General features: G+C 37.5%; 57 protein-coding genes and 1 riboswitch (2 of these 58 running past the window's edge). Of the genes, 44 read left to right on the top strand and 13 right to left on the bottom strand.

Annotated features, from left to right (window positions below):
- Positions 1-195, bottom strand: partial view of a GTP-binding protein gene (locus ACQCPR_RS19495; RefSeq protein WP_427137836.1) — the 5' end (the start) only. Its footprint begins 1,731 nt before the window's first position; 195 of the gene's 1,926 nt are visible here — the first part of the coding sequence; it begins with the start codon at positions 193-195; the stop codon falls past the left edge of the window.
- A 98-nt stretch (positions 196-293) separates the two neighbouring features.
- Between ACQCPR_RS19495 and ACQCPR_RS19490 the strand changes: the two genes are divergently transcribed.
- Positions 294-470, top strand: coding sequence for a hypothetical protein (locus ACQCPR_RS19490; protein ID WP_090567581.1), 177 nt, complete (start codon positions 294-296; stop codon positions 468-470).
- A 116-nt stretch (positions 471-586) separates the two neighbouring features.
- Entirely contained in the window at positions 587-1,387 is an 801-nt protein-coding gene (locus ACQCPR_RS19485) for a serine hydrolase (RefSeq protein ID WP_427137835.1), read from the top strand.
- 137 nt (positions 1,388-1,524) lie between these two features.
- Here ACQCPR_RS19485 and ACQCPR_RS19480 read toward each other — a convergent pair whose 3' ends face one another.
- Positions 1,525-3,186 carry an FAD-binding dehydrogenase gene (locus ACQCPR_RS19480; RefSeq protein ID WP_427137834.1) on the bottom strand — a complete coding sequence of 554 codons (1,662 nt, stop codon included), beginning with the start codon at positions 3,184-3,186 and terminating at the stop codon, positions 1,525-1,527.
- Positions 3,187-3,328: 142 nt separating this feature from the next.
- Here ACQCPR_RS19480 and ACQCPR_RS19475 point away from each other — a divergent pair, with 142 nt between their 5' ends.
- The 3 genes from ACQCPR_RS19475 (at position 3,329) to ACQCPR_RS19465 (ending at position 6,683) form a co-directional block, all read left to right on the top strand.
- Positions 3,329-4,279, top strand: coding sequence for an RsmD family RNA methyltransferase (locus tag ACQCPR_RS19475; RefSeq protein WP_139219699.1), 951 nt, complete (start codon positions 3,329-3,331; stop codon positions 4,277-4,279).
- 23 nt (positions 4,280-4,302) lie between these two features.
- Entirely contained in the window at positions 4,303-4,947 is a 645-nt protein-coding gene (locus ACQCPR_RS19470) for a LytTR family DNA-binding domain-containing protein (protein WP_427137833.1), read from the top strand.
- Between the two features lie 221 nt (positions 4,948-5,168).
- Positions 5,169-6,683 (top strand): succinate CoA transferase, encoded by a 1,515-nt coding sequence (locus ACQCPR_RS19465; protein ID WP_090567593.1) that lies wholly within the window; start codon positions 5,169-5,171, stop codon positions 6,681-6,683.
- Positions 6,684-7,354: 671 nt separating this feature from the next.
- Here ACQCPR_RS19465 and ACQCPR_RS19460 read toward each other — a convergent pair.
- Positions 7,355-8,230 (bottom strand): YitT family protein, encoded by an 876-nt coding sequence (locus tag ACQCPR_RS19460; protein WP_420877809.1) that lies wholly within the window; start codon positions 8,228-8,230, stop codon positions 7,355-7,357.
- A gap of 371 nt (positions 8,231-8,601) precedes the next feature.
- Between ACQCPR_RS19460 and adh the strand changes: the two genes are divergently transcribed.
- The 4 genes from adh to ACQCPR_RS19440 all read left to right on the top strand — a co-directional run bounded on the left by adh (position 8,602) and on the right by ACQCPR_RS19440 (position 12,053).
- Positions 8,602-10,122: an aldehyde dehydrogenase gene (gene adh, locus ACQCPR_RS19455; RefSeq protein ID WP_090567596.1), complete on the top strand. Its 1,521-nt coding sequence runs from the start codon at positions 8,602-8,604 to the stop codon at positions 10,120-10,122.
- A gap of 58 nt (positions 10,123-10,180) precedes the next feature.
- The gene (locus ACQCPR_RS19450) at positions 10,181-10,537 is read left to right on the top strand and encodes a DUF779 domain-containing protein (RefSeq protein WP_427137832.1); all 357 of its coding nucleotides are present in this window, start codon (positions 10,181-10,183) and stop codon (positions 10,535-10,537) included.
- A gap of 113 nt (positions 10,538-10,650) precedes the next feature.
- On the top strand, positions 10,651-11,382 hold the full coding sequence (nfsA, locus tag ACQCPR_RS19445) for an oxygen-insensitive NADPH nitroreductase (RefSeq protein ID WP_427137831.1): 732 nt from the start codon (positions 10,651-10,653) through the stop codon (positions 11,380-11,382).
- The gene (locus tag ACQCPR_RS19440; protein ID WP_427137830.1) at positions 11,379-12,053 is read left to right on the top strand and encodes a DNA alkylation repair protein; all 675 of its coding nucleotides are present in this window, start codon (positions 11,379-11,381) and stop codon (positions 12,051-12,053) included. The genes nfsA and ACQCPR_RS19440 overlap by 4 nt, the downstream gene beginning before the upstream one ends.
- 55 nt (positions 12,054-12,108) lie before the next feature.
- Here the strand turns inward: ACQCPR_RS19440 and ACQCPR_RS19435 are convergent, their stop codons facing one another.
- The 6 genes from ACQCPR_RS19435 to ACQCPR_RS19410 form a co-directional block, all read right to left on the bottom strand.
- Positions 12,109-13,191, bottom strand: coding sequence for a CAP-associated domain-containing protein (locus ACQCPR_RS19435; protein ID WP_090567607.1), 1,083 nt, complete (start codon positions 13,189-13,191; stop codon positions 12,109-12,111).
- A 14-nt stretch (positions 13,192-13,205) separates the two neighbouring features.
- The gene (locus ACQCPR_RS19430) at positions 13,206-13,742 is read right to left on the bottom strand and encodes a superoxide dismutase family protein (protein ID WP_427137829.1); all 537 of its coding nucleotides are present in this window, start codon (positions 13,740-13,742) and stop codon (positions 13,206-13,208) included.
- 108 nt (positions 13,743-13,850) lie between these two features.
- Positions 13,851-15,020, bottom strand: coding sequence for an MFS transporter (locus ACQCPR_RS19425; protein WP_427137828.1), 1,170 nt, complete (start codon positions 15,018-15,020; stop codon positions 13,851-13,853).
- A 119-nt stretch (positions 15,021-15,139) separates the two neighbouring features.
- Entirely contained in the window at positions 15,140-15,535 is a 396-nt protein-coding gene (locus tag ACQCPR_RS19420) for a MarR family winged helix-turn-helix transcriptional regulator (protein ID WP_427137827.1), read from the bottom strand.
- A 172-nt stretch (positions 15,536-15,707) separates the two neighbouring features.
- The gene (locus ACQCPR_RS19415; protein WP_427137826.1) at positions 15,708-16,175 is read right to left on the bottom strand and encodes a hypothetical protein; all 468 of its coding nucleotides are present in this window, start codon (positions 16,173-16,175) and stop codon (positions 15,708-15,710) included.
- Between the two features lie 70 nt (positions 16,176-16,245).
- The gene (locus ACQCPR_RS19410; protein WP_427137825.1) at positions 16,246-17,415 is read right to left on the bottom strand and encodes an alanyl-tRNA editing protein; all 1,170 of its coding nucleotides are present in this window, start codon (positions 17,413-17,415) and stop codon (positions 16,246-16,248) included.
- Positions 17,416-17,625: 210 nt separating this feature from the next.
- Between ACQCPR_RS19410 and ACQCPR_RS19405 the strand changes: the two genes are divergently transcribed.
- The 7 genes from ACQCPR_RS19405 to ACQCPR_RS19375 all read left to right on the top strand — a co-directional run bounded on the left by ACQCPR_RS19405 (position 17,626) and on the right by ACQCPR_RS19375 (position 24,382).
- Positions 17,626-18,069 (top strand): ASCH domain-containing protein, encoded by a 444-nt coding sequence (locus ACQCPR_RS19405; RefSeq protein ID WP_427137824.1) that lies wholly within the window; start codon positions 17,626-17,628, stop codon positions 18,067-18,069.
- A gap of 13 nt (positions 18,070-18,082) precedes the next feature.
- A complete protein-coding gene (locus ACQCPR_RS19400; RefSeq protein ID WP_427137823.1) occupies positions 18,083-18,736 on the top strand; it encodes a hypothetical protein in 654 nt (217 codons plus the stop codon).
- A 158-nt stretch (positions 18,737-18,894) separates the two neighbouring features.
- Entirely contained in the window at positions 18,895-19,413 is a 519-nt protein-coding gene (locus tag ACQCPR_RS19395) for a DUF4825 domain-containing protein (RefSeq protein WP_427137822.1), read from the top strand.
- 12 nt (positions 19,414-19,425) lie between these two features.
- A complete protein-coding gene (locus ACQCPR_RS19390; RefSeq protein WP_427137821.1) occupies positions 19,426-20,430 on the top strand; it encodes a serine hydrolase domain-containing protein in 1,005 nt (334 codons plus the stop codon).
- A 302-nt stretch (positions 20,431-20,732) separates the two neighbouring features.
- Positions 20,733-21,026 carry a DUF6509 family protein gene (locus ACQCPR_RS19385; protein WP_090567636.1) on the top strand — a complete coding sequence of 98 codons (294 nt, stop codon included), beginning with the start codon at positions 20,733-20,735 and terminating at the stop codon, positions 21,024-21,026.
- Positions 21,027-21,388: 362 nt separating this feature from the next.
- Positions 21,389-22,930, top strand: a complete 1,542-nt coding sequence (locus ACQCPR_RS19380) for a Mur ligase family protein (RefSeq protein WP_090567639.1) — start codon at positions 21,389-21,391, stop codon at positions 22,928-22,930.
- 118 nt (positions 22,931-23,048) lie between these two features.
- A protein-coding gene (locus ACQCPR_RS19375; protein WP_340928296.1) for an IS3 family transposase occupies positions 23,049-24,382 on the top strand; the annotation gives its coding sequence in 2 pieces (ribosomal slippage) (positions 23,049-23,436 and positions 23,436-24,382; 1,335 coding nt in all).
- Between the two features lie 73 nt (positions 24,383-24,455).
- On the opposite strand, the gene ACQCPR_RS19370 is transcribed toward ACQCPR_RS19375, so the two are convergent.
- Together ACQCPR_RS19370 and rluF are read right to left on the bottom strand one after the other, a co-directional pair.
- The gene (locus ACQCPR_RS19370) at positions 24,456-25,175 is read right to left on the bottom strand and encodes a DUF6904 family protein (RefSeq protein ID WP_427137820.1); all 720 of its coding nucleotides are present in this window, start codon (positions 25,173-25,175) and stop codon (positions 24,456-24,458) included.
- 22 nt (positions 25,176-25,197) lie between these two features.
- Positions 25,198-25,902: a 23S rRNA pseudouridine(2604) synthase RluF gene (rluF, locus tag ACQCPR_RS19365; protein WP_427137819.1), complete on the bottom strand. Its 705-nt coding sequence runs from the start codon at positions 25,900-25,902 to the stop codon at positions 25,198-25,200.
- A gap of 90 nt (positions 25,903-25,992) precedes the next feature.
- Here rluF and ACQCPR_RS19360 point away from each other — a divergent pair, with 90 nt between their 5' ends.
- The 4 genes from ACQCPR_RS19360 to ACQCPR_RS19345 all read left to right on the top strand — a co-directional run bounded on the left by ACQCPR_RS19360 (position 25,993) and on the right by ACQCPR_RS19345 (position 28,812).
- The gene (locus ACQCPR_RS19360; RefSeq protein WP_090567648.1) at positions 25,993-26,961 is read left to right on the top strand and encodes a DUF4003 family protein; all 969 of its coding nucleotides are present in this window, start codon (positions 25,993-25,995) and stop codon (positions 26,959-26,961) included.
- A gap of 50 nt (positions 26,962-27,011) precedes the next feature.
- Complete coding sequence (locus ACQCPR_RS19355) at positions 27,012-27,485, top strand: acyl-CoA thioesterase (protein WP_090567651.1); 474 nt, start codon at positions 27,012-27,014, stop codon at positions 27,483-27,485.
- Between the two features lie 19 nt (positions 27,486-27,504).
- On the top strand, positions 27,505-27,882 hold the full coding sequence (locus ACQCPR_RS19350) for a hypothetical protein (RefSeq protein ID WP_090567654.1): 378 nt from the start codon (positions 27,505-27,507) through the stop codon (positions 27,880-27,882).
- 123 nt (positions 27,883-28,005) lie between these two features.
- Positions 28,006-28,812, top strand: a complete 807-nt coding sequence (locus tag ACQCPR_RS19345; protein WP_427137818.1) for a hypothetical protein — start codon at positions 28,006-28,008, stop codon at positions 28,810-28,812.
- A 419-nt stretch (positions 28,813-29,231) separates the two neighbouring features.
- Here the strand turns inward: ACQCPR_RS19345 and corA are convergent, their stop codons facing one another.
- Positions 29,232-30,194 carry a magnesium/cobalt transporter CorA gene (corA, locus tag ACQCPR_RS19340; RefSeq protein ID WP_427137817.1) on the bottom strand — a complete coding sequence of 321 codons (963 nt, stop codon included), beginning with the start codon at positions 30,192-30,194 and terminating at the stop codon, positions 29,232-29,234.
- A 174-nt stretch (positions 30,195-30,368) separates the two neighbouring features.
- Between corA and ACQCPR_RS19335 the strand changes: the two genes are divergently transcribed.
- From ACQCPR_RS19335 to ACQCPR_RS19325, 3 genes are all read left to right on the top strand, one after another.
- Complete coding sequence (locus ACQCPR_RS19335) at positions 30,369-30,794, top strand: protein-tyrosine phosphatase family protein (RefSeq protein WP_090567662.1); 426 nt, start codon at positions 30,369-30,371, stop codon at positions 30,792-30,794.
- Between the two features lie 67 nt (positions 30,795-30,861).
- Positions 30,862-30,961, top strand: a riboswitch (SAM riboswitch).
- Positions 30,962-31,054: 93 nt separating this feature from the next.
- Complete coding sequence (locus tag ACQCPR_RS19330) at positions 31,055-31,792, top strand: cyclase family protein (RefSeq protein ID WP_241598569.1); 738 nt, start codon at positions 31,055-31,057, stop codon at positions 31,790-31,792.
- Positions 31,793-31,807: 15 nt separating this feature from the next.
- Positions 31,808-32,908, top strand: coding sequence for a 5-methyltetrahydropteroyltriglutamate--homocysteine S-methyltransferase (locus tag ACQCPR_RS19325; RefSeq protein WP_427137816.1), 1,101 nt, complete (start codon positions 31,808-31,810; stop codon positions 32,906-32,908).
- A gap of 149 nt (positions 32,909-33,057) precedes the next feature.
- On the opposite strand, the gene ACQCPR_RS19320 is transcribed toward ACQCPR_RS19325, so the two are convergent.
- On the bottom strand, positions 33,058-34,551 hold the full coding sequence (locus ACQCPR_RS19320; RefSeq protein ID WP_090567669.1) for a glycine betaine uptake BCCT transporter: 1,494 nt from the start codon (positions 34,549-34,551) through the stop codon (positions 33,058-33,060).
- A 241-nt stretch (positions 34,552-34,792) separates the two neighbouring features.
- On the opposite strand from ACQCPR_RS19320, the gene ACQCPR_RS19315 reads away from it, so the two are divergent.
- The 21 genes from ACQCPR_RS19315 to gltX all read left to right on the top strand — a co-directional run.
- The gene (locus ACQCPR_RS19315; RefSeq protein ID WP_241598566.1) at positions 34,793-35,146 is read left to right on the top strand and encodes a hypothetical protein; all 354 of its coding nucleotides are present in this window, start codon (positions 34,793-34,795) and stop codon (positions 35,144-35,146) included.
- 236 nt (positions 35,147-35,382) lie between these two features.
- A complete protein-coding gene (locus ACQCPR_RS19310) occupies positions 35,383-36,207 on the top strand; it encodes a M55 family metallopeptidase (RefSeq protein WP_427137815.1) in 825 nt (274 codons plus the stop codon).
- A gap of 12 nt (positions 36,208-36,219) precedes the next feature.
- On the top strand, positions 36,220-37,155 hold the full coding sequence (locus tag ACQCPR_RS19305; protein WP_090567675.1) for an ABC transporter permease: 936 nt from the start codon (positions 36,220-36,222) through the stop codon (positions 37,153-37,155).
- Entirely contained in the window at positions 37,155-38,102 is a 948-nt protein-coding gene (locus ACQCPR_RS19300) for an ABC transporter permease (protein ID WP_427137814.1), read from the top strand. The genes ACQCPR_RS19305 and ACQCPR_RS19300 overlap by 1 nt, the downstream gene beginning before the upstream one ends.
- Positions 38,103-38,107: 5 nt before the next feature.
- Positions 38,108-39,232 carry an ABC transporter ATP-binding protein gene (locus tag ACQCPR_RS19295; protein ID WP_427137813.1) on the top strand — a complete coding sequence of 375 codons (1,125 nt, stop codon included), beginning with the start codon at positions 38,108-38,110 and terminating at the stop codon, positions 39,230-39,232.
- A 55-nt stretch (positions 39,233-39,287) separates the two neighbouring features.
- A complete protein-coding gene (locus ACQCPR_RS19290) occupies positions 39,288-40,940 on the top strand; it encodes a peptide ABC transporter substrate-binding protein (RefSeq protein WP_090567683.1) in 1,653 nt (550 codons plus the stop codon).
- Positions 40,941-41,224: 284 nt separating this feature from the next.
- The gene (locus ACQCPR_RS19285; RefSeq protein WP_427137812.1) at positions 41,225-42,148 is read left to right on the top strand and encodes a S66 peptidase family protein; all 924 of its coding nucleotides are present in this window, start codon (positions 41,225-41,227) and stop codon (positions 42,146-42,148) included.
- A 14-nt stretch (positions 42,149-42,162) separates the two neighbouring features.
- Positions 42,163-43,245, top strand: a complete 1,083-nt coding sequence (locus ACQCPR_RS19280) for a dipeptide epimerase (protein ID WP_427137811.1) — start codon at positions 42,163-42,165, stop codon at positions 43,243-43,245.
- Positions 43,246-43,256: 11 nt separating this feature from the next.
- Positions 43,257-44,180, top strand: coding sequence for an NlpC/P60 family protein (locus tag ACQCPR_RS19275; RefSeq protein WP_427137810.1), 924 nt, complete (start codon positions 43,257-43,259; stop codon positions 44,178-44,180).
- Positions 44,181-44,191: 11 nt separating this feature from the next.
- Positions 44,192-45,151, top strand: a complete 960-nt coding sequence (locus ACQCPR_RS19270; RefSeq protein ID WP_090567693.1) for an ABC transporter ATP-binding protein — start codon at positions 44,192-44,194, stop codon at positions 45,149-45,151.
- Between the two features lie 748 nt (positions 45,152-45,899).
- Complete coding sequence (rsgA, locus tag ACQCPR_RS19265; RefSeq protein ID WP_093495579.1) at positions 45,900-46,907, top strand: ribosome small subunit-dependent GTPase A; 1,008 nt, start codon at positions 45,900-45,902, stop codon at positions 46,905-46,907.
- Positions 46,908-46,927: 20 nt separating this feature from the next.
- Positions 46,928-47,389 (top strand): GNAT family N-acetyltransferase, encoded by a 462-nt coding sequence (locus ACQCPR_RS19260; protein ID WP_093495454.1) that lies wholly within the window; start codon positions 46,928-46,930, stop codon positions 47,387-47,389.
- A 159-nt stretch (positions 47,390-47,548) separates the two neighbouring features.
- Positions 47,549-48,022 (top strand): CtsR family transcriptional regulator, encoded by a 474-nt coding sequence (locus ACQCPR_RS19255; protein WP_090567701.1) that lies wholly within the window; start codon positions 47,549-47,551, stop codon positions 48,020-48,022.
- A gap of 17 nt (positions 48,023-48,039) precedes the next feature.
- Positions 48,040-48,585 carry a UvrB/UvrC motif-containing protein gene (locus ACQCPR_RS19250; RefSeq protein ID WP_090567704.1) on the top strand — a complete coding sequence of 182 codons (546 nt, stop codon included), beginning with the start codon at positions 48,040-48,042 and terminating at the stop codon, positions 48,583-48,585.
- Positions 48,575-49,669 (top strand): protein arginine kinase, encoded by a 1,095-nt coding sequence (locus ACQCPR_RS19245; protein ID WP_090567707.1) that lies wholly within the window; start codon positions 48,575-48,577, stop codon positions 49,667-49,669. Before ACQCPR_RS19250 ends, ACQCPR_RS19245 begins: the two co-directional genes overlap by 11 nt.
- A complete protein-coding gene (locus ACQCPR_RS19240) occupies positions 49,666-52,113 on the top strand; it encodes an ATP-dependent Clp protease ATP-binding subunit (RefSeq protein ID WP_090567710.1) in 2,448 nt (815 codons plus the stop codon). Before ACQCPR_RS19245 ends, ACQCPR_RS19240 begins: the two co-directional genes overlap by 4 nt.
- Before the next feature lie 483 nt (positions 52,114-52,596).
- A complete protein-coding gene (gene radA, locus ACQCPR_RS19235; protein WP_090567713.1) occupies positions 52,597-53,967 on the top strand; it encodes a DNA repair protein RadA in 1,371 nt (456 codons plus the stop codon).
- A 202-nt stretch (positions 53,968-54,169) separates the two neighbouring features.
- Entirely contained in the window at positions 54,170-55,258 is a 1,089-nt protein-coding gene (locus ACQCPR_RS19230; RefSeq protein WP_090567716.1) for a PIN/TRAM domain-containing protein, read from the top strand.
- A 66-nt stretch (positions 55,259-55,324) separates the two neighbouring features.
- Positions 55,325-56,014, top strand: a complete 690-nt coding sequence (gene ispD, locus ACQCPR_RS19225) for a 2-C-methyl-D-erythritol 4-phosphate cytidylyltransferase (protein ID WP_427137809.1) — start codon at positions 55,325-55,327, stop codon at positions 56,012-56,014.
- A gap of 4 nt (positions 56,015-56,018) precedes the next feature.
- Positions 56,019-56,498 (top strand): 2-C-methyl-D-erythritol 2,4-cyclodiphosphate synthase, encoded by a 480-nt coding sequence (gene ispF / locus ACQCPR_RS19220; RefSeq protein ID WP_090567721.1) that lies wholly within the window; start codon positions 56,019-56,021, stop codon positions 56,496-56,498.
- Between the two features lie 160 nt (positions 56,499-56,658).
- Positions 56,659-57,671, top strand: the 5' portion of a protein-coding gene (gene gltX / locus ACQCPR_RS19215; RefSeq protein WP_427137808.1) for a glutamate--tRNA ligase. It continues 451 nt past the right edge of the window; 1,013 of the gene's 1,464 nt are visible here — the first part of the coding sequence; it begins with the start codon at positions 56,659-56,661; its stop codon lies beyond the right edge, outside the window.

The following is a 57,671-nucleotide window of genomic DNA, read 5'->3' as shown; positions in this document are numbered from 1 at the left end:
ATTGTGAGTAAAGATTCCTTGGTCAGCAAAGATAGTAATTCCTCTATTTTTTTCTATTGTATGACTATCAAGAAACGAGTCTTGGTGGTCAACTCTTCCTCGTTGTCTTATTGTATTTGTATGGTAAAGCAGCTGCTCTGAAAAAGTAGTCTTTCCAGCATCTACATGTGCAAGAATTCCAATGGTTTTATGCATGTTCTCACCTCTGAACTTAATTATAACAAATTACGGTGAAACAACCTGTTCAGTGCTATACTAGGAAGACTAAACAACGAAGGAAGAAGGAATACAATATGCAATATTCGAAATCTAAAATGGAAGAGTTAGTAAAATATAGCCCAGAATTAAGCAAGCGGTTAAAAGAGGTTATGAAGGAGCATGATTTAGAGAAAAGCTTTGCTTTAAAGGCTCTATATCATTCAGAAGTAAAAGACGGCGGTAAATATCAAAGAGATTATCAAGATTTATAAGACACCATAAAAGTGAACTGATGCAATTCGGTTCACTTTTTCTATTTGTTGTAATATTCAAATAAGTAACTGTGATCTATAATAAAACAAATTGATTTATTATAGGGGGATGTATTTTGGAAAAGCTTGTAAGTAGGATTGAGAAATTGATTGTACCGTCAAAAGGGACTTGGGGAATCGTTTTAGAGGATTTGAATTCAGGGGAGAAATGGGAGCATAACGAACAGGAGCTTTTTTATGCGGCAAGTGTTATTAAGTTACCTATAATGGCCTCGGTATATAGTGCAGTGGAACGGGGAGATTTAGCTCTCACCGATTTAATAATCCTTGATGAACAAGATTATGTGGGAGGCTCAGGTGTAATTCAACATTTTACTCCGGGCTCATCGTTACCTCTTAAAGACATTATTATGCTGATGATTATCCAAAGTGATAATACAGCAACAAATCTATTAATCGACCTGGTAGGAGTAGAAAGTATCCAAAATACGATGAAAGAAGTTGGTATGGTATATAGTACTTTTCTTAACAAGCTTATGTTGAGTAAGCCTAATCCGAAAGGTGCTAATTGCATAGCAGCTGTGGACATTAGTGTCCTTTTACATGGGATGGCTATAGGGGGATTAGTGAGTAATAAAGCTAGTGACCAAATGGTAGATGTCATGAAAAAACAACAAGTACGTGATTGTTTGCCAGAGAAATTACCTTCTCCATATTCTGATTTTGATCATGGAAAGGCACCATGGGAGTTAGCTAATAAGACAGGGTGGATTCCGGGAACTCGTCACGACGTTGGAATTTTTTATGTAGGTGACCGAGAGTTTGTCGCAACGGTTTTATCAAAAGATGAAGACGATTTAATATCGAAGCGAATTCTTTCTCAAATTGGGGAAGAAATATATAACTACTTACAGTGAGGAAGAGCGGTAATATATAAAAACAATAAAAGACGACATGACTATACTAATCATGTCGTCTTTTAAGTAATGAGTTTTGGAATCCTTCATACTTTTTTTGTAAATATTTCAAATCCTCAATCAGAATAGTTTTCTTATTAATTTTGATTTAATCTGCGAACCAGTGCTCTTCCAGCTTCTCTTCCTGTAAAGATACAACCTCCTAAAAAGGTCCCTTCTAAAGAGCGATATCCATGAACTCCGCCTCCGCCAAACCCGGTTACTTCACCTGCTGCATAAAGACCAGGTACGGGAATTCCATTTTCATTTAGTACTCGACCATCTAAGTCGGTTTGCAGTCCACCTAATGTTTTCCTAGTTACGATATTTAACCGAACCGCAATTAAAGGGCCGTTTTTAGGGTCTAATAGTTTATGGGGAGATGCTGCTCGTATTAATTTATCCCCTATATAGTTTCTAGCACCTCTAAGGGCAGTAATTTGAAGATCTTTTGTAAATTTATTATCCATTTCACGATCTCTAGCGACTAGTTGTCTCTCAATATGCTCCAAATTTAATAGATTGTCCCCGGTAATTTTATTCATCCCATCTACAAGGTTGGCTAAATTGTCGGATACGACGAAGTCTTCTCCTTTTTCCATGAAAGCTTTTACTGGGGCAGTAGGTCCTGGTAAAATTCGCTTCAGTACTTGTTTAATACTCTTTTCGGTTAAATCTGGATTTTGCTCTGATCCAGAAAGTGCAAATTCTTTTTCAATAATTTTCTCTGTAAGTATAAACCAAGAGTAATCATATCCAGTTTTTTGAATAGCCTCAAGTGTTCCTAATGTATCGAAACCAGGAAAGTTAGGAGCAGAAAAACGCTGTCCTGTGGCATCTAACCAAATAGAAGATGGACCTGGGAGTATACGTATCCCATGATGTGGCCAGATAGGATTCCAATTTTTAATACCTTCTGTATAGTGCCACATACGATCTTTGTTCACCAAGCGTCCTCCAGCCTTCTCTGTAATGGCAAGCATACGTCCATCTACATGCTCCGGAACTCCAGAAATCATTTGCTTAGGAGGTTTGCCAAGTCTAGAAGGCCAGTTTTCCCTCACTAAATCATGATTAGCGCCAATTCCACCACTTGTTACCATAACGGCTTTAGCTACATATTGAAAATTTCCAATCACATCTCTAGGGCTTGGTTCTCCACGAGCAGCAGAACTAGGGGTCAATAATGAACCGCTCACACCAATAACTCGTCCATTGTCCATAAGAAGTTCATCTACCTGGTGGCGCGGTTTATATTCAACATTTCCTTTTGACATGGCAGCTCGAACTCTAGTCTCAAATGGCTTCACAATACCTGGCCCTGTACCCCATACGATATGAAACCTCGGTACCGAGTTCCCGTGACCATCTGCAAGATAGCCTCCGCGTTCTGCCCAACCTACTACAGGGAAAAATCGAATACCTTGTGCATGAAGCCATTTTCGTTTTTCCTCTGCCGCAAAGCGAACATAAGCCTCCGCCCATTTTCTTGCCCAGTGATCTTCATCCTCTTCACGATCGAAGCCTGCAGTTCCTAACCAATCCTGCCAAGCCAAATCATAGGAGTCATGAATTCCTAATCTTCGTTGTTCTGGGGAGTCTACTAGAAATAATCCTCCAAACGACCACCAAGCTTGCCCTCCAAGTGATGCTTCAGGTTCTTGATCTAGCAGTAAAACTTTCTTTCCAGCCTCCGCAAGTTCAGCGGTAGCAACTAGTCCTGCAAGTCCAGCACCGACTACAATGACGTCCCATTTCATCTACATCCCCCCATTTAACCAAAAATTCTGAAACTTAATTGTATTATATTCTATTGAATTATGAATTACTATTCACTACACCAAAATGATTTGAACAGCTACCCGTGGTATAATAGAAGTACTATTGGAGGGAATAACATTGATAAACAACAGCCGACAATCGGCATTTATATATACATACGCGTATAATGAGGCCGAGCGTTCTCTATGTCATCTAGAGATGCGCTCTTTTTTTGATATAGACACAGAAATGAAAATTTTAAAGAGTCCTGTAAAAATAGATCCTAGTAGAAGCCCTTTTATGAAAGGAAGATTAGAAGTTTTAGCAGAAGGGGACACAGTAAAGGAAATTATCGCTCAAGCCCCGAATTTCGGTTCAGAGGGTGAAACGAATAAAGTTATTTTCTTAAAAATAAATGATCGACAAGGCATTGATAAGATTGAGAATGCGGAACGACTTCATATAGAAAGGACTATTGGAAGTGAAATGCAAGGTGATTTCGATTTACATCATCCGGATCAGTTGTTTGCAATAGTTCCATTTGGTGATCGTTGGTATTTCGGGTTATACACGAAAAGTGAGCCTATTTGGTTTAATCATATAAAGAAACCGCGTGAGTATTCTACTGCCCTTAGTACAAGAGTAGCCAGAGCGGTAGCTAATATCGCAGTTCCACATCCGAAAGGTGTGAGGGCTATTGATCCTTGCTGTGGAATTGGTACAGTACTGGTTGAAGCATTATCGATGGGTATAGATATTGTGGGAAGAGATATTAACCCACTTGTATGTGAAGGATCTCGAGAAAATATTGCTTATTTTGGTTTGAATGGAGATGTTCGAAAGAGTGCCATTCAAGACATTGGAGAGATGTATGACGTAGCGATTATAGATTTGCCTTATAATTTGTATACTAATGCATCTTGGGAAGAACAGTTTACCATTTTAAAGCATGCCCGTAGAATTGCCCAAAAAGTAGTAATTGTAACGATAGAATCGATGGATGATCGATTGGAAACAGTAGGTTTACATATAAAAGACCGCTGTATTACGAAAAAACAACAGTTTATACGCGAAATAGTTGTTTGTGAATAAGCTAATAGGAAGGGAGTTGGAGGATGAAGGATTTATCCATAGTTGCCTTATTAGATGTTGTTGGAGAATTATTTTCAGATGAAGTTTCTATTGCAGTCTCTGATACGGAAAAGTATATATATTATCGCCCTAGTAAGCGTATTGATTTGAAAATTACTCCTGGAGATTTATTAAAAGAGGAGACATTAGCATATAAAGCAATACAAAATAGACAAAAAGTATCTGAATTTATCAATCGAGAAGTTTTTGGTGTCCCGTATCATGGGATGGCAGTACCTTTTTGGAATCAAGGAGAAATAGAAGGCTGTGTGTTAGCTATCTATCCGGCGTTTACAGATGGAAAATCGGTGATTACTATAAAGACACAGGACGGATGGATTCCAATCCCTTTTTCTGACGTGATATATCTTGAAGCGAAAGATCGTAAAACCCATATTGTTACCAAGTCTTTTAAAGGAACCCACACTAGTTCTCTTCAAGACTTTGAGTTTAGACTTCCACGCGAAATGTTCATTCGTTGTCATCGTTCTTTTATCGTCAATGTGCATCAAATTAAAGAGATTTTCCCAGACACACATTCAACATTTTTATTAGCAATGGTAAATGGAGAAAGAATTTCTGTCAGTCAGTCCTATGCAAGTTATTTCCGAAAACTACTAGGGTTTTAATATTAAACGTTTGAATAAGGGGTAATTTCTCCGTCATTCAAGCGTTTTTTTGTAATTTTAATGATAAAGGAGGTAGAAGAAACGAAAAGCATAATTTGTTCTGTTCTAGTATAAAAATATTCTGCTTGAGGCAAATAAAAAATGTCTTTGACAAGTTTTAATAAAATTGTGACAAAAGAGGGTAGAATTATTTAAACGCGTTTTTTGAGGGGGATACGTATATGTGTAACAATTTAGATCGTGTTAAGGATACTAGTTTACATAGTTTAGTGGTTGGAGCGGAAGAAGCTGCTTCATGGATTGAACATGGTATGTCATTAGGGTTAAGTGGTTTTACACGTGCCGGTGACGCGAAAGCGGTTCCACTTGCATTGGTAGAAAGAGCGGTGAATGAATCTTTTAAAGTGAATATATTTACCGGTGCTTCCGTAGGTTCTGATATTGATAAATTATTATCTGCTGCAGGAATTGTGCATAAACGGTTACCATTTCAAGCGGATGCAACTATGCGCAAACATATTAATGCAGGAGATCACTTATTTGTTGATCAGCATTTGTCTCACACATCGGAGTTAATCCGTTCCGGCGTATTACCAACAATTGATTTCGCAATTGTGGAAGCGGTTTCAATTACTTCAGATGGAATGATTATTCCTACAACATCTGTGGGTAATTCCACAACCTTCGTCTCGCAAGCAAAAAATATAATTATAGAAATTAACGTAGAGCAATCCGAAATGTTAAAAGGACTTCATGATATATATGAACCAGCTGCGCAAGGAAGCAGACAACCGATTCCCTTGACGAGAGTAGAAGATCGTATCGGTCAAATAGGGATTCCTTTTGATGCGTCCAAAGTAAAAGGAATCGTATTTACAAACTATTCCGATTCGCCATCTCCGATTGTTCCTCCAGATCATGAAACAGAGGAAATGGCACAGCACTTAATCTCGTTCCTTCGTGAAGAAGTTAAAACCGGTAGATTAACTAATAAGCTAGCTCCACTTCAAGCAGGTATAGGTTCAGTTGCTAATGCCGTGCTAGGTGGCATGATTAACTCTGAATTCGAAGAACTACAAGTTTACTCAGAAGTCCTTCAAGATTCTGTATTTGAACTAATAGATGCCGGCAAAGTAAACTTTGCATCTGCATGCTCAATAACACTTTCACAAGAAATGATGGATAAAGTATATAGTAACTTTGGAGAGTACCGAGATAAATTAGTGTTAAGACCACAGGAAATTACGAATCATCCTGAGATTATTCGTCGTTTAGGACTTATCTCTATTAACACAGCCTTAGAATTTGATATTTATGGAAATGTTAACTCTACTCATATTTCAGGTACTAAAATGATGAACGGGATTGGCGGTTCAGGGGATTTCGCCCGCAATTCAAGAATAGCTATTTTTGTAACGAAATCCATTGCCAAAGGTGGTAACATCTCTAGTATAGTGCCATTCGTAGCTCATGTGGATCACACAGAGCATGATGTAGATGTAGTAGTAACAGAGCAGGGATATGCAGACCTTCGCGGTTTAGCACCTAGAGAACGTGCAGAGTTGATCATTAATAACTGTGTCCATCCAATATACAAAAAGCAGTTACGTGATTACTATGGAGAAGCATTAACTAGAGGTGGACAAACTCCACATGTCTTAGAAAAAGCATTTTCATTCCATGCGAACTTAGCAAACAATGGAACAATGCTTGATAAAGAAAAAGCGTTCGTATAATATAGCGTGAACACTGGGTTCATGAAACTTAAAAGAACGAATGATACTTTCGATTTTCGTTACAGGTGGACGCGTTCCGCAGGGTGTGAGATGAACCATCACCGTCGCTTGCGCGTCGATGTGATGGTTTATCTGTCTCACTCATCCCGTAGAAGTCGCCACTTTTCACTACAATCAATATAATGTGTAGTACTACAAGAAAAGATGTTGCACAGTCTATCGCTTAGATGATAAGAGTGGTCAAAGTTAATGGCGGGATAAACTGTCTGTTGAATTAGGGACACTGTTCTGTAAGGGCTATGGAGAAACTAGATTTTCTTTTATACTAGTGGAAATAAAGAGAAATAATAAGTGTTTACTATATAGAAGTGAAATAGCTCACGAAATTGCATCTTCGTGAGCTTGCTCTATCATTTGGAAAGTATCATTTCTCTAGTTATCCAAAAACGTAATAACCTCTTTCTAAGAGTTATAGAAGGGTGACGGACAGAAAAACGCCATAAGATAAGATTACCGTAAAAAGTGGTATTGGTTGTGACGGACGTCATAACCAATACCACAAAAATTCACTCGGTAATAATATAGTAAAACGTCTGTCCAAGGCCCTTCGAAAACGATAGAAACAGGTTTTGGCCTTAAAGGGACGGGTATGTCGTTTAGCTCAGTTTTTCTTAATGTATATCCTTCTTTTTAAAGCGACCACCACGCACCTCGGCGATATTGCCGACTGCTAAAAATGCATGGTCATCTATTTCTTCTACGATAGACTTTAATTTTGCCTCTTCTAATCGTGTAATGACTGTAAAGATAACTTTTTTGTTTTCTCCAGTAAAAGCACCTTCACCATGTAAATAGGTTACACCACGTCCTAAACGATCCATAATAGCATCACCGATATCTTCTATCTTTTCACTAATGATATAGACTGATTTTGACTCATCTAATCCTTGAATGACAATATCTATTGTTTTAAAGGCTATAAAATAAGCTAAAAACGAATACATTGCTTGTTCCCACGTGAAGACAAAACCAGCAATTGTAAAGATGACCAGATTTATAATCATGATGATCTCCCCAACTGAAAATGGGGTAGCCTTATTAAATAAAATTGCAAGAATTTCGGAACCGTCTAAAGAGCCTCCATAACGAATAACGAGCCCAACGCCCGTGCCTAAAACAATACCACCAAAAACAGTGGCAAGTAATAAATCAGGAGTGATAGCATCAATATTATGTAAGAAAGAAGTGCATATCGATAGTATGGTAATACCGAATAGTGTAGATAATGCAAAGGTTTTTCCTATTTGTTTATATCCGAGGAAAAAGAATGGAATGTTCAGGACAAATATAAAGATCCCTAAACGGACTCCAGTTAAGTGGTACAGGATGATGGATACGCCTACAACGCCACCGTCCAATATCTGATTAGGAACTAGAAATAATTCTAATCCAATAGCCATTAATATAGCTCCTATGGCAATCATGAGTAAACGTACGAATACGACTTTCTTGGGGGTGCTACGGTGAGGGGTTTTGACAGGTTTCAATTCACTCGCTAAATCACTCAATGTTAATCTCCTCTTTTCTAAAAGTAATCCTATACTTATTTTATAGAAAAATTCTGTATATAGAAAGTAGGAAAGCTTTGTAAGAAAGAGAGAATAGTAAGTTCCTATTCCATAAATAAATGCTTATGAACGCAAGTAGCGGACAATGAAAACGTTGCAAATTGTCCAGTAAACAACAATATAAAATAAATTTTCTCAGTAAATTATTATTGTTGAAATATTTTGTATAGTCTGTCAAAATGAAATGAAGACTATTTTTTATTTTAATAGTTTTGAAAGCGCATACATAAAACGAATCTAGCATAAGATATGGAATGTGCTAAATAGATATGAAGGGGAGGAAATAGAAAATGGTTTATGCATTTCCGAATACAGAAGGCTCGAAGGTTTCATTTAAGGACAAGTATGAAAACTATATTAATGGCGAGTGGACACCCCCGGTAAAAGGACAATACTTTGAAAATGTTACCCCAGTTACAGGTAAAGTATTTACACAAGTTGCTCGTTCCACTTCAGAAGATATTGAGCATGCTTTAGATGCAGCTCATGCAGCAAAAGATGCGTGGGGTTCCACTTCAGTTGCTGAAAGAGCAAATATATTAAATAAAATTGCAAATAGAATAGAAGAAAACTTAGAATTACTAGCAGTAGCTGAAACGTGGGATAACGGAAAAGCAGTTAGAGAAACATTAAATGCCGATATTCCGCTCGCTATTGATCATTTTCGTTATTTTGCAGGTGCCATTCGTGCACAAGAAGGCGGCTTAAGTCAAATTGATAACGATACAGTTGCGTATCATTTCCATGAACCACTAGGGGTAGTAGGACAAATCATACCTTGGAATTTCCCGATTCTAATGGCTGTTTGGAAGCTGGCACCAGCACTTGCAGCAGGTAATTGCGTGGTCTTGAAGCCGGCAGAGCAAACACCGGCGTCTATTTTAGTACTAATGGAGCTAATTGGAGATCTTTTGCCTCCTGGAGTTGTGAATATTGTAAATGGTTTCGGCTTAGAGGCTGGGAAACCATTAGCATCTAGTCCGCGTATTAGTAAAATTGCATTTACTGGTGAAACAACAACTGGTCGTTTAATCATGCAATATGCTTCTCAAAATTTAATACCGGTGACATTAGAGCTTGGAGGAAAATCACCAAATATTTTCTTCGAAGACATTATGGATGAAGATGATGCATTTTTAGATAAAGCTGTTGAAGGATTCGTTATGTTCGCATTGAACCAAGGAGAAGTGTGTACCTGTCCGTCGCGTGTTCTGATTCAAGAATCTATCTATGATAAATTCATCGAACGAGTAATTGCACGTGTAGAAGCTATTAAAATAGGGAATCCATTGGATTCAACTGTTATGATGGGTGCCCAAGCATCCAATGAACAAATGGAAAAAATCCTTTCATACTTAGATATTGGAAAGCAAGAAGGAGCAGAGTGTTTAATCGGCGGAGAGCAAAACAAATTAGACGGAGTATTGGCAGAAGGTTACTATATTAAACCAACTGTCTTCAAAGGAAATAACAAAATGCGTATATTCCAAGAAGAAATTTTTGGACCAGTCGTTTCAGTAACAACGTTTAAAACAAAAGAAGAAGCATTAGAAATTGCTAATGATACACTATATGGTTTAGGGTCCGGTATTTGGACGCGTAATATGAACACCGCTTATCAATTCGGACGTAAAATTCAAGCTGGTCGTGTATGGACAAACTGTTATCATCAGTATCCAGCACATGCTGCATTTGGTGGATACAAGATGTCTGGTATTGGTCGTGAAAACCATCTGATGATGCTTAACCACTACCAACAAACGAAAAACCTTCTTGTAAGCTATAGTGAAAATAAGCAAGGATTCTTTTGATAAAGTAAACCTTTCATCTGCCTACCGATAATGCGGATAAAAGAAAGGAAGAGTGTAGATGGTTGAACGTGTAATTGCTACAGACGCTGCACTAGAACTCATTGAACTATTAAAAGGTAAGCACGGACCTCTTATGTTTCATCAATCAGGAGGGTGCTGCGATGGTTCTTCTCCTATGTGTTATACGGATGGCGATTTAATCGTTGGTGACCAAGATGTACTTCTTGGTAAAATAGGTGATGTTTCATTTTATATGCACAAAAGTCAGTTTGACTATTGGAAGCACACACAGCTAATTATAGATGTGGTGGATGGTCGGGGAGGAATGTTTTCTTTAGAAGGTGTGGAAGGAAAACGATTTTTAACGAGATCCCGAGCATTTACATCAGAAGAGAACAAACAATTACAAGAATAATATTAATGAAGCGAAGTAAAGGGCTAATGGCTCTATACTTCGCTTTTCATTTCGTCCAGATGAAAGTATCGGTTATACTATATGTAATCTTACGATGAAAGAGGGTTCTAACCTTGGTTCAAGAGTTATTAAGAAAGCATTCGTCAGTCAGAAAATATAAAGATTACATGTTAACTAAAGAGGAAGTTTCTGAGCTTGTGGAGACGGCGCAACATGCAGCTAGTTCTCATTTTGTCCAAGCATATAGTGTTATATGGGTAAATGATAAACAAAAAAAGGAAGAGCTTGGTAGATTGTCTAAAAACCCTAAGCAGTTTGAAACTGCTGGAGCGGCATTATTATTATGTGCTGATTTTCATCGTTTGCAAGTGGCGGGTAAATTACAACAAACAGATATTGATATAGATACAACTGAAAATGTGTTAGTAGGAGCAGTTGATGTAGCTCTTTTTGCACAAAATTTAGTCATTGCAGCCGAAGCCAAAGGATTTGGTATTTGTTATATAGGTGGGGTACGTAACGAACCAACCGCAATTAGTCGTTTGTTTGATTTGCCAACAGGGGTATTTCCTCTATTTGCTATTACTCTTGGTATTCCAGATCAGCAAAACGAAGTGAAACCTCGCCTTCCATTGGAGGCAATATTGCATGAGAATAGCTATAATAGTGCCAAATATGAAGTACTATTACCAGAGTACGATCAAACAATGGAAGCATATTATACAAGCCGTGGTTCCAATCAAAAAACAGCAAATTGGACTAAGTCAATGGCTGATTTTCTGGAGAAGCCTAGAAGACCACATATGGCTGACTTTTTAGCAAGTAAAGGATTTCATCTCAAGTGAAAAAAGAATGGACAATAGCGAAAGTAAAAGATTATATGGAGCCACATCGTAATGAGGAAAATGCAATTCCGATGAGTAAGTATATGAAAAACCATTTTCCGTTCCTAGGTATTAAAACACCAGAGCGACGAATGATTTTCAAAACGATGACTAAAGAAATGGAACTTCCGACATTCGAAGATATGGAAGAGGAAGTATGGGCTTTGTTCCAGTTAGAGGAAAGAGAATATCATTATATAGCAATTGAATTGTTAGGCAAATATAAACAACAATTGACTGTAAAGAATTTATCCTACTGTCAACGTCTCATTGAAACGAAGTCTTGGTGGGATAGTGTAGATTCTATCGCACCTAAGATAGTAGGAGATATTGTTATGTCTAATAGAGAACAAGGTGAAGATGTGATGGTGGAGTGGGCAAAATCATCGAATATGTGGACGAATAGAGCTTCTATTCTACATCAGTTAAAATACAAGGAGAAAACGAATGAAGAGCTATTATTTGCGACCATTGAACGGCATGCAGCATCTAAAGAGTTCTTTCTTCAAAAGTCAATTGGTTGGGTGTTAAGAGAATACGCCAAAACACGTCCGAAAGTAGTACAAGAATTCGTAGGAAGTCACACACTTGCCCCTTTAAGTAAGAGGGAAGCATTGAAGCATTTTAAATAAATTTAAAAACAAGGTTGTCACAGAAATCAGTAAGCACTGACTTTTGGACAACCTCTCAATTTGTAAAAAAGTTTTCTGTGTAGTAAGGAGTTGATTTTTCATCAAAAGCCGTACCGACGCCAAGATTTTCATAATGGACACTTAAAATGTTTTTTCGGTGCCCTAATGAATTCATCAATCCCTCATGAGCAAAGATACTACTAGTTTGTCCATATGCCAGATTTTCTCCAGCATAGGAAAAGCTCAACCCATCTTCTTCCAATCGATTAAACGGAGATTTCCCCTCTAGGTTTTCATGACTAAAATAATTGTGAATGGCCATATCCTCACTATGCTTTCGAGCGGTGTTGCTCACACTTTCATCGTAAGAGAGGACGGAAAGACCGTGTACTACTCGGGCGGCATTTGTGAGGTCGAAAAGTTGAAATTCAAATCCCTTTTTCAGTTCGTCGGAGGGCTCTCCAAAAGTTGATTCATGGTTTTTTTCAACGGATTTTTCGACTACCTGAATGGCAGTGATAGTATTATTTTCATGAAGATCATAGAAAAATGTTACATAGTTATTATCGATTAAAAACAAATCATATTCACCAGCGTCGGGTAGGAGATAGATGATATTACCTTTTTTCAGTTTCTTAATGGGCTCCTCTAACCGAGAAAGTACCTCTTCTCTAGTACTATTCATTTGTAAACCTAGAAAGGAAGATTCAGAAGGTTGATTGGTAAACATAGCGTTTACCCTGTTGTTACTATCATAGGAAACCATCATGAAATTCCGGTAGTTTTCATGGTAAGTATGCCATACTAAATTATATTCATTTAGACTAACTCGTTTAGCATTACCATGAATTTTCTCAATCTCACTTTTTTTCATACCCATTTTTATTTGGTCTAACTCAATGCCTGTTCCTGGTAGTGTTTCTTGATCTGACGCAATATGGGTGGCTGGTTCATCTTTTATTTGCATCCAGTACGCTTTTGCTTCATTCAAATATTGTTCTACTTCTAGTGAATCAATCCATTCATCTACTGGTTCTAAAAATGAAAGATCAACGTATTCCACTGTATACTCTTCCCATAACGGTCTAGAAAAGAAAAGTGCTAAAACAAAAAGTAGTAACCAGCCAATTTTTCTCATGATATACCTCCAAACTACTTGCTAATTTCTCCACAAACAATTCTACCTCCTGAATTGCCAGAAGGGTCGGTTTTATAGTCATCTGCATTTTCATGAATAATAATGGCGCTACCATCTGTATCTAATAATGAGTTACTTTTTCCCGAAGTCAACACTACCGCTGGCGATACCGTCTCCAATTCTACTTTACCATCTTCTCCAACCTCAATGTTTGGTAAATCTCCTAAATGGTAGCCTTTTGGGTTTTCAAAACCATGCTCTTTACCAGTTGGATTAAAGTGAGAGCCAGCTGATTCAAAAGTAGGTTTTTCACAACTTGCTTTTTCATGGAAGTGAATCGCTTTAACTCCAGGAGTAAGACCCTCTGCTTTTAATAGTATATGCACTCCTTTTGAATGCTCTGACAAAGTTGCTTTTCCTACTTCTTTACCTTCTGTGTTTAATATTGAAACCTGCACTGCATCTTTTAAATCAGCGTCTGCAGAAGGGAAATTACATCCTCCTAGTGCCGTGACTGCTAAAAGTAGTGGAATTACGAATTGTTTTCTCATCTAATTGTCCTCCTTGAAATACTATAATGGTACAAGTATTACCAAATAAAGGGCGTATATATACGTAATAGATGAAAAAGTTACCAACAAAAAAGTACAACGCCTCTACTACATAGGACGTTGTACTTTTTTTACTCGTAATATAAATAGAACAAGCGCGATAACAAGGAAAATAATAGAGAATAGATACAAGTTCTGATAGCCGAGCTGAGTGGCAACAAGTCCAAGAATGTAGGACCCTACTGCGAGACCGGTATCAAAAAGTGTAAAAAATGTTGCTGTAGCATATCCACTTCGCTCAGTCTTTGTAGACTGTATCGCAAGTGTTTGAAAACTTGGAACGACGGCACCATAGCCTAATCCTATAAATGCACCGGAGAGTAAGAAAAGGAATGGCGAGTTCATAAAAGCAAGTAAAGCAAGTCCAATCATGAAAGAGACAAGACCGGGAATAACAATATATTTAGGTCCTTTTTCATCAAAAATACGACCTGTAAATGGTCGCGTAGTTAGCATCATGATTGCAAAGACAGCGAAAAAGCTACTTGTTAAGTGAAGTACTCCTTTTTCTTGAGAGTAAATAGAGAGGTATGAAAGTACACTAGCATAAGAAAAAGCGACTAAACTAGCTATTAATGCAACAGGTAACGCTTTTTTCTCAAAAAGATCATTCCACGTTAACTTAGATCTAGGAACGGTAGCTCTGGACTTGTTATCTGCAGGTATCAATAATGCAGCAATGGAACCAATTAGTAGTAAAACCGTTAAGGATAAAAACATCGCATCATATGAGAAGTTTTGCATGAGTGTCAAAGCAATTAACGGACCGACAACAACCGCTAAATTTGTTGACATAGTAAAATAACCAAGTCCAGCACCACGTCTAGAAATAGGGATATTATCCGCAGCCATGGAACCACTCGCCGTAGTGGCGATACTAAAGAAAATACCTTGTACAAACCGAAGTACTAATAAAGCTTCAAAAGGTTCGATAAAATAATAAAGCCCTGTACATATTAAATACAGGAACAAAGTTAGCCATAATACCTTTCGTTTTCCAAAAAGTTCTAAGATCTTGCCAGAAAAAGGTCGAGTAAGAATTGCGGAAATTAAAAAGATAGTCATTAATAAACCCGCATCTTCGTCTGAACGCGACAGTACATCAGTGGCGTAAAGTGGAAGTGCGGATACGAGTCCGTAAAAAATAATGAAAATAGAAAAGTTTGTAGTAAACAAACTAAGAAAAGCTTTCGTCCATATAGGCTCTTTATCTTTCAAGGTAATATTCCTCCTGTCTATATCGTTTTAGATGGGCAGTAATACTCCCGCTACAAGGCTCAACCCAAGTGACCGCTGGAAAGAACTGCCTGTGAAAACCAACTAATGGAAGTTTTAATTTATCTAATTTTTTTTAGGAGTTCAAACAACTGAACTTCTTCTTCTTTGGATAAACCTGCGACCATTTGATCCTCAAATTCCATCATAGCTGTTTTGATAGCAGGGTACTGCTGTAATGCATGTTCAGACAGTTTTACAATTTTCTCTCGTTTATCTTTACCAGAGCAGATTTCGATCCAGCCAAGCTCAGCTAATCTATTTACAGTTCTTGTAATAGTAGGTGCTTCCACGTTTAAGTATTTCCAAATTTGTGTCAATGTCATTTCTTTATGTCGTTGTATACAGTAAAGAACTGACCACTGAGAAGTAAACAAGTTAAACTGTTTTAATGTATGATTAGCTTCCTGTGTTAAAAAACGAGATCTTTGAAAAAGCTCGTGAATAAGTGGATTCATCGACTGTAGCACTCCTTTAATGTAAATGCATTTTATTTAGCTAGCTAAGTATATTTTACTTTGTATAATAACATTTGTAAAGAGTATTTACATGCGTTATACGAGAAATACCATTGTTTTTAAAATTCCTAAAATAAAAAAACCGAGCAGTATGCTCGGTAGATTCACCGTATTAAAAACATTGAAAAGAGGAAATTCTCTCTAAGTCGGTTCCGTAATAAGACCACCGGAATCCGTTCCATCTAAAACCTGCAATAGATCTTCTTCCGACATGTGTTGGGTAAAGCCAAAAAGCATTGCCATTATTCAACCATACATAAGTAAAGCGGAACAAGCATCCACGTATAGAGCCAGGATCTACAGCAAATACTCCAACGCTTTGTCTTTGTGGAACGAAAGAAGGTGGGGGACTAGTTGGAGCTCCTTGTTGTCCACCCTGTTGCCCACCTGGTGGGAAACTAGGAGGAAATGATGGCCCCTGTTGCCCGAATGGAGGGAACATATTCCCAGGAAACTGTTGTTGTCCGAATGGAGGCATCATGCTTCCAGGAAACAGTTGATTTCCGAATTGTTGACCTTCAATTGAAGGGAAACCTTGAGGACCTCCTGAATCTTGTGGAAAAGGAAATTGATTGTTCATTGTTAAATCCTCCTTTCATAAAGTAATCAACTTAGTATATGTAAGGAGGATATTTGTGGAACGGTGCCTATCAGATATAGGATATTACCTTTTCAATTAACTGCTCACTTGTTAAAATTTTCTCTCCACCACCTTGAGCCATTCGCTCATTGCCGCCACCCTTTCCATTGATATATGGAAGGACAAGCGCAATTAACTCTTTCATACTTTGTTCTACATAGTTTCCTCTTACAGCAATGATTTGTAATTTGTCCTCATTATTTGAAACCAAAATACATATTGCGTTTGGCATATCATTAATTACTAATTTTGCAAGTTTTTGAAGCTCCTGCATGGATCTATTTTCAAATATGCAAGTGATTGTATTTCCATCAGCATTTTCTCTTAACTCTTGTGCTTCATATGTTAAAAGAGAATTTGATAAATCTGCTACTTGTTTTGCGAGTCTTGAATTTTGCTCTAAGAGATTTTTTGTTGCATTCATTATTTTATCTTCAGGAGTACTTAATGTGCTAACTAAGTTTGTTAGTACCTTATGCTTTCTATGTAAATGCGTAATAATCCTTTCTCCACAAATAAATTCCACTCGAACAATCTTCTTCTGTCTCTCTGTTTGCAGAATTTTGATGGCACGTACTTGTGCTGTTGATGTTGGATGAGTTCCACCACACGCATTGTAATCGAAGTCGGGAATTATGACGAGTCTAATATTTTCTTTTAAAGATGTCTCTTTACGCAGATTATAATTGGATAATTCCTCTTCCGTTACCCATTTTGTCTTAATAAGACGATCTTCGAGAATGATTTGATTTGCAAGTTGTTGCGCTTCCGTTAATTGTTGTTCGGACACTTCTGTGATATTTAAGTCAATCGTGACTATATCTTTCCCTAGATGAAAGCTAATCGTTTGGTATCCATATAATTGTTCAAAGGCTGCTGATAGAATATGCTGTCCAGCATGCTGCTGCATATGATCGAAACGTCGCTCCCAGTTAATCTGCCCATTTACATCCGTCGTATTTTCAGGTAAAGGATAAGAAAGAAAATGTCTTATTTCACCGTTTAATACTTCTACATTTGTCACTTCGATACCGTTTAATAGACCGAGATCATGCGGCTGCCCACCTCCAGTAGGGTAAAAGGCGGTATCGGAAAGTACAACATAATCAGCTTGTTGTTCTATTACTTTCGCTTGAAAGGATTGAATTCTAGAATCATCATAATAGAGTTTGTTCGTCATTTGTATGAGCTCCTTTGTAAGTGGATAGTTCGAGCATTCTATTGAAGTAAAATACATACAATCATAATGAAATCATGATCAATTAGTTGCAGTGTTATTGTTATAGCATACGTTGTAAGTATAAATCCACCAAGTTGCAATAGTAATTATGGAAATAGTTTAATATACTGAATTTAACGAAAAAAATAAAAGTTGAATGAGGTTTTATATATGAATAAATTAGCGCAAAAGTATTGGGATACTTATTGGAAAGGAAAAGAAACACCATTATCGGTAACTTCTTGGCAGTTTGGTGGAATCCCAGATGAACTGGCTCAGCTAGTAAAGAATGGAGTAAAATCCGCTACATGCTCGTTACATCTACTTTATGAATTAGAGAAAGAGCCATTTCCAAAGGCGGATGATTATAGTGTTGTGCTTAATAGTAAGGATGAACCTGTTTGTATAATACGCACGTCCGACGTGAAAATAATGCCTATGAACGAAGTACCCTCGGACTTTGCTTATGCGGAAGGAGAAGGTGATCGCTCCTACGAACATTGGCGGAAGGTACATATCGAATTTTTCACAAACGAGTTAAAGGGTGTAGGTAGGATATTTTCAGAAGACATGCTACTTGTTTGCGAGCGTTTTGAACTGATTGACGTTAAGTAATGGAGGGGAAAACATGTTTAAGAAGGTATCTCTATATACGAATCAATTAAAACAATTGCGAGGGTTCTATGGAAATGTTTTAGAAATTCCTATAGAAGCATCAACAGACGAACATTTTCAAATATCTATTGGAACTACGACGCTTATTTTTCGGCATTCCGAATTACAGAATTCGTATCATTTCGCTATTAATATACCGGGTAATCAGTTTACACTTGCGAAGCATTGGGCAAAAGAAAGAATAATACTAAATAGAGAAGCAGCAGTTGATGAAATATATTATGCTCGATTTGAAGCAGATGCATTTTACTTTGAGGATCCTGCGGGGAACGTCATTGAACTTATTGCTAGACGAAATGTAGATAAATGGAGTGACTTCAGCATTGAGTCATTTTTAAATCTAAGTGAGGTAAGTATTACTACCCCATTTGTAGAAGAAGCAGGAGAGAAGCTACAAGAAATTGGTATTCCTATTTCAGGTCATTTCCAAATTGAACCAGATGAGTTAAACTTTTTAGGAAAAAAAGATACGTTTATTTTATTAGTTCCTCCAAAGCGGCGATGGTATTTTTCTAAAAAAGTCAGTGAAACTTCTCCATTAGAAATTGTGCTAGAAGCTGGAAAAACAATTCAAGTGAGTGTCGAAGGTAGATTAACGATACAATGAGTAAAATTTAATCCACAGCTGTATGAATATAGATTCTTCCAGCAAGTTACCCACATGTGGATAACTTGCTGGAAGAGCTTTTAGTAGATAAAGAATGTGGATAAGTTCTGATTAATCGCGTAAGTCTAATGAGTTAGTAAGTGTCAGGGGTGAAATATTTGCAGAAGACAATCGGATTAGTTATTGCAATTGCTTTAATATTATTGCTAGGTGTAGTTTATGTGCTAAGCAATAATCAGAAACAAGTAGAGCAGGAAGATGTGGAACAACTCTCTATAGAGACTCATAACTTTAAAAAAGTACTTGCCTACGAAAATGAATATATGGGTAATAATTCTAATATCACAAATCTATTTAATAATCTTCCACTTTCTAATCACAGAGATATAGTAGAATTGGAACCAGATACATTCACATCTATTGTAAAGTACAATACTAGTAGTGATGAGAAGTCGGTTATATACAATTCAACTGCAGCTTTTGTTTTGATAAAGAATCTAGAAGTAATTAATATGCGTTTTTCAGACCAATCCTATTTGATAACAAGGGAGAACGTGGAACGATGGTTTGGATCAGACTTTGATATCTTAATAGATCCTGCTGTATTTAAAGAGAAAGTTCAACAACCGCTAATGAAAAATACAACGACCAATTGGATAGACCAATATACAAAATAGGGGTGTTTTGTTATGAGTAATTTAACGAATCAATTAGAAAATATTCAAACGGAAAATCAATTTTCAGGATCTATCTTTGTCAAACAAAGAGAATTGGTGCAAGTACAGTCTAGTTTTGGATACGCTAATCGTGCGGAAACCATTTTAAATGAGAAGGATACTCGCTTTGGTATTGCTTCGGGGTGCAAAATTTTCACCGCAGTTGCGATTGTGCAACTGGTGGAAGAAGACAAACTGAGTTTTGATTCCCTATTAAAAGATGTATTAGATATCTCTTTTCCGCATTTCCATGAAGATGTAACAGTCCATCATTTATTAACGCATACTTCAGGTATTCCTGATTATTTTGATGAGGAAGTAATGGATGACTTTGAAGAGTTATGGATAAAAACTCCGATGTACCATATTCGTCGACTGTATGATTTTTTACCTTTATTTCAACAGGAGAAGCAGAAGTTTATCCCTGGAGAAAAGTTTTCTTATAATAATGCGGGATATATAGTTCTCGGTTTGATCGTAGAAAAAGTAAGTGGAATGCTATTTACTGAATATGTTCAACAGAATATTTTAGATAAAGCAGAGATGAAGAACTCAGGTTATTTTGCATTAGATGCATTACCTGCAAAAACGGCAATTGGTTACATAGATTTCGAAGATGGAAAGTGGAAAACGAATATGTATTCCCTTCCCATACAGGGTGGATCAGATGGCGGAGCATTTGTCACTGCTGAGGATATGGTGTTATTTTGGGAAACTCTTATACAAGGTAATTTATTAAAAGATAAAAACATACTACTGACTCCGCATGTTCAAGAGGAAGAGAATAGTTATTATGGGTACGGGGTTTGGATTGAGAAGCAAGAAAAAGAAGTCTATAAATACCATGTTATGGGATATGACCCAGGAGTGAGTTTTCACTCAGCCTACTATCCGTCTAATGACTTAGTACTTGCAGTCTGTTCCAACAAATCTAAAGGAGCTTACGCAATGTTACTTGAAGTGGAAAAATCCTGCTAAAATTTGAGCAGGACTAATCCTATTTACGCTCTTTTCGTTGTTTTTTTAGGAGTTTATAAGCTAAATAAAGCATAGAGATTCCCAAGACAAAGGAAAGTATAGAGTAAACTACTTCATTTATATTTTTTCCGAACACTAATAGTAAAAGATATAAAGGAACTAAAATATAAATTAACTTTTCAGGATTTAGACGCATTTTTCCACTCCTTAGTTTATGGCTATTAAGCATATTATATCAATAATAACGAAAATAGATTATTATCTATTAAAAATGATAAACTATAGGTACGGAGGTGGACTTTTTGAAAATAACATCCTACGAGGTTGATAAGTTAAACGATCCAACAGGAATCATAACAGGCGATCGCTTTGAATTTTTGCTTGGAATAGAAGTGCCAGAAGATGATGAACTTTTTGATGAGAGTAATTCATTAGATTTACGTGTGATTCTAGTGATAGAAGAAAGCGAAGCACGCATTGTACAATATCATTTTTTAAACCGAAGCAACGGTAAAGTTTTAGATTTCGGCTTAGAAGAGGAAGAAGAAGCAATAGTTCTTGCATTTTGTAAAGAGCATTATAACGACATTATATAAACAAAAACCGAGAAGCCGTGTGCTTCTTGGTTTTTGTTTTTAATAACAAGCCCACAAGTTGACGTCTACCGTGTGAACAGCTTGTGGGAGACCATAGTAACCGGTGTGGTGCACTTAGCTGGGTCCCTGTTATACGTTCCAACGGGGCTCACAGCTCGCGCTATTCCCTCTAGAGTCGCAGCCCTCCGCTCCAATCAACAGGATTGACTTTTAAAAAGTAAAAAAATTGTTATATAGCGTAAATATTCGTGTTTTTAACTAATACAAGTATTTATAAATTGACTCTATATTATATGAGTTTAATTCTTATCGTAATTGAGGTAAACTGATGGAGAAGATTTACTATAAAAGGTGGCTGTTTGATGGAAATTACAAATTTAATGAAGCATATACCTGTTTTAGAAACTAAAAATGCTGGACCTATTGAAATAACGGGACTTGCCTATAATTCGCGCAAAGTGGAAAAAGGGCAGGTGTTTGTATGTATAAAAGGCTTTAAAGTAGATGGACACCAATTTGCAGGACAAGCTGTTGGCAATGGTGCAGTTGCTTTAGTAGTAGAAGAATTTATTGATGGTATTGAAGTACCTCAATATAAAGTTGAGAATGGACGAGTGGCCCTTGCTACACTTGCTGATGCTTTCTATAATCACCCTACTCGTAAGTTGAAAACGATTGGGATTACAGCGACTAACGGAAAGACGTCAACTTCATTTATGACAAATGCAATTTTAGAAAACCATGGCTTGAAAACGGGGCTTATGGGAACAGTAGTAGTGAAAATAGGAGATTATGCAGAGCCTTCTGAACTAACAACTCCAGAATCTCTAGATTTACAACGTTTTTATGCACAAATGGTGGATGAAAATGTAAGTCATGCAACAATGGAAGTTTCCTCATCTGCTTTAGAACTAAATCGCGTAGGCTGTGTGGATTTTGATATTGTTACACTAAATAATATTAGCCGTGAGCATATTGATCTGCACTCGTCTTTTGAAAATTATTTTAATCATAAGTCTAGTCTTATTCGAAATGCTGGTGCTGATAAAGTTGCTATTTTGAACTTAGATGATTCATATTCAGCTTCACTTGTGAATAGAACAAAAGCGAAGGTTATCACCATTGGAGTCGAAGAGCAATCTGCAGATGTCATTTGTACAAACTTAGACCTATCAACTGGTAGAGCAAAGTTTACAGTAGAAATTCGACAGGATTTAGTGACACAGGATCTCGTTATACCACGGCAAAGTTTTACAGTTGAACTTTCTACTCCTGGTTTCCACTCGGTATATAATTCAATGGTCAGTATTGTGATTGGGCTATTATGTGAGGTGCCAGTTGCTACTATCCAAAAGAGTTTGGCGGAGTTTGTAGGGGTAGAACGTCGTTTTGAAATTATTTTTGAAGATGATTTTAAAATTATTGATGACCACTTTGCTAACAGTGGGAATATAGATATTACGTTAGGTACATTAGAAAAGATGGACTTTAAACGTATCAAGCTTGTCTATGCTATTCGCGGTGATCGTGGGGTAACGGTGAACAGAGAAAATGCAGAGACCATTGCTAAATGGGCACCAAAACTTGGTATCCATGAAGTAATTACTACATTAAGTCGTTCCCATGTGACGCAAAAGGATATCGTTTCGGAAAGTGAGCTTGCAGTATTCCAGGAAGTTATGGAGGAAGCAGGGATCGAAGTTCAACTTTACGAGGAGTTACCGGAAGCGATTAACCATAGTCTATACGACGTTGCAGATGGAGACTTACTGTTATTAGCTGGTTGCCAAGGAATGGATTATGGTGCAAAACTTGCACTAGAGCAACTAGAAGTCATTCGTCCAAATGTTGATAAAAAGAAACTATTCCAACCGCTCGAAAAGCGAGTTGCTGGAAACTCATAAAGTAAAGAAAAGCAGTCCCATTTTAAACTGTACCCTATAAGATAGACACTTTAAAAAAGGTCATCTTATAGGGTCTTTTTGTTTATAATGAAAAAAACAGTATTCGGAGCGATAAATTATGACTAAAAATTATTTAACACCTAACCAACAAAAAGAACTAAAAAAGAATCCATATGTAAAAGCTGTAAGCAATAAAGCGATTACGTACACAGATGAATTTAAACGATTATTTATTACTGAAAATGAATTTGGGAAGTTTCCGCGTGAAATTTTTGAAGATGCAGGATTTGATATCGAAATGATGGGGATGACACGCATTCATAAAGCGGCAGCTCGATGGAAAACAGCATACCAAAACCAAGGAATTACTGGGTTAGAAGATTCTCGGAAATATAGTTCTGGTCGCCCACTTGAACGAGAACTAAGTCTCGAGGAAAAGTATGCACGATTAGAAGCGAAGACTCGATTACTTGAGGCAGAGAACGAACTCCTAAAAAAGCTCGATTTACTCGAAAGGCAGATGGTGAAGAAGAAATAAAAATTGCGCCAGAATTAAAATTCGAACTCATTAACCAGATTATTAAAAAGTATGAGTTAAAGCGTATGGTAAGTTATCTTTGCGAGGTAATGGATGTATCTCGATCAGGTTTCTACAATTACTTTGATGAAAAATCCATTCAAAAACGTGCAATTAAAGGCGGTTCGGACGAGGTGGTGAAAAACATCATTTTAAAGGCGTATCATTTCCGAGGACGCAAAAAAGGAGCACGCCAAATTAAAATGACACTCCAAAACCAGTACCAGATTACATATAACTTAAAACGTATTCGCCGCATTATGAAGAAATTTGAGATTGTTTGTCCAATTCGAAAAGCGAATCCCTATCGCCGCATGGCGAAAGCAACAAAAGAACATCGCACATGCCCGAACGAATTGCAGCGCAACTTTAAACAAGGGTTGGCTGGAAAAGTGTTATTAACGGATATCACATATTTAAACTACAGAAGCGGAAAGCGTGCTTATTTATCCACGATTAAAGACGCAGAGACGAATGAAATTTTAGCGTATGAAGTCTCAGATAAAATTACATTAGACATCGCATTAGATACACTTCACCAATTAAGACGTCGTCATTCACATATTCGAAATGATGCCTTTATTCATTCGGATCAGGGATTTCATTACACAAATCCGACCTATCAAAAATTAGTGAAAAAGATGAATCTTGGACAGTCAATGTCACGCCGTGGAAACTGTTGGGACAATGCTCCACAAGAATCATTCTTTGGGCATTTTAAAGATGAAACAAATATAAAAGAATGCGAAACATTAGAAGAAGTAAAACAAGAAGTGAAGTGTTATATGATATATTACAATTATTATAGAGGCCAATGGAATTTAAAAAAGCTGCCGCCTGCAAAATACAGACAGCAGCTTCAACAAGTTGCCTAACCTTTTTCAAAATGTCCTTTACAAAGGGTACAGTTTATTTTTGGGACTGCTTTTTTGTTATACAACTATAAGTCTACCATTCAATATACTCTGGATATTCTATGTTCATACGGAAGTCATGTATTGTACTTTTAGTTTTGTTTGTCTCTGTTAAAATTTTATTTTTAAAACTACTATAGTCTTTCGATTGGACGACAATATTGTGTACAATTGATTCAAAAGATTGAATACGTCGGTCCCTAGACATATCGATATAGGAAATATTAAGTAAGTCGATGTATTGAATGGCATACTCTTCTGCATTTGCATTAGAGCTTAGCACCTGTTGCATAATAAAGGTATATGATTCTTCTGACATATTCTCTTTCAGACCCTCTGCAATAAGTGCTTGAAACTTACGAGCATTCACTATATGAATTTCTAAATCTGTAGCCTGTTCGTATTTTTGATGAAGATTGATAAAATCGTTGATTGCAACTAAAGTAAATATAAGCTCTGGCCATAGTATCTCTGTTGAAAAATAAATATTGTTCTGTGATGCGATAAAATCGTGATTTTTCATCGTATCTTTCTTCAACCCGTTGCCAACAGTTTCTACATTACTGTTTCCCTGGTAAGCATTTCTTAGATCGTGCATAATACTTAACAGACGCATGCGAGCACCTTGCCAATCGAGGTAACGTGATTCTTTCCCTGTTAAACGATGTAGTGCAGTACAAAGTTCATCTAAATCCCAATAATCACCGCTTATAAGTGCTCCAGTTAAGTTCTCGGTATTTTTAAGAGCTAACATATTTTCACCTCCTGATGTACTATTACCGTTTTGGCGAATAGTTAAGCGTCTTAAATAGTTGCGCTTTTTCAGTAGGTGTAAGTTCTCTCCATTCGCCAATAGGAAGACTTTCAATCGAAATGTTCATAATTCGAATTCGTTGTAGTCTTTTCACTGTAAAACCTAAAGCGGAACACATTCTTCGGATCTGACGATTTAAACCTTGGGTTAAGATTATATTGAATGTTTTTGGTCCAATTTTTTTAACTTTACAAGGCAGTGTTTTGGTACCTAGTATATTTACTCCTGTAGCCATATTCTCTATAAATGTATCAGTAATTTTCTCATTGACTGTCACAACATACTCTTTCTCATGGTGGTTTTCTGCACGAAGTATTTCATTTACTATATCTCCATCATTTGTTAGTAATATTAAACCATCAGAATCTTTGTCTAAACGACCAATGTGGAAGATACGAAGTGGATGGTTTACGTAATCTATAATATTTCCTTTTATATGACTTTCTGTTGTACTAGTTATTCCTACAGGCTTATTTAATACTAGGTACACAAGTGGTTGTTCAACAACAATTTGCTCACCATCTACTCGTACATCATCTCCAGCTTCTACTTTACTGCCGAGTTCTGCCGTTTTCCCGTTAATCATGACTCTTCCATCAGTGATCCACTTGTCCGCACCTCGTCTAGAAATGATCCCTGCTTCACTTAGAAATTTATTAATACGCATTATAGACACCTACTTTTCTTATTGTATTAATTATAACAAAAGTTGAAACTAAATTAGAGTAATAGCGTAAATTAGGAAAGGAGTGATAAAATGAGCGTTGAAAAAAAGTTAGAACAAACATTTAATGAATTGAAAAAAACATTAGGTTGGGCCGTGGATAAACGAATAACCTTGTCACTTGCAGGGTACTATGTAACTTTAGAGAAGGATTTTGATGAAAGTAGATATCGGGAGGTAGCGAGTCATTTGAAAAAGAGAGCAGGAATCTTCTCTGCTTTACGCTCCCACCTAAATCCTTTATTTGTTGCCACATTAGATGTTTCAGGGGCAGAACCAGAACAGGCCGTAAATCTGTTAATGGAAAAAGCGGATGCCTTAAAACAGTTTGGTTTTAAAGTGAATAGCTATACGTATTTGGCAGCACTCATGATGTCGGAGCAAAAAGATCAATGGCCATTTGAAATGAAAATGGCACAAAAATTAATGGATGACATGAAGGCACATCATCGCTTTCTAACATCTACAGATGATTATCCATATGCAATGTTCTTGGGCAAAATGGAAGGCGATACGGCTGTTCGAGCTGAAACGATGAACCGCTATTACAAAGAGTTAAAGCAACATAAATTCTATTCCGGAAATGAACTACAGTGGATGTCCCAGGTCCTTACGTATTCCAACCCAGAGTATGAAGAAAATATGGTGGGCAGAGCAGTAATTATCCGAGACGGATTAAAAAGCGTCAAAATAAAAACTTCTCAGGCACAATATCCGATTATAGGATTTATGGCAGCTTTAAAATTAGGGGAGGAACAATTGAACCAGATTGTAGCAAACTATGAATCCATTGCAAGTATGAAATTATTTTCATGGTATAAAGACTCAGCGCTCCCTATTGCTTTTGGATTGTCCTTAAGATCTTCAAAGGAGGCGTATGCAACTGCAGCGATTTCCATGGCAACTTCGCTAGAGCTTATATTACAGGCTCAACAAGCTATTATGATTTCTACTATTGCCGCCACTAGTGCTGCAGCAGCATCAAATTCTGGCTCGGATTAATGAACATGCTATACTAAACATAGACTATCTATATAAGAGGAGTTAGAATAATGAACACCAATCCAATGAGTCAGTCAAGAACTATTCAAACACATTTAATATTACCCCCGGATACAAATCATCACGAAACAATTTTTGGTGGAAGAGTGTTGGCATTTATCGATGAGATTGCAGCCATATCTTCTATGAAACATGCACAAGGTGCTGTAGTTACAGCTTCTATTGATTCTGTAGACTTTCTTTCATCTGCAAAGGTAGGAGATGTACTAGAGTTAGAAGCAGTTGTTTCTAATGCGGGGCGTTCTTCGATGGAGGTTTATGTTCGAGTAACATCAACAAACCTAATTACTGGGGAAGAGAAACTAACAACAGAATCTTATGTAACGATGGTCGCAGTTGATGATAATGGGAAGCCTGTACCAGTACCAGGCATACATCCAGAAACTGAAGCTGAAAAACGTCTCTATGAAACAGGACCTGCTAGACGTGCTCATCGAAAACAACGCTTAGAAATGAAATACTAAAAGAGTAGGAAGTGGCTAAGTGCTAAAACAAATTGATGAACTATACAAATATCTGATGATTACGCTGCTCGTCTTATATTTAATCAATTCGATTTATCTACAAGAAGTTACTATCACTTTCACAGCAATAATACTCGTCGTTCTTTTGGAATTAACGAAACATCGTCACCATATTAAACAACTAACTTATTCCCAGCTATCTATTATCGGTATCGTATTACTAGCAGGTATTGCTGCTATCATTTATGTGTTAGTTACAATTCAAATTTTCTTAGAACCTATGGGTCTACCGGAAAAAACGGAAAGTGTCCTGTACTTTGTATGTATTGTAGTAGGTATATATATTCTGTGGTATTTTATCGGTAAGCTATTTGGAAGAGCGTTAGAGAAACAATGACCCCCCGTAAAGACTTTAGGTTTATAGTCTTTACGGTTTTTTTGATCATATTGTAATTGTATTTTCTATATTATTTGAAACTCTATCCTCTATTTCATCGTATGATAATTAGAGGTGAATACTTTGAAGCATATTTACGAAAAAACAGCCAAATATACAAAGTTTGGATCGATACTTTTATTAGGAATATACATAGTTTTACTGATCGTTTTTAGAGACGTTATGTGGAAAGACTTAGAAAATCATTTTGCCATTGGTTTTGCGTTATTTGTTTTGTATAGCTCATCTTTTTTCTTTCAACATGCATCAGAAAAATTGCCGGATGAGAAGAAAATAGACAGCGATTATTATTCAGCTAATTTTCCGGTTCAAGAACTCAATTTTCAACGAGATGTTTCACTAATCCCTCAAACTTATTTAGTATCCAGTACAGGTGAACGCTTATATAAAATCAACCCTACTGAAGAACAGCCTTTTCGAAGGAAACTATCGACATTAAATATTTTAAAAACTGGTATGTTCTTTCCAATTACTTATCAATTAAAAACAATGGACGAGAAGTTAGTTTCTAAATTCACCATTAAAAATAGGCTGAAATTATTAGAAATAAAGGTGTGTGACCATAATAATCTGCATGTAACTACTATTGTTTTGCCATCAATGTCCATAAAAAATAGAGCTATTGTATTTGATGCAAATAACGAAAAGTTGCTTCAAATGGAAGCTAAAAGTATGTATGGAGATATTGATGTGAATGACTTAGACGGCCATAGATTAGCTAAGTATCGGTTTGGAATATTTCCATATGCTACACATCCTGCCTTTGAAGTACAGGCGATGAATATTCATGTGTCCCTAGCACATAATTTGACACATGAAGAAAAACTTACATTTACAGCATTGTTTTATTATTGGACAGCCAATCAATAAAAATGAATAATACCGCTATGATTTCCGCTACCATCAATTAAGTGAGTTTTAATAAAAATTAAAGCAAGTCTCTATGAAAGCGCGATGAATATGAAGAATCATTTAAAGACACAACTATTAAATTTCTGCACATTAAGGTTTTGAATGAATAAAGCGTTTTGGAAAAATTATCCCTTTCGCAAGTAATAGACAGTAAACCGCAAGTAAATATAGACTTAGAGCAAGTAAACTATTCTTGACTGCAAGTAAGCCAGAGATGGAAGGAAGTAAACAATAGGTGAGAGCAAGTAAAAATAAATAGTTAAATTATTCATGAAAAAAAGAAGGTATAGCAAAACGTCTGTCCAAAGCTCTTCGAAAACAATAGAAATAGATTTTGATCTTAAAGGACCGAGCGTCTTTTGTCAGTTTTTCTTATATTAGTCTTTAAACAAGTTAAACCACCCTTTGTACTTGAACCAAACAAGCATTGAAACAGCAATGAGAGCGATAGCGCCCAACACTACAAAATAACTATATTTCCACTCAAGCTCGGGCATGTTCTTGAAGTTCATTCCATATACTCCCACGATAAACGTTAAGGGGATGAAAACGGTTGATACAATCGTTAGTATCATCATAATACGGTTCATCCGACTAGAATTTATCGACATATGACTATCCCGGATATCGGCGGTCAGTTCCCGGTTCGATTCAATCATCTCTGTCAGTCGTATTAAATGATCGTAAATGTCTGCAAAGTAGGTGTGCTCTGTTTGTTGTAAATTCATTCGTTCTGAATTTAAAATTCGATAGAGTAAATCTCTCATAGGAATAACTGTACGTCTTAAACGTAGCAAATCTCCTCGAAGATCGAACACCAAATCCATAGAAAAATGGCGCATATCATAAGTGAGCTTATCTTCTACAGCATTTAAATAGTCTTCAATTTTGTAGACAATCGGAAAATAGGCATCCACCACTTTATCGACTATATGATAAGTTGCATGGATAGCACCTCTATCCCAGCCTTGTGGATTTTGTCTAATACGCTCTCGTGCCTGCTCCATTTCATGCATTGGATGGAAATGAAATGACACTACATAATCCTGACCTACAAATATATCTAACTCTTCTGCCTCTAATGTCTCCTCGTTAAGCGTGTGTAAAACAAAGAAGTTGTATCCATCATAATAATCTACCTTAGGTCGCTGCAGTCTTTGTAGACAGTCTTCAATAGCGAGTGGGTGAAAATGAAAAAAAGAACTAAGTATAAGCTCCTCTTCCTTGGAGGGCTCACCAATATCAATCCAGTACCATTCAAACTTTTTTTGTTTTATATCCTCTAATGGAAAGTCACTTACTATATCATGATCGGTCGTTATACCAATCGTGCGAATCATAGGAATCCCTCACTTTCATCACAATCTCTATTCTTATTAAATTAAAATGTATAACCTTTTATTCAGTGTCTGTCTAGCTCCAACGCTTTTCTAGGTTTCCATAGACGCTTGCACTTTTCTTATTATCTCATAGTCTCCCTGTTATAATGAATCTAAAACAAAGGAGAGGGTAGTATGGAAAAAAATAATTATGAGGCCTTAATCCCGAATCGTATATTTGTAGGAGGCGTAGATGGGGTTGAACCTCTATTAGCTAATGAACAAATAGATATTATTTTCGACCTAAGGGTTGCATCTAAAGATCATCCTGCTGAAAATTTAAAGGTACATCAACCGATTTTGGATGGACAAAACGAACAGGTTGATTCAATTAAAGCTGGTATCCATGAAGTCGTTCAAGCATATAACCAGGGTAAAAATGTCTACTTTCACTGTAATTCAGGTGGTGGAAGAGCAGGGACAATGGCTGTTGCCACTTTGATGGAGTTAAATCTAGCAGAAACAGTAGAAGAAGCAGAAGAAATGGCCAAAGCAATTCGATCAAAGATAAACCTAAAAGAGGACCAACGAGATTCATTAAAAAGAATATATTCTAAATAAATCAAAAATTATTGTTGACTTATATAATTTCTATTTGTATACTAGGCATTAATCAAATAAAACAACTTTCTTATCAAGAGAGGTGGAGGGACTTGGCCCTATGATACCTCAGCAACAGGCAATTATGTACTGTGCTAATTCCAGAAGCGTTAGCTTGAAGATAAGAAGAGAATAATCACTGGTGACGTGTAAACCTCTTCTTGTTTCTAAGAAGGGGTTTTATTTGATTTAAACTATAAAAATAGGGGGAGAAATCAAATATGTCATCGGAATTATTAAAAGCCTTCAACACTTTAAAAGAAAAACAGTGGGTAGATTTAACACACATATTCGGAGCAAACTCACCACATTTTTCAGCTTTTAAGGCAGCTGAAATAGACACGTTGTTTAATCATGACGATGGATTTTTTGCACAAAGCTTTCAATTTGCAGGGCAATATGGCACGCATATAGACGCACCAATTCATTTTGTTAGAGATTCTCGTTACTTAGAAGAACTGGAATTAAAAGAACTCGTATTACCATTAGTTGTCATTGACCAGTCTAAGGAAGCTGCTGAGGATAATGATTTTACTTTATCAGTGGATGATATTTTAACATTTGAAAAAGCACATGGAAAAATCGAAGAAGGCTCATTTGTCGCACTTCGTACTGATTGGAGTAAACGTTGGCCAGACGAAAAAGCATTTAATAATAAAGATACAGATGGTAATAATCACGTACCAGGATGGGGAATAGAAGCGTTAAAATTCTTATTCCAAGAAAGAAAGGTTAAAGCTATAGGACATGAAACATTTGACACTGATTCAAGTGTGGATTATCTAAAAAATGGAGCATTACATGGGGAATATTACGTGCTTGAACAAGATACTTACCAAATAGAGCTATTAACGAACTTAGATAAGCTCCCTGCAAAAGGAGCTATTATATTCAATATCGTTCCAAAACCAGAGAAAGCCTCTGGATTCCCAGTACGATCATTTGCTATTTTACCATAAAAGGAGATGGATAAATTGACAGTTAAAACAGCTATTCAAGCACCATTTAGAGCAGACCATGTAGGAAGTTTGTTAAGGCCAGAAAGTTTATTAACCGCGAGAAAAGAATACAAGGAGGGAACAATTACTAGAGAACAATTAAAAGCAGTTGAAACTAAAGAAATTCAAAGAATCGTTAATAAGCAAATCGAGGTAGGTCTAGAGCTTGTGACAGATGGAGAGTTTCGTCGCGACTGGTGGCATTTAGACTTCCTAGAGCATTTAAATGGTTTTGAAGGGTATGTACCCGAAAAAGGGTATATATTTGAAGGGATAGAAACAGAGAAATACGAAGTTCGCAATATCGGCAAGATCTCTTTCAACCCAAATCATCCATTTATCCAAGACTTTATTGATTTTAATGAGATTGTAGCTGGTCGTGCAGTTGCCAAACAAACTATCCCAAGTCCTAACCAATTGTTCCATCCTGGAATACGAGATGAGAAAGTCTATCCAGATGTAGAAGAATTTGCAAAGGATGTAATTGCGGCTTATCAAGAAACTATACAAGCCTTTTATAAGGCAGGAGTTAGATATTTACAAATAGACGATGTTTATATTGCAGGTCTGTCTTCTCCAGATATTCCATATAAAGAAGGAGAAAGAGAATACTTAATAGATCTCGCTCTAAGGGTCGTCAATGGTATCCTAGAAAGTAAACCAGCAGACTTAGTAGTCACGACACATCTATGTCGTGGAAACTATCAATCCACTTGGGCTTTTGGTGGAAGCTATGCTTTGATAGCTCCGACATTATTTGCAAAAGAAAAAGTGGATGGATTCTTCTTAGAATACGATGATGATCGTTCTGGAGATTTTCAGCCCCTTGCTCATATACCAAAAGGAGGAGCAAAAGTAGTTTTAGGTATTTTCACCTCTAAAACAGGTGAATTAGAAAACAAGGACAACATTCTTGCTCGAATTGAAGAAGCAACTCAATATGTACCATTAGAGCAACTAAGTATTAGTGCTCAATGCGGCTTTGCTTCCACCCATCACGGTAATAAGCTTACCGAAGAACAACAATGGGAAAAACTAAAATATATTGTTGATATCTCTAAAGAAGTTTGGGGTTAAACTGTGTAACATCTCGATTACATTTCATACTCATTTGTTGAAGACTGTAAACGAGTAAAATATAACTTTCTTTTTCGCATCTCATTTGATAATGGGAAAGAAAGTAACTTAACAAAAATGCCAAGGGAATAAAACCCTTGGCATTTTTGTTATTTTTTTATTTTCATTGCTTTTGCTTCTGCTTTTAATGCCTTCAAAAGCGAAATAATCATTAGTAGCATTACAAACGAAAATGGTAAGGCAGCAATAATTATTGTATTTTGCAATGCATCCAACCCATTAACGGATAACAATATAATTGCAATTACAGATAGTGCAAATCCCCAAGCAAGCTTTACTTTGTTCGGTGGTGTCAGTGATCCATTTGTCGACTGCATACCAAGAACGAAAGTAGCAGAATCTGCTGAAGTAATGAAAAAGGAACTAATTAATATAACTGCAAATACAGAAATAACGGTAGAGAGGGGCATCAGGTTAAACATTTCAAAAATCGTCAATTCGGTCGAGGCTTGAGCTAGGTCGCCAACTCCTCTTTTTTGAAAGTCGATTGCTGTCGTACCAAAAGCCGAAAACCAAAAGGCTCCTAGTATAGTAGGAGCTACAAGAACACCTGTGACAAACTCGCGAATCGTGCGCCCTTTAGAAACTCGAGCGATGAACATACTAACAAATGGTGCCCAAGAAATCCACCATGCCCAATAGAAGATAGTCCAGTTATTAAGCCATTCACGATGTCCAGCATTTAATGGAGATGTTCGGAAGCTCATTTGTACGATATTTGCCAAATAGCCCCCAAAAGAATCCGTTAACATATCAAAAATTAATAATGTTGGTCCAAGTATAATGACAAACCCAAGTAAAGCAAGAGCCAATATCAAATTCGTATTGGATAAATATTTTATCCCTTTACTTAATCCTGACCAAGCGGACATTACGAAAAGAACAGTGACAACCGCTATAATGATAATTTGAGACATAATCCCAATTTTAAAGCCGAATAAGTAATTTAACCCTCCGTTAATTTGAACTGCACCGAATCCGAGAGAAGTAGCAACACCGAAAGCTGTAGCGAAAACAGCTAGCACATCCACGAGTGTTCCCCAAGGGCCTTCCATCTTTTTGCCGAAAATCGGCTTCAATGTAGAAGAGATTAAGCCTGGTTCCCCTTTACGGAACTGAAAGTAAGCAAGAGACAGGGCAACTACTCCATACATTGCCCAAACATGGAATCCCCAGTGGAAGAAAGTTTGGCGGAGTGATTCTTTAAAAGCTGCACTAGTATTTGGCTCTGTTGTCGCAGGATCGATGGCATAATGTGATAAAGGTTCGGCAGCACCATAAAAGACAAGCCCAATTCCCATACCGGCAGAAAATAGCATAGCAATCCAAGTAATAGTTGAAAACTGTGGACGATCTGTATCTTTTCCGAGTCGAATTTTTCCGTATGGACTAAAGATGAAGAAAATGCTTAATGCTAGCATAAACGTCATAAGTATCATGTAGTACCAACCAAATGACGAAGCAACAAAAGTCTTAATAGTTGTGGTAATAGCCTCAAAACTTGCGGGAGCTAAAGCCCCGTAACCGACAGCTAAAACTATTAAACTCATTGTAATATAAAATACCTTTGATAATTTTTTCATGTTTCCCCCTACATAATTAAAGTTAAACAGTTAACTATACTATAAAATGATATCAAATCAACCAATACACTTTGTCCCGATTCTTTTAAGTATTTCCATTTTAGATGATATTGAAACTTCTATTTCGTAATGAAAGCTAAAAAAGCAATTTTTATTTTTAACTCAATGGAGATGTTTGTCTAGTTTGCTTGCTGTCCTCTTGCATTTACTAATAGTAGTGCAAGAAGGAGGTGAATTAACCATGAATCAACATCGTCAACCCTGTTCCTGTAATTCCTGTCATCAAACGCAGTGGCATCAACCAGCTGCGCAACCAGTTGTTTGTCCCCCGCAATACCGAGTGCGTGATTCGTTCTCACCAAGAATGCAACCTGTTATCCACCCAATTGTAAATGTGAATAGAGAACATATCGTAAACGTCCCTCAACATTTTTATACAGTGACCAACCAAAATGTAATGGCACCTGGAAGCCAACAGGCATTTCCTATGCAACAAGGACAGTTTCCACAACAATCTTTTGGTCAGCCATTTGGACAACAGTTTGGGCAACAACAATTCGGACAGCAACAGTTCTTCCCAGGTCAGAATAGATAATTCATCGATATTGTAGTTTTTTCTACGTTATTTAGAAAGTACGAGCAAATGCCTTTTGTAAAAAGTGCATTTGCTTTTTTTATTTAACTTACTAAAAGCCTTCCATTTTCTTTAAAAGTATTCGCATAAAATAATATCTATGTATTTAGATATATTGTAATTTTCAGTATATTTTGATAAAGTTTATAATTATTTCGGTTTCCAAAAAGAAAAATAGAATGATATGGGGGAGTAATATGAAGCTATTTTTATCAGTCGATATGGAAGGGATTACTGGTTTACCAGACTATACGTTTGTAGAGTCTAATAAGCATAATTACGAACGGGCGAGACGTATAATGACCCAGGAAGCTAATGCAATTGTAGAAGGTGCTATATCAAAAGGTATAAAAGAAATATTAGTCAATGACAGTCATTCTAAGATGAATAATCTTCTCGTAGAAGAATTACATCCAGATGCATCCTTAATTACAGGAGATTTTAAGCCTTATTCAATGGTGCATTCGCTAGACGAAACGTATTTAGGAGCAGTGTTCGCTGGTTATCATTCGCGTGCTGGACAACCGGGTGTCATGAGTCACTCGATGATTTTTGGGGTTCGGAATATGTACATAAATGATGTAGTGGTTGGAGAACTTGGATTAAATGCTTATGTAGCAGGCTATTATGGGGTGCCTGTTATTATGGTGGCAGGAGACGACGGTGCGTGTAGGGAAGCGCAAGATCTTTTACCCGGTGTAGTAACTGCAGTGATGAAAGAGTCTATTTCTCGTTCAGCTGTAAAAACGTTACACCCTCTAAAATCACATGCCTTGCTTAAAGAAAAAGTAGCCGAGGCTATTGAAAAACGAGAGCAAATAAAGCCTCTAACACCACCTGAAAACCCGATATTACGAGTCGAATTTGTTAACTACGGTCAAGCGGAGTGGGCAGCTTTAATGCCAGGTTGTGAAATTATAGAAGGGACTACAACGGTGAAGTTTAAAGCTAAAGATATATTAGAGGCTTACCGAGCAATGCTTGTTATGGTGGAATTAGCGTTACAAGCTAAATTCTGTTAAGGGGGATTTTGGATGCAGAAATATATTATTAAGCGTTTTCTCATGATGATTGCAACGATTTTAATCATCGCGACATTGACTTTCGTATTGATGCACTTAATACCGGGTTCTCCATTTGAAGGAGAGCGGACGACTAATCCTACTATTCAAGCAAACTTAGAAAAGTTTTATAAATTAGATGAACCACTTCATGTTCAATATTTAAGCTATTTAAAATCTATTGTCACATTTGACTTTGGTCCTTCGATTAAAAAACCAAATGAATCTGTAAATGATTTGTTGGCACGAGGATTTCCAATCTCCTTTGAACTTGGGATGGTTACTATTTTAGTAGCTTTGCTATCAGGAATAATACTAGGAACGATTGCTGCTCTTCGACATAATGGTCTAATAGATTATTTTGCTATGACATTTGCAGTTATTGGTATATCTGTTCCTAACTTCGTCCTTGCTACATTACTTATCCAACAACTTGCCGTGACTTGGGACTTGCTTCCGGCGGCAACCTGGTCTAGTCCGTTACATATGATATTGCCCGTAATAGCTCTGGCAACAGGGCCTACAGCTATCATTGCTCGTTTAACTAGATCTAGTATGTTAGAGGTGCTAACACAGGATTATATAAAAATGGCTCGTGCAAAAGGATTATCACCAGTAAGGATAATTATCCGCCATGCATTAAGAAATGCACTTATGCCAGTAGTGACTATTTTGGGGACTATGCTTGCGGGAATACTAACAGGAACTTTTGTAATCGAGCGTATTTTTGCTATTCCAGGAATGGGCAAATATTTCGTAGAGAGTATTAATAACCGAGATTATCCAGTAATAATGGGGACAACTGTGTTTTATAGCGCTTTTCTGGTGTTCATGCTTTTCATTGTAGATATTGTCTATGGATTACTGGACCCACGTATAAAATTACACCGTAAGGAGGGGGATGCCTAATGACAAATTCACAAGAAGTAGTGTCCCCTCAGCATGTTAAAGATGAATGGTTTCGACCTCTTCCGAAGAAGCAGGGCAGTGCAGAAATAGTTGTTAGACCCTCATTATCCTATTGGAAGGATGCTTGGCGCCGTTTACGAAAAAATAAATTGGCGATGGGAGGATTAATCTTTCTTATTTTACTAATGCTTTTCGCGGTATTTGGTCCTATTTTTTCTCCCTATTCAGTTACAGCTACTGATTACCCTAGTCAAAATCAGCCTCCATCCGCAGCTCATTGGTTTGGTACAGATGAAGCAGGACGAGATGTATTTACAAGAACCTGGTACGGTGCCCGTATTTCCATATTTGTTGGAGTGATGGCTGCACTAATTGATTTCTTTATTGGCATTATTTACGGCGGTATTAGTGGATATAAAGGTGGACGCACAGATTCCTTCATGATGCGTGTGGTAGAAGTGCTTTATGGATTACCACATTTGTTAGTAGTCATACTACTGATGGTTATAATGGGTGCAAGTTTGACGACCATTATTGTTGCTCTTACAGTAACTGGATGGGTAGGGATGGCTCGAATTGTACGAGGACAGGTATTACAAATAAAAAATTATGAATTCGTCACAGCGTCCAAATCGTTTGGTGCGAAGAGCTCTAGAATTATACGGAAAAACTTATTACCGAATACGATGGGTCCTATTATAGTTCAGATGACACTTACAGTTCCGAGTGCTATTTTTGCAGAAGCATTTCTAAGTTTTTTAGGCTTAGGGATAGCGGCCCCATTTGCGAGCTGGGGTGTAATGGCAAATGATGCGCTTCCTGTTATTTTATCTGGTCATTGGTGGCGTTTATTCTTCCCTGCATTATTTATTTCTTTAACAATGTTTGCATTTAATGTGCTAGGGGATGGACTGCAGGATGCTCTAGATCCGAAGCTTAGGAGGTAGATTGGATGAATGAACATCAATTAGATCATGCAAAGGAACAAATAAAAGAGCGAGTTGATGAAGTAGATAAATCTCTTCCAGTAGGTACCTATGGGGTGCAAAAGAATAGAAAGAAGTCAAAGAAAGTTAGGTCAGATGTAAAAGTACTACAGGTAAATAATCTTCAGGTTTCTTTTCGAACATATGGTGGAGAGGTTGAAGCGGTTAGAGGGGTTAGTTTCGATTTACATCAAGGGGAAACACTTGCAATAGTGGGTGAATCGGGATGTGGAAAAAGCGTTACTTCTAATGCGATTATGGGGTTAATACCAAAGCCTGCTGGAATTATTAAGAATGGCCGTGTTCTATTTAAAGGGAAAGAATTGACGAATATGTCGAAGCCCCAACTGCGGAAAATTCAAGGCGTTGATATTTCAATGATTTTCCAAGATCCAATGACTGCACTAAACCCAACTCTCACGATAGGGGAGCAGTTAACTGAAGGACTTCGGACACATAAAAAAGTAAGTAAACAGGATGCAAAGCAAAAAGCAATAGAAATGTTGGAATTAGTAGGGATACCTAATCCTACAGAACGTTTAAAGCAATTTCCTCATCAATTTTCTGGTGGAATGCGTCAACGAATCGTAATTGCCATTGCGCTAATTTGTGAACCTGAGCTATTGATTGCAGATGAACCAACAACAGCACTGGATGTAACGATCCAAGCACAAATTTTAGAACTCTTTGAGGAGATTCAGCAAAAAACAGATATATCGATTATTTTAATTACTCATGATCTAGGAGTCGTTGCAAAAATAGCTGATCGAATAGCAGTAATGTATGCAGGGAAAATAGTAGAAATTGGTGATAAGCGTGCAATATTTTACACACCAGAGCATCCATATACTAAAGGACTTTTAAATTCAGTACCACGTCTGGATTTGGTTGAAGAAGAGCTACAGCCAATTGAAGGAACACCACCAGATTTATTTTCGCCACCGCAAGGATGTCCTTTCACGGCTAGATGTCCGTATGCGATGGAAGTATGCGATCATGTATATCCTTCTACGACAACAAAATCTGATACACATGCGGTTGACTGTTGGCTTCAAGACGAACGTGCAAAAGTATTACAAGAGTTATCTTGAATAGGATGAGCGCGCGTAAGTGCATTCACATATATATTACAAAGGGGGAACTAGAATGAAGAAATGGTTATCATTATTTGTAGTAGCGTTATTTGTCCTTGTGTTAAGTGCTTGTACAGCCACGAAAGATGCGGGTGAAACACCGAAAAATAATACAGGTAATGAAGGAGAAGAGAAGGAAACTGCAGCAGAAACGGAAACAGAAAAAGTACTCAAATTAAATAATGGAAATGAACCGACCTCATTTGATCCATCTGTAGGATTTGATGCAGTTTCTTGGAATGCACTGAATAATCTAATGGAAGGACTTGTACGACTTTCAAAAGACCATGTGGCGGAGCCTGCGACAGCTGAAAAAATTGATGTAACAGAAGATGGACTAACATATACATTTACAATTCGAGATGATGCAAAATGGTCTAATGGTGAGCCTGTATTAGCAAGTGACTTCGTCTACGGATGGTTGCATATGTTAAATCCGGAAACAGCTTCTCCGGCAGCATTTTTGGCATATTTCATTGATGGAGCTGAAGCTTATAATAGTGGGGAAGGTACGGCTGAGGATGTTGCTATTAAAGCATTAGAGGAAAAAGTATTTGAAGTGAAGTTGAATGCTCCAACCGAAGCATTCTTGAATATCATTACAAACCCTAGTTTCTTCCCAGTGAATGAGAAAGTAGCTACAGAGAATGCAACGTGGTTTACTGAAGCAGATACATTCGTAGGGAACGGTCCGTTCAAGTTAACTGCATGGGAACATGATGTTAGCTTTACATTTGCAAAAAATGAAAACTATTGGGATGCAGATACTGTGAAGCTTGATACAGTAGAATGGGCAATGGTAGATGATTCCAATACAGAATACCAAATGTACGAAACAGGGGAATTAGATGTGTCGGGTGTACCATCTGAATTAGCAGATCAGTTAATGAATGACCCTGAACTTAAAAATGAGGACCAGGCAGGACTATATTTCTATCGCTTTAATGTTTCACAAGAACCTTTTACGAATAAAAAAATCCGTCAAGCTTTTGGTATAGCTGTTGATCAACAAGAAATCGTAGAGTTTGTAACAAAGAATGGTGAAAAACCAGCGGAAGGCTTTATTCCTTACGGATTTGTAGGTCCAGATGGTAAAGAATTCAGAGAAACAGCAGGTAAGCTTGTAGGTTTTGATGCAGAAAAAGCAAAAACGCTTTTAGCTGAAGGTATGGCAGAAGAGGGTTACACTGTTTTACCAGAAGTAACTTTAACTTATTCTACAAGTGATACTCATAAGAAAATAGCAGAAGCGTTGCAAAGTAAATTTAAAGAAGTGTTAGGAGTAGATGTAACACTACAAAATGTAGAAGCAAGTGTGTTTGCGACCGAGCAAAAAGAGTTTAAATATCAGTTGTCTCGTTCTTCCTTCTTATTTGATTATGCTGATCCAGTGAATGCATTAGAAAGCTTCATTACAGATTCTTCTATGAATCGTACGACATGGTCAAATGCAGAGTTTGATAAACTAATTGCCGATATTAAAAAGGAAACAGACGAAGTAAAACGTTGGGAAATGCTAATCCAAGCAGATGCGTTATTAATGGATGAAATGCCTATTTTCCCAGTTCACTATTACAATCAAGTGACACTTGAAAAACCAACAATTTCAGGAATCGTAAGACATCCAGTTGGATACATGGATTTAAAATGGGCTGACAAAGAGTGAAGAGCTAGTGCTGTGTAGTCTCAGTTCGTGACATCGTGTCGTAACGACTGACCCCTGTGGACATTCGACAAGTAATGGAAGAACTTCACGTAAAGGCGTTATTTGCCTTTGCTAAAATCTTGAAGCGACTCGAAGGGCTAGGCGCTAGAAAAAGAATAATTGCACAAGCGATTAAGAAAGACTGCGGTGCCTCTTATGGTGCCGCCCTTTTCTTTCGTAGTAGCTATGTTAAACTTTGCTGTGAGTTAGTTTACAAAGCTTTCATTATAAAGGAGATATTACATATGAAGATTCGTCCGAAACGATTACAAAAAGGGGATACTATTGGCATTATTGCTCCTTCAAGTCCGCCAAATTTAGAAAATTTAAAGCGTTCCTTTGCCTTTTTAGAGGAGCTCGGTTTGTCATATCAGCTAGGTAAAAGTGTAGAAAATATACATGGTTATTTAGCTGGTACCGATGAGGAACGTTTAGAAGATTTACATGAAATGTTTGCTAACCCGGATATCGCAGGAATTATTTGTGCAGGTGGTGGCTACGGTTCTGCACGTTACACAGATCAAATCGATTTTCAATTGATGCATGAGAATCCAAAAATATTTTGGGGCTACTCGGATATAACCTTTCTACATACAGGGATGAATCTATATTCGGATATCGTCACCTTCCATGGACCAATGTTAGCATCGGATGTGGGAAAGGATACATTCTCGGAGCTATCCAAAAAAATGTTTCAGCAGCTATTTAATCCGATGGAGCTATTTTATACCGAAGCAATCTCTCCATTGACAAAAGTTTCTCCGGGTATCGTTAGAGGAGAACTTACAGGAGGTAATTTATCACTATTAGCTAATGGTATAGGTACGAAATATGAGGTTAACACAAAAGGAAAACTTCTCTTTATAGAAGATGTGGGCGAAGAGCCATACAAAGTCGATGGTATGCTTAACCAACTACGCCAAGCAGGTATTTTAGATGCAGCGGCTGGGTTTGTCATTGGAGATTTTAGTGATGCGGAACCTAAAAAAAGACCGGTTACTTTATCTTTAGATGAAGTGTTTGACCATTATATCGGTAAATTAGGTAAGCCTGCGGTGAAAGGATTTAAAATAGGGCATTGCGAGCCTCATTTCGCTATACCACTTGGAATGGAAGCAGAATTGGACGCAAATAACTTATCTCTAACAATATTACCTGGAGTGGAATAAAGGGGGAGAGAAGATTGTATATAAAATCGATTGAGACATTTGATGTGGCAATTCCTCTCACCAAACCTTTTAAAACTGCTCTACGAACAGTGACAACGGCTTACTCAGTGTATGTGACTATTGTGACGAGTGATGGATTAGTTGGTTATGGAGAGGCTCCACCAACACATGTAATCACTGGAGAGTCAATGGATAGTATCCGCTACGCTATTAACGAAGTAATAGCACCCCAGTTAATAGGTTTGAATATTTTACAAAGTGAACAAGTATTTCAGAAACTAAACACAGCCTTAGTAAGAAATACGAGTGCTAAAGCAGCTGTAGACATGGCTATTCACGACATACTTGCTAGGTATGCGGGTCTTCCTTTATATCAATTTCTAGGTGGATATCGGGATACGATTGAAACGGATTTTACGGTTAGTGTGAATGACCCGGCCGAGATGGCCGATGATGCGGAACAGTATATAAAGGATGGATTTAAAGTTCTAAAGGTCAAGGTAGGTATTGGTGATATAAAAGATGATATCGAACGAATTCATGCTATTCGAAAACGTGTGGGAATGACTCCAAATTTAAGACTCGATGCTAACCAAGGATGGAATGCAAAAGAGGCGGTAAAAGCAATTAGTTTGATGGAAGATGCAGGTCTATCAATCGAATTTGTAGAGCAACCAGTGCCTGCTTGGGATCTAGAGGGCTTAAAGTATGTTACTGATCATACTTATACTCCAATTATGGCGGATGAGAGTGTTTTTTCCGTGCAGGATGCTAAACAAGTTCTAAAAATACGAGCTGCTGATTTGATAAACATAAAGCTAATGAAATCTGGGGGGATTTATCACGGAAAAAAAATAAATGCACTTGCAGAGGCGAATGGTGTGGGGTGTATGGTAGGGAGTATGATTGAAACGAAATTAGGCATCACAGCTGCAGCTCATTTTGCCGCTAGTCAGCCGAATATTCGATATTACGATTTTGACGCACCATTGATGCTGGATAATGATTTAATAGTCGGTGGAGTTATCTATGAAAAAAGTAAAATGTCGTTTTCTAATGAACTAGGATTAGGAATAACACATGTAAATTTGGATTAGGAGGCCAAAAGATGCCAGTTGAAACGAAAGAATGGGTTTGTGCTGTAAAGGTTGGAACAATTTGGACTGAACCTAATTCTGCAAGAGAGATAGATAATCCAGGAATATTAAATCCTGTGTTATTGGTGGAATGGCTTGAGGCATTACCATACAAAGAAAGACTAGCGTTATGTAACGAAAATCGTGTGCAAACACAGCTTCTTTACGGGGAGCCATTGTTTCTGGAGGAGATAGAAGGGGAATGGGCAAAGGTTGTTGCTATTTGGCAGCCCTCGAAAAAAGATAGTCGCGGTTATCCAGGATGGATTCCACTGTCACAAATAAAGCCGGCAGGACAAGTGAATAACAAAGGAATTGTAAGAGTTTCGTCTCCAAAAGCACAGCTATGGGACTTACAGCATAACCCTTTGCTCGTTTTACCGTTTAATACTATTCTACCGATAATATCAGAGGGTGAAGTATTTTATACGGTTCATACTCCACATGGCAAAGCGCTATTATCGAAAGGCCAAGCTCAATTTGCACTATCTTTGATGCAGCTTCCTAAGAAGTCTGCAGAAGAGGCGGTTTCTTTAGGGGAAAGGTATTTAGACTTGCCTTACCTTTGGGGTGGGATGTCCTCATATGGTTATGATTGTTCCGGTTTTTCGTATAATATGCTGAAGGCTTGTGGGTATATAATTCCTCGGGATGCAAGTGACCAAGCAAAAATGGGAGAAGAAATTCCTATACACGATCCTTCTCTTTGGAAAAAGGGAGATTTAATATTCTTCGCAAATGATGAAGGTACTGGAAGCGTTAGACATGTTGGTTTTTATTATGGGAATGGACAACTTTTGCATTCTCATTCAACTGGGAAAACAGTAGAAATTTTAGTATTAGCAGAATCTAAGTTAGAAAAGGAAATTTGTGCAGTTAGAAGATATGCCGTTTAGGGGGGAATCACATGACGGAAAAAGTTCTATTATCTGTTCAAGATTTGAAGCGTCATTTTGACATTGGGAGCGGGGAGACATTAAAAGCAGTCGATGGGATAAGTTTTGATATAGTCAAAGGAGAAACATTTGGTTTAGTTGGAGAATCGGGTTGTGGTAAATCGACAGCAGGTCGAACTATTTTAGGCTTATACAATAGAACAGAGGGAAAAGTTCTGTTTGAAGATAAAAATGTGCATGAGATGAGTAGCAAAGAAAGAACAGGGTACTTGAAAAAGATGCAAATGATCTTCCAGGATCCTTATGCATCCTTAAATCCACGTTCCACTGTGTTTGAAATTATTGCAGAACCAATGGAAATACATAAACTATATAAAAAAGAAGAGTTAAAGTCTAGAGTGTATGAGTTACTAGAGGATGTCGGACTAAACAAAGACCATGCTAATCGCTATCCTCATGAATTTTCTGGAGGGCAACGACAACGAATTGGCATAGCTCGTGCTCTTGCATTAGATCCAGAGTTTATCATCGCGGATGAGCCGATTTCAGCATTGGATGTGTCGGTACAAGCACAAGTAGTGAAGTTGCTCCAACGGCTACAAAAAGAAAAAAATCTAACTTACTTGTTTATCGCACATGATTTATCGATGGTCAAGTACATCTCTGACCGAATAGGGGTCATGTACCTAGGGCATATGGTAGAACTAACTACGAGTAACCAACTGTATGATGAACCACTACACCCCTATACACAGGCATTGTTATCCGCAATTCCGATTCCAGACCCTGATATAGAGGAATCACGGGAACGTATTCTATTGCAAGGAGAGCTTCCGAGTCCTATCAATCCACCTTCTGGTTGCGTGTTCCGTACAAGATGTGCACACGCTATGTCTATTTGTACAGACAAAAGACCGGTTTGGAAGGAACAGGAAGCAGGGCATTTTGTGGCATGTCATCTTTATAATTAAATGGCTTCTTTATACCAAGTGTTGAAGTAGAAATCATTTTTATTGAAGATTTGTTCATTTGTGTAAGGGCACTTAAAGCTTCTATATCTGCATTTTTCTATTCAGGTAGAGGCTAGATTTTTTGTAGATTTCTACTCGTTCAGTTGTCTTAAGGTGGATAGGGTTTGTATATGACCTTGCATATTCATTGTGTTTAATAGAATTCTTTTATTCTAATTAATGATTAATTACTACTCGCTTTATTGATTGCAGTGGAATGTGGCGACTCCAGCGGGATAAGCTAGAAAGTCGAGACCCCACAGGGAGCGTTTATAGGAACGAAGGCTAAGTATTAAAATGCGTATGTCGACAATTTATAATTAGCATCATACTGGCCCAAGGAGGCTTGGCCTCACCCGCGGAAAGCGTCCGCATGAAACGAAAATCAGCAGTATTATTAAAGTCCTTTATTCAAAATAGCAACTTGCATAATTATATGTTGACAGATTGCTAATACTTGTAGTATTCTGAAAATAACTTAAAGAAAGGAGTGAGGCATTATGGCAAATCTATATACGTATCCACGAATCAGTAAGTTCATGATGTCCCACTCTGTATGTCTCTAACCAGATACATGCTTCTTTACTAATGACCGGGAAACCATGACTGCTGATTTGTGCAGTCATGGTTTTTTTATACGGAAAATTAGGAGGAAGTAAAATTGAATTTAATCGAACAATATGGATGGAATAATAATTGGGAAGAAAAAATGACAGGTAGTGGAATCGCGGGTCGCGTTCTACTGGAACATAAAAATTTATATAGGGTTATGACCAATGAAGGAGAGTTACTAAGTTCACTTTCCGGGAAATTTAAGTTTGAGCATAATAGGGAAGCATTTCCGGCAGTTGGAGACTGGGTAGTGCTTGATCAGATGCCCGGTGAGGAAAAAGGAATCATTCATGAAGTGCTTCCTCGCAGCTCGCAGTTCTCTAGGAAAATGGCGGGATTGACTACGGAAATTCAATTAATCGCTGTAAACGTTGATTTTGTATTTTTGGTTATGTCACTTAATCATGACTTCAATGTCCGTAGACTAGAGAGATACCTATTAGCGGCATGGGATTCAGGGGCGACGCCGGTTGTGGTGTTAACGAAAAAAGATACCTGTGAAGACCTAGAATATTATATTAAAGAAGTTGAGGCTATTGCATTTGGTGTAGATATATTTGCAGTGAGTAGTGTTACAGGAGAGGGTATTGATCTTCTGGGGAATCTATTGGCTGCACATAAAACTGGCGCACTTTTAGGATCTTCAGGAGTAGGGAAATCCTCTTTGATTAACGCATTATCAGGTGTAGAAGTAATGGCTGTAAATGATATAAGGACAGATGATAGTAAAGGGCGCCATACGACTACACATAGAGAACTGACGCTGTTACCACAAGGGGGCTTATTAATTGATACACCTGGTATGAGGGAGTTTCAGCTTTGGGATACGAGTGAAGGAGTTAGTGCTAGCTTTCAGGACATCGAAGACCTAGCGTTAGCGTGTCGCTTCCGTGATTGCCAGCATGTAAAAGAGCCGGGCTGTGCAATTCAAGAGGCTATTTACAATGGTACGCTCAAACGAGAACGATACAAAAGTTATGTAAAACTAATGAGAGAGCTTGCACATATCGATCGTAAAAACGATGCAATAGCTAAAAAAGCTGAAACGAATAAATGGAAGCAAATAGCGAAGTCCCAACGAAATAATTATAAAAAGAAAATCTGATTATAGATAGGTGATAACGAATGATTCAATTAGTCAATCACAATGATGAAAAAGTCGCTGAGAGTATTCTATCAATTCAACTACCAGCATATAAAGTTGAAGCTGATTTAATAGGATTCGATGGAATACCACAGCTTTTAGATACAGTAGAAAATATAAAAAGTTCTAAAGAACAATTTCTCGGGAAGTTGGATGGCTCGAAATTAGTAGGTTTTCTTTCTTATGAAGGTACAGAGGAACTAATTGACATTTGTAGACTTGTAGTAGATCCTAATCATTTTCGAAAAGGAATTGCATCAGAGTTATTAAGTTATCTATTAAACGTCTATGGAAATGAAAAAAAGATAGTTGTATCAACTGGTGCAAAAAATACACCAGCAATCACATTATATGAAAGACATAATTTTACAAAATTAGTGGATGTCGAAATAGAACCCGATTTCTTTATTACTCAACTAACGTATGAACGAAAAAAGATTTAATGAATAGGAATATTCATATTAATATATCCTAAACTACAAACGACTGTTTGTAGTTTTTTTCTTTTTTCAGGGCAAATCGTATCAATTGCACATGCGAAAAATTCTCGTTATAATATAGTCAAAGTTAGTCAAAGTCAGTTTGTGAGAAGAGGTGAGAAGATGAAAAATATATCTGACATAATTGAAGGGTATTTAAAGGCTATTATAGAAGAAGGAAGTAAGGAACAAATTGAAATTAAGCGAAGTGAAATTGCAGAAAAGTTTCAGTGTGTTCCATCTCAAATAAATTATGTTATCAATACAAGGTTTACCCAAGATCGAGGATACTTAGTAGAAAGTAAACGAGGTGGAGGGGGATATATTCGAATCCTCCGCGTTCGAGCTCATACGAAAGCTGATTTAATAGAGCATATTATACAGACACTAGAAAACGGGGCTTCTGAATCCGTTACCGAAGATATTGTTTTCCGGTTAATCGATGAGGATGTTATATCTAAACGTGAAGCAAAACTTATTTTAGCAGCTTTAAATCGAACGACTTTAGCAATTCCGCTTCCTGCGAGAGATGAACTACGATCACGTATACTATGTGCCATGTTATTAACGTTAAAATATGAAAAAAGTGAAAAATGAACGGGGTGTGTTGAAAGGTGATTTGTGAAAATTGTAAGCAAAGACCAGCTAAAGTAACGGTTACGCAAGTGCATAACGGTGAACACTTTGAAAGACATTATTGTGAGGTCTGTGCAAATAGCCTCCACCCGTTTTATGTAGAGTATAAACAAGATCCGTTATCTCTACATCAGCTATTATCGAACTGGTTTGGTCAAACAGAACAGCAGCCAATGCAACAAAAACAACCTAAAAATATGATCGTATGCGATGAATGCGGTTGGTCGATACAGCATTTTTTAGATGAAGGGAAATTTGGTTGTGCAAATTGCTATAACAGTTTCCGCAAGCAGTTGCCTAATGTATTTAAGAGACTACATAACGGCAATACAACGCATATTGGAAAGGCTCCAGGTGCGCTTGGGGAGAAAATTGCTATTAAAAAACGAATAGAAGCAATTCGTTCTCAAATGAAAGATGCGATTGACACTGAAAGTTTTGAGGAAGCCGCAAAGTTAAGGGATGAAGCGAGAGATTTGGAAAGTCAGCTTTCTACAGGAGGTGACCAAACTGATGTCAATTGAACGTTTTTTAGACAACTCAATTTCTAGTTGGATGGCGGGAGAGGGTAAGCATTCGGATATTGTTATGAGTACAAGAATTCGCTTAGCAAGAAATCTGAATGGCTATCGTTTTCCTTTAGCATTTACAGAAGATGAGGCGCATAAAATTGACCAATCTGTTTCCTCCACTTTGTTGGACGCAAGTGACGAATTACAGATGCAATTTTCTTCCATCCATATAAAGGATGTATCTGAACTAAGTCGTCAGGTGTTAGTAGAAAAACATTTAATCAGTCCAAAGCTTGCTAACTCGCCAATGACTGGCTCTGTTTTATTGTCAAATGATGAATCCGTTAGTGTGATGGTCAACGAAGAGGATCATATTCGTATACAATGTCTTTTTCCAGGGCTTCAAATTCAAGAGGCCTATGCTCAGGCAGATGTGTTAGATCGTGTTTTAGATAAGGAATTACCATATGCTTTTGACGAGCAGTTTGGATATTTAACAAGCTGCCCTACCAATACAGGTACTGGTTTACGTGCATCTGTAATGATGCATTTACCCGCATTAACGATGACGAAGCAAATGAATAGAATCGTCACTATCATTTCAAGACTAGGAATGGTTGTAAGAGGAATCTACGGAGAAGGTAGTGAAGCGCTCGGTAATGTATACCAAGTGTCCAACCAAACCACACTTGGTAAGTCAGAAGAGGACATACTTGCTGATCTTCAGAGTATTACCGAACAAATTATTCAAAAAGAAAGAGAAGCACGGGATGCACTTCTAAAGCATTCGGCCAATACACTAGAAGACCGACTATATCGATCTTTAGGAACTTTATCATTTGCCCGTATTATGGCGACAGATGAAGCGGCAAGATGCCTATCGGATGTGCGATTAGGGATAGATATAGGACTCATTGAAGATGTGGATGTGACTATATTGAATGAATGTATGGTGTTTATGCAACCAGGATTTCTACAAAAATATGCAGGTACTTCATTGAACACCTCTGAGCGGGATATGTTTCGCGCAAAGCTGTTAAGGGAACGATTGCAAAAAGAAGAAAAACAGAAAACAAAAGGAGAGGAATCTGAATGATGTTTAATCGTTTTACACAAAGATCTCAAAAAGTATTACAACTAGCACAAGAAGAGGCTATTCGCTTAAAGCATGAATCTATAGGGACAGAACATATATTACTTGGTCTTATCCGAGAAGGTAGTGGAATTGCTGCAAAAGCATTAGAAGCAATAGAAGTAGATCTAAAAGTAATCGAAACAGGGATCGAGGAACTAGTAGGAGCTGGTAAGGAAGAAGTTGGACCAATTGTTAACTATACACCTCGTGCGAAAAAGGTGATTGAGCTTTCAGTAGATGAGTCTCGAAAACTAGGTCACTCATACATTGGAACAGAGCATCTATTACTAGCGTTAATCCGTGAAGGAGAAGGAGTAGCAGCTCGTGTTCTAAATAATGCAGGAGTAAGTTTAAACAAGGCTCGTCAACAAGTTCTTCAATTATTAGGAAGTACAGAGCAAGCACATGGTAATGGGAACAATGGGACTGCTCCAGCTAGTACACCTACACTGGATGGTCTAGCTCGTGACTTAACGCAAATTGCAAGAGAAGGTACGCTAGATCCTGTAATTGGGCGCAGCAAAGAAATTACAAGAGTAATTGAAATATTGGCTCGTCGTACAAAAAACAACCCAGTTTTAATTGGTGAACCAGGTGTTGGGAAAACGGCTATAGCAGAAGGGCTTGCGCAGCAAATCGTACAAAATGAAGTGCCAGAAATACTACGTGATAAACGTGTAATGACGCTAGATATGGGTACAGTTGTTGCTGGTACAAAATATCGTGGAGAATTTGAAGATCGTTTGAAAAAGGTGATGGATGAAATTCGTCAAGCCGGCAATGTTATTTTATTTATCGATGAACTTCATACATTAATTGGGGCTGGTGGAGCAGAGGGTGCTATTGATGCTTCAAATATTTTGAAGCCTGCTCTTGCTCGTGGAGAAATCCAATGTATAGGTGCGACAACATTGGATGAGTATAGAAAATATATTGAAAAAGATGCTGCACTAGAACGTCGTTTCCAACCTATTCAAGTAGACGAACCTTCAGTAGATGAAGCTATCCAAATTATTTACGGTTTACGTGATCGTTATGAAGCACATCACCGTGTAAAAATTACAGATGCGGCGGTAGAAGCTGCTGTCAAAATGTCTGACCGTTATATTTCTGATCGTTTTCTACCAGATAAAGCAATTGACTTAATAGATGAAGCGGGATCTAAAGTACGTTTACGTTCGTATACAACACCTCCCAATTTAAAAGAACTAGAAGCAAAACTAGAGGCGATTCGTTCTGAGAAAAATGCTGCAGTGCAAAGTCAGGAATTTGAAAAAGCTGCATCATTCCGTGATAAAGAACAAAAGCTTAAAGATGAACTAGAAAAAATGAAAAACAATTGGAAAGAAAAGCAAGGAAAAGAAGAGTCTGAAGTTACAATAGAAGATATTGCAGCAGTGGTGTCTATGTGGACTGGTGTACCAGTATCCAAGCTAGCGCAAACAGAATCTGAGAAGTTATTAAAACTGGAAGATAAATTACATGAAAGAGTTATTGGTCAAAGTGAAGCAGTCGACGCAATTTCAAGAGCTATTCGTCGTGCTCGAGCGGGACTGAAAGATCCAAAACGTCCTATTGGTTCCTTTATCTTCTTAGGACCTACTGGTGTAGGGAAAACAGAACTTGCTCGTGCTCTAGCGGAAGTGATGTTCGGAGACGAAGATGCGATGATTCGTGTAGATATGTCCGAGTACATGGAAAAGCATTCAACTTCTCGTCTAGTTGGTTCTCCTCCAGGATATGTTGGTTTTGACGATGGTGGACAATTAACAGAAAAGGTACGTCGTAAACCATACTCTGTTATCTTATTAGATGAAATTGAAAAGGCTCATCCTGATGTCTTTAATATTCTTCTTCAAGTGTTAGAGGATGGCCGATTAACAGACTCAAAGGGCCGTACAGTAGATTTCCGTAATACGGTAGTTATCATGACATCGAATGTCGGTGCGGATGCACTTAAATTCAACAAATACGTTGGGTTTAACTTACAAGAAGGTGGCAAGACAGACTATAAAGATATGAAAGGTAAAATGCTAGAAGAGTTGAAGAAAGCATTCCGCCCAGAGTTCTTAAACCGTCTGGATGAAATGATTGTGTTCCACTCTCTGGAAAAAGACCATTTAAAACAAATTGTTTCATTAATGACAGACCATTTAGCAAAACGTTTGAAAGAACAAGGTATTGAATTAGAAATTACAGAAGCAGCACAAGATAAAATTACAACCGAAGGATATGAACCAGAATATGGTGCGCGTCCTTTACGTCGTGCAATACAAAAACATGTAGAAGATCGACTTTCCGAAGAGCTTTTAAAAGGGGAAGTATTAGATGGGCAACATGTAATATTTGATGTTGAAGACAATGAGTTCGTCGTTCGCACGAAAGCTTTAGTTACAGAAGGTTAATATAGCGGGCATTCCGAAAAATAGTTCGGAATGCCCTTTTTTATAAAAAGTAAGAAAATAGGTTTTTCATAGCTTATTGCTTAGTTGGTAAGATTGGACAAAGTTACTATAGTGATAAGACCGTTAAATCAATGAAACTATTCTGTAGGATGAAGAAAGTAGATTTTCTTTTAAGTAGTGGAAATACAGTGAGATAGTAAGTGTTCACTTAATAAAGAAGCTAAATAGCAAACGAAATTGTATCTTCGAGAGCTTGCTTTATGAATAGGAAAGTGTCTTTTTACTAGTTATCTAAAAACGCACTTACCTGTTTCTAAAAGTTGTAGAAGGGACACGAATAGACAAACTAGTATTCCTAGAAATGGACTCGGACATAATATAGCGAAATGTCTTTACAAAGCCTTCGAAAATGCTAGGAAAAGGTTTTGTACATATAGGATAGGGTATTTTTTACCCGATTTTTCTTATTACATAGGAGGTATTATGGCTAAAAAGAAAACGAAGTTTATGTGTAATTCATGTGGATACGAATCCGCAAAATGGATGGGAAGATGTCCTGGATGCGGCGATTGGAATACAATGGTAGAAGAAACAGAAATAGTTTCAAAAGGTCCGAAACGTTCCTTTCAGCATTCGGATGGCGTAGCGCAAAAGGCTACACCGATTATTTCGGTGGTAACAGCAGAAGAACCAAGAGTGACAACCGACTTTGCGGAACTGAATCGTGTTCTTGGTGGGGGTATTGTACCAGGATCCCTAGTGTTAATAGGAGGAGATCCAGGTATAGGGAAATCTACTCTTCTTTTACAGGTTTCAGCTTTACTTGCCAATAAAGGTGAGCGAGTTCTATACATTTCGGGAGAGGAATCCATCCGTCAGACAAAGCTTCGTGCAGAACGTTTAGGAGTTACCTCAGCTGAGCTTTATATCTACTCTGAAACCAATTTAGAACTAATTAATGAAACAATTGAGAGTGTAGAGCCTAAATTTGTCATTGTGGATTCTATTCAAACTGTTCATCATCCGGAAGTAACTAGTGCACCTGGGAGTGTATCGCAAGTTCGTGAATGTACAGCAGAGCTTATGCGAATAGCCAAGACAAAAAATGTAGCAATATTTTTAGTAGGACATGTAACAAAAGAAGGTCAAATTGCAGGGCCGCGTATATTAGAACATATGGTGGACACCGTTTTGTATTTTGAAGGAGAACGTCACCATACGTATCGTATTTTAAGGTCTCAGAAAAATCGTTTTGGCTCTACGAATGAAATTGCTATATTTGAAATGATTCAATCTGGATTAAAAGAAGTACTAAATCCATCTGAATTATTCTTGCAGGAACGATCTCACGGAGCAGCAGGTTCTGCAATTGTTGCCTCTATGGAAGGTACCAGACCTATTTTAGTAGAAATTCAAGCTCTAGTGACGCAGTCTAGCTTTAACTACCCGAAACGTATGGCCACTGGTATTGATCAAAACCGGGTTTCATTGCTAATGGCGGTACTGGAAAAAAGAATGGGATTACTACTTCAAACGCAAGATGCCTATATAAAAGTTGCAGGTGGAGTGAAATTAGACGAACCTGCAATCGATTTAGCCGTCCTAGTAAGTATCGTATCTAGTTTTCGAGATACAGGAGTTACACCGACAGATTGTTTTATCGGCGAAATCGGTTTAACTGGAGAAGTGAGAAGGGTGTCTAGGATTGAGCAGCGTGTGCAAGAGGCTGCAAAGCTTGGCTTTAAAAGAGCGATTGTTCCTGCATCTAATTTAGGCGGTTGGGATTACCCTAAAGACATCCAAATTATAGGGATTGAAACAGTTAACGAAGCGATGAAAGAGGCATTCTCGTAACAAAGAAGAGGGCGAATACTCTAGCAGATAATCACCTTAGGATTTGGCGTAAAGGCAAAGAACGCCTTTACGTGGAATCCTTGCTACTGCGCAAAGATTTTCGAAGTAGAATGTTGTCGGGGCGCGGGAGGGGGCAAGTGCTTTTCTTATTAGACTTATTGTGAAAGATGGAAGTATAATGAAATAAATGGAGGTGGCATACTTGTTAAAATGGATTATTCAAATTGCTTTTGTTTTAATTGGTGGAACATTGGGTTTATTATTCTTACCGCACTTATACGAGCTTTTTAATTTATCTGAGAACCCATGGATTCACAATCCGTATGTATCTGTTTTAGTTGGAGCGATTTTGTTATACGTGGCTGCATTATTTATGACTGACTACTTAGTGAACTTTATCAAGTGGATGGAAGAACGGTTATTAAAAGCGCCAATAGGAGACTTGCTGTTCGGAACACTTGGGCTGGTTATAGGATTAATCGTTGCCTTTTTCCTTGGTTCTGCGCTTAATAATATCGCAATATTGGGTATTGGATCGATTGTTCCGATACTATTGTCTATTGTTTTGGGGTACTTAGGTTTCCAAGTCGGTTTTAAAAAGCGTGACGAACTTCTTCAAGTTTTTACTCCTTCTAAACAAAATAGTAGCAAAAAGAAAACAGAGGACGAGGATAACCAAGAATTGATTTTAGGAACTTATAAATTGTTAGATACGAGCGTTATTATTGATGGTCGCATCGCTGACATTTCGGTAACAGGATTTATCGAAGGGGTTCTTGTCGTTCCTCAATTTGTTTTGACTGAATTACAACATATTGCAGATTCCTCGGATACGCTTAAACGAACAAGAGGGCGTCGGGGTTTAGACGTATTGAAAAAACTACAAACGGAAAGAGCATCTGCCGTGTTAATCGTAGAAGAAGATTTCGAAGATATCCAAGAGGTAGATTTAAAATTAGTTCGACTAGCTAAAAAGATGAATGGAATCGTTGTAACAAATGACTTCAATCTAAACAAGGTTTGTGACCTACATCAAGTGCGTGTTTTGAATATTAATGACTTGGCAAATGCGGTAAAACCGGTCGTTATTCCCGGGGAAATAATGCATGTTGTCGTTATTAAAGATGGCAAAGAACACAATCAAGGTGTTGCATATTTAGATGATGGAACAATGATTGTTGTGGAAGGTGGTAAAACATATATTGGACAAGCCATAAATGTAGAAGTAACAAGTGTACTTCAAACATCGGCTGGCCGAATGATATTTGCAAAACCACAGGACTCAAAATAACGAAGAAGGGTAGTTTCCTTTGAGAAAGGAATACGCCCTTTTTCTATGTGATGGAGGTTCGTTAACATGATATATACTGTTTTATTGCCAGCAGCGGGTAGTGGGAAACGAATGGGTGCTGGACAAAATAAGTTGTTTTTAGAACTGCGTAATGTTCCTATTTTGATACATACTTTAAGAGTGTTTGATAGAGATCCTAATTGTGAGCAAATTGTATTGGCTGTGAAGAAAGAGGAAAAAGCATTGATTGAACGGCTCCTTAAAGAATACTGTATTACAAAAGTTTCGGCTATTGCCGAAGGTGGAGAAGAAAGACAGCATAGCGTATATGCGGGTTTAAAAGCCGTGACCACTAAAGGAATTGTACTCGTTCATGATGCAGCAAGACCATTTATTCATCAAGAAGTGATACAACAATTAGTACAAGCTGCACACACTTCAGGAGCTGCAGTAGCGGCAGTTCGGGCAAAAGACACGATGAAAAAAGCAGTAAATGGTATAATCCAAGAAACGATTGATAGAGAAAGTTTGTGGATTATTCAAACGCCTCAAGCATTTCAGTATACATTATTAGAAAAAGCGGAAAGATTAGCGGAAGTGGAAAACTTTCTCGGGACAGATGAAGCGATGCTCGTAGAAAGATTAGGAGAGCGTGTTCATATTGTTGAAAGTACCTACGATAATGTAAAAATGACGACGAGGGAAGATCTTCTATACGGAGAGGCTATATTAAATAAGCGAGAGCAGGGGGAATAATAAGATGATGCGAATAGGACAAGGATTCGATGTACATGAATTTGCGGATAATCGTCCGCTAATAATAGGGGGAATCGAGATACCATACGAACGAGGGCTAATCGGGCACTCAGATGCAGATGTACTACTACATACAATCACAGACGCAGCATTAGGAGCGATTGGAGAAGGGGATATTGGTAGGCATTTTCCAGATACAGACCCAGACTTTAAAGATGCAGATTCAGCAAAGCTACTAGAGCATATTTGGAAGTTGGTAGACGCTAAGGGATATAAGTTAGGGAATATTGACTGTACAATTATTGCTCAAAAGCCAAAAATGTCACCGTATATTGAAACAATTCGTACGCGTGTTGCAGAGTTACTTCAGGCGGATGTTTCTCAAGTAAATGTGAAGGCTACAACTACGGAAAGACTAGGATTTACAGGTCGTGAAGAAGGGATAGCATCGATGGCGACAATATTACTTCTCAAGAAAGACTAACTTTAATAAACATATAAGCAGTGGTAGAATGGAGTAAGTTAAAGCCGTTTGAAGCTGTTATCCAGGTTCTGTAAGCTTATTCTAAGCATGCCAAGTTCAGAATCTGGACGCGAGTACACTAAGGCTAATTTGATGGAACGAAAACTAGGAGGATATACTTATGACACAAGAAGTTCGCGTACGCTACGCGCCAAGTCCAACAGGATTTTTGCATATTGGAGGAGCACGCACAGCGTTATTTAACTATTTATATGCACGTCACCATGATGGTAAATTTATCGTTCGTATTGAAGATACGGATATTGAACGTAATGTAGAAGGTGGCGAGTTATCACAACTTGAAAACTTAAAGTGGTTAGGGATCGACTATGATGAATCTGTAGATATTAGTGGACCTTATGCGCCGTATCGCCAAATGGAGCGCCTTGATATATATACAAAGCACGCGGAGGAAATGTTAGAAAAAGGACATGCATATAAATGTTTCTGTTCTTCAGAGGAATTAGAAGCAGAACGTGAAGTACAAAAAGAAAAAGGTATTGCAGCTCCTATGTACAACGGTAAATGCCGTCATTTATCAAAAGAAGAAGTACAAGCAAAAGAAGGTGCAGGCCAGCCATATACGATTCGTATGCGTGTACCAGAAAATGTAACTTATACATTTGAAGATTTAGTTCGTGGACCGGTTACATTTGAATCTAAGGATGTTGGTGACTGGGTGCTTGTAAAAGCCAATGGAATCCCAACTTATAACTATGCTGTTGTATTAGATGATCACTTTATGGAAATTTCTCATGTATTCCGTGGGGAAGAACATTTATCAAACACACCAAAACAATTAATGGTGTTTGATGCATTCGAATGGGCATATCCTAAATACGGTCATATGACATTAATCATCAATGAGAACCGTAAAAAGCTTTCAAAACGCGATGAGTCGATTATACAATTTGTTACTCAGTACAAAGATCTTGGGTATTTACCAGAAGCTATGTTTAACTTCTTTGCATTATTAGGCTGGTCTCCTGAAGGGGAAGATGAAATCTTCACCAAAGAGGAATTCATTAAGAACTTTGATGTATCGCGTCTTTCTAAATCACCATCGATGTTCGATAAACAAAAACTTACATGGATGAACAACCAATATATTAAACAACTGCCACTTGAAAAAGT

Source organism: Psychrobacillus psychrodurans (genome assembly GCF_050209195.1).
GTDB classification, from domain to species: domain Bacteria; phylum Bacillota; class Bacilli; order Bacillales_A; family Planococcaceae; genus Psychrobacillus; species Psychrobacillus psychrodurans.
The sequence above is the reverse complement of the archived record's forward strand: the minus strand, read 5'-3'. Positions and strand labels throughout refer to the sequence as shown.

What these genes read in the sequence shown, in the direction of transcription:
- ispD (WP_427137809.1), top strand. Translation starts at nt 55,325, where the DNA reads ATGATATATACTGTTTTATTGCCAGCAGCGGGTAGTGGGAAACGAATG.
- ACQCPR_RS19305 (WP_090567675.1), top strand. Translation starts at nt 36,220, where the DNA reads ATGCAGAAATATATTATTAAGCGTTTTCTCATGATGATTGCAACGATT.
- ACQCPR_RS19450 (WP_427137832.1), top strand. Translation starts at nt 10,181, where the DNA reads ATGGTTGAACGTGTAATTGCTACAGACGCTGCACTAGAACTCATTGAA.
- ACQCPR_RS19330 (WP_241598569.1), top strand. Translation starts at nt 31,055, where the DNA reads ATGTCATCGGAATTATTAAAAGCCTTCAACACTTTAAAAGAAAAACAG.
- radA (WP_090567713.1), top strand. Translation starts at nt 52,597, where the DNA reads ATGGCTAAAAAGAAAACGAAGTTTATGTGTAATTCATGTGGATACGAA.
- ACQCPR_RS19290 (WP_090567683.1), top strand. Translation starts at nt 39,288, where the DNA reads ATGAAGAAATGGTTATCATTATTTGTAGTAGCGTTATTTGTCCTTGTG.
- ACQCPR_RS19370 (WP_427137820.1), bottom strand. Translation starts at nt 25,175, where the DNA reads ATGTTAGCTCTTAAAAATACCGAGAACTTAACTGGAGCACTTATAAGC.
- ACQCPR_RS19335 (WP_090567662.1), top strand. Translation starts at nt 30,369, where the DNA reads ATGGAAAAAAATAATTATGAGGCCTTAATCCCGAATCGTATATTTGTA.
- ACQCPR_RS19400 (WP_427137823.1), top strand. Translation starts at nt 18,083, where the DNA reads ATGTTTAAGAAGGTATCTCTATATACGAATCAATTAAAACAATTGCGA.
- ACQCPR_RS19320 (WP_090567669.1), bottom strand. Translation starts at nt 34,551, where the DNA reads ATGAAAAAATTATCAAAGGTATTTTATATTACAATGAGTTTAATAGTT.
- rluF (WP_427137819.1), bottom strand. Translation starts at nt 25,902, where the DNA reads ATGCGTATTAATAAATTTCTAAGTGAAGCAGGGATCATTTCTAGACGA.
- ACQCPR_RS19480 (WP_427137834.1), bottom strand. Translation starts at nt 3,186, where the DNA reads ATGAAATGGGACGTCATTGTAGTCGGTGCTGGACTTGCAGGACTAGTT.
- ACQCPR_RS19390 (WP_427137821.1), top strand. Translation starts at nt 19,426, where the DNA reads ATGAGTAATTTAACGAATCAATTAGAAAATATTCAAACGGAAAATCAA.
- ACQCPR_RS19285 (WP_427137812.1), top strand. Translation starts at nt 41,225, where the DNA reads ATGAAGATTCGTCCGAAACGATTACAAAAAGGGGATACTATTGGCATT.
- ACQCPR_RS19360 (WP_090567648.1), top strand. Translation starts at nt 25,993, where the DNA reads ATGAGCGTTGAAAAAAAGTTAGAACAAACATTTAATGAATTGAAAAAA.
- ACQCPR_RS19240 (WP_090567710.1), top strand. Translation starts at nt 49,666, where the DNA reads ATGATGTTTAATCGTTTTACACAAAGATCTCAAAAAGTATTACAACTA.
- ACQCPR_RS19260 (WP_093495454.1), top strand. Translation starts at nt 46,928, where the DNA reads ATGATTCAATTAGTCAATCACAATGATGAAAAAGTCGCTGAGAGTATT.
- ispF (WP_090567721.1), top strand. Translation starts at nt 56,019, where the DNA reads ATGATGCGAATAGGACAAGGATTCGATGTACATGAATTTGCGGATAAT.
- ACQCPR_RS19255 (WP_090567701.1), top strand. Translation starts at nt 47,549, where the DNA reads ATGAAAAATATATCTGACATAATTGAAGGGTATTTAAAGGCTATTATA.
- ACQCPR_RS19315 (WP_241598566.1), top strand. Translation starts at nt 34,793, where the DNA reads ATGAATCAACATCGTCAACCCTGTTCCTGTAATTCCTGTCATCAAACG.
- ACQCPR_RS19300 (WP_427137814.1), top strand. Translation starts at nt 37,155, where the DNA reads ATGACAAATTCACAAGAAGTAGTGTCCCCTCAGCATGTTAAAGATGAA.
- ACQCPR_RS19380 (WP_090567639.1), top strand. Translation starts at nt 21,389, where the DNA reads ATGGAAATTACAAATTTAATGAAGCATATACCTGTTTTAGAAACTAAA.
- ACQCPR_RS19435 (WP_090567607.1), bottom strand. Translation starts at nt 13,191, where the DNA reads ATGAGAAAAATTGGCTGGTTACTACTTTTTGTTTTAGCACTTTTCTTT.
- adh (WP_090567596.1), top strand. Translation starts at nt 8,602, where the DNA reads ATGGTTTATGCATTTCCGAATACAGAAGGCTCGAAGGTTTCATTTAAG.
- ACQCPR_RS19270 (WP_090567693.1), top strand. Translation starts at nt 44,192, where the DNA reads ATGACGGAAAAAGTTCTATTATCTGTTCAAGATTTGAAGCGTCATTTT.
- ACQCPR_RS19275 (WP_427137810.1), top strand. Translation starts at nt 43,257, where the DNA reads ATGCCAGTTGAAACGAAAGAATGGGTTTGTGCTGTAAAGGTTGGAACA.
- ACQCPR_RS19465 (WP_090567593.1), top strand. Translation starts at nt 5,169, where the DNA reads ATGTGTAACAATTTAGATCGTGTTAAGGATACTAGTTTACATAGTTTA.
- ACQCPR_RS19415 (WP_427137826.1), bottom strand. Translation starts at nt 16,175, where the DNA reads ATGAACAATCAATTTCCTTTTCCACAAGATTCAGGAGGTCCTCAAGGT.
- ACQCPR_RS19245 (WP_090567707.1), top strand. Translation starts at nt 48,575, where the DNA reads ATGTCAATTGAACGTTTTTTAGACAACTCAATTTCTAGTTGGATGGCG.
- corA (WP_427137817.1), bottom strand. Translation starts at nt 30,194, where the DNA reads ATGATTCGCACGATTGGTATAACGACCGATCATGATATAGTAAGTGAC.
- ACQCPR_RS19410 (WP_427137825.1), bottom strand. Translation starts at nt 17,415, where the DNA reads ATGACGAACAAACTCTATTATGATGATTCTAGAATTCAATCCTTTCAA.
- rsgA (WP_093495579.1), top strand. Translation starts at nt 45,900, where the DNA reads ATGACAGGTAGTGGAATCGCGGGTCGCGTTCTACTGGAACATAAAAAT.
- ACQCPR_RS19420 (WP_427137827.1), bottom strand. Translation starts at nt 15,535, where the DNA reads ATGAATCCACTTATTCACGAGCTTTTTCAAAGATCTCGTTTTTTAACA.
- ACQCPR_RS19405 (WP_427137824.1), top strand. Translation starts at nt 17,626, where the DNA reads ATGAATAAATTAGCGCAAAAGTATTGGGATACTTATTGGAAAGGAAAA.
- ACQCPR_RS19490 (WP_090567581.1), top strand. Translation starts at nt 294, where the DNA reads ATGCAATATTCGAAATCTAAAATGGAAGAGTTAGTAAAATATAGCCCA.
- ACQCPR_RS19355 (WP_090567651.1), top strand. Translation starts at nt 27,012, where the DNA reads ATGAACACCAATCCAATGAGTCAGTCAAGAACTATTCAAACACATTTA.
- ACQCPR_RS19430 (WP_427137829.1), bottom strand. Translation starts at nt 13,742, where the DNA reads ATGAGAAAACAATTCGTAATTCCACTACTTTTAGCAGTCACGGCACTA.
- ACQCPR_RS19470 (WP_427137833.1), top strand. Translation starts at nt 4,303, where the DNA reads ATGAAGGATTTATCCATAGTTGCCTTATTAGATGTTGTTGGAGAATTA.
- ACQCPR_RS19310 (WP_427137815.1), top strand. Translation starts at nt 35,383, where the DNA reads ATGAAGCTATTTTTATCAGTCGATATGGAAGGGATTACTGGTTTACCA.
- ACQCPR_RS19295 (WP_427137813.1), top strand. Translation starts at nt 38,108, where the DNA reads ATGAATGAACATCAATTAGATCATGCAAAGGAACAAATAAAAGAGCGA.